Here is a 55,257-nt window from a genome sequence, read left to right as displayed (position 1 = left end):
GCTTCAGCCAGGGGATATCGGCCGCGGTGGTGCCCGGCGCGTTGCCGATCGCCTTGCCGACGACGGCGCTGCCGTCGGCAGCTTCCCAGTTTGGTCCGGCATAATGGCGCCCGACTGTCTTGCCCTCGGACAGCAGCGTCGCGATCGGCTCGCGGAAGGCCCAGGCGAGCTTGCCGTCGCTACCGGCCTTGCATTCGTAGACCTGCGCGCCCTCGGCGTGGACGCTGAGCACGACGCTCTCGCCCGGTGCGGCGATGGCGTCGGGAAGCGGTTCTGCAGCCCCCGCCGGCCCGATCAGGGCCGCGAGCAGCATTGTGGGGCCGGCAAGCTTGATCAACATGGTGGCATCTCCGGGCAAGGTCCCAAAAAGAAAACGGGCCGCGCTGTTGCGCGGCCCGCGATGATGTCTGGCCCAGTCGGGCGAAATTGCGGACGGCTCAGGCCGCCAGCGCTTTCCCGAGGTTCTCGGCGACCTTGTCCAGGAAGCCGGTGGTCGAGAGCCAGCGCTGGTCGGCGCCGACCAGCAGCGCGAGGTCCTTGGTCATGTAGCCGGCCTCGACGGTGTCGACGCAGACCTTCTCCAGGGTATTGGCGAACTTGGCGAGCTCGGCGTTGTTGTCGAGCTTGGCGCGGTGGGCGAGGCCACGGGTCCAGGCGAAGATCGACGCGATCGAGTTGGTCGAGGTCTCCTTGCCCTTCTGGTGCTCGCGGTAGTGGCGGGTCACGGTGCCGTGGGCAGCTTCCGCCTCGACGGTCTTGCCGTCGGGGGTGAGCAGCACCGAGGTCATCAGGCCGAGCGAGCCGTAGCCCTGCGCGACCGTGTCGGACTGCACGTCGCCGTCGTAGTTCTTGCAGGCCCAGACGTAACCGCCGGACCATTTCAGCGCCGAGGCCACCATGTCGTCGATCAGGCGGTGCTCGTAGGTCAGGCCCTTGGCCTCGAATTCCTTCTTGAACTCGCGGTCGTAGATGTCCTGGAAGATGTCCTTGAAGCGGCCGTCATAGACCTTCAGAATCGTGTTCTTGGTCGAGAGATAGACCGGGTAGTTGCGCAGCAGGCCGTAATTGAGCGAGGCGCGGGCGAAGTCGATGATGGAGTCGTCGAGATTGTACATCTCCATGGCGACACCGGCGCCCGGCGCCTTGAACACTTCCTTCTCGATCACGGTGCCGTCCTCGCCGACGAACTTCATCGACAGGGTGCCCTTGCCCGGGAACTTGAAGTCGGTGGCGCGGTACTGGTCGCCATAGGCGTGGCGGCCGATGATGATCGGCTTGGTCCAGCCGGGAACCAGGCGCGGCACGTTCTTGCAGATGATCGGCTCGCGGAAGATCACGCCGCCGAGGATGTTGCGGATGGTGCCGTTCGGCGACTTCCACATCTGCTTGAGGTTGAACTCCTTCACCCGGGCCTCGTCCGGGGTGATGGTGGCGCATTTGACGCCGACGCCGACTTTCTTGATCGCCTCGGCGGCGTCGATGGTGACCTGATCGTTGGTGTGGTCGCGGTACTCCATGCCCAGGTCGAAATACATCAGCTCGACATCCAGGAACGGGGTGATCAGCTTGTCCTTGATGTACTGCCAGATGATCCGGGTCATCTCGTCGCCATCGAGTTCGACGACGGGATTGGATACCTTGATTTTTGCCATGATCGGGGGAGCCTCTTGGGAACGGCGCTTTTGGCGCGCCACGGGAATATCCGCCGCCTCATAGCACCCAGACGCGGCGGGCGAAAGCCAAGGGATTATGCACTTTTAGCCCATCCAGCCTCCACAGACGAGGGGCGGGGAGCGGCCCCCAGGCCGGGGCGCGCCTCAGGCTTCAGACGAGATTCAAAAGTCGATTCCAACCCGTTATTTCCCTTGAGAATTTCGTCAGGACAGGCAAACGACAGGCGAACGGGCAGCCGGTCCCAAGGAGATCTTGGTGACCGGCTTGAATCAATTCCTGAGGCGGCCTTGCCAAGGCCTTGAGGGACAGCGTGAAGGCGAAACGAGATGTCGGGGACTGACAAGAGCAAGGCCGGCCTGTCCCTCGACGGTCCCATCGTGATCCTGGTCGAGCCGCAGCTCGGCGAAAACATCGGCATGGCCGCGCGCGCCATGGGCAATTTCGCGCTCGGCGCCCTGCGCATCGTCAACCCCAGGGACGGCTGGCCCAACATCGCGGCCCAGCGCGCCGCGGCCGGTGCCGACCACATCCTGGAAAAGGTCCAGTTGTTCGGCACGGTCGAAGAGGCGGTCGCCGACCTCGACCTGCTGTTTGCCACCACCGCGCGCCCCCACGACCAGGCCAAGCCGGTGGTGGGGCCTGAGGCCGCCGCGGCCGAGATATCCGGCCACGTCGCGAGCGGCGGCAAGGCCGGCATCCTGTTCGGCCGCGAGCGCTGGGGACTGACCAATGAGGAGGTCGGGCTCTCCAACCGCATCATCACCTTCCCGGTCAATCCGGGGTTTGCCTCGCTCAACCTCGCCCAGGCCGTGCTCCTGGTCGGCTATGAATGGTTCAAGCGCGCCACGTCGGGCGAGCTGCCGCACGCCATGCCGGAGCGCTCCGAGCGCGCCTCGCAGCACCAGATGCAGGCCTTCTTCGACAACCTCATCCGCGAGCTCGACAAGGTGGAGTTTTTGCGCCCGGCCGAGAAGCGCGACACCATGCTGGTCAACCTGCGCAACATCTTCAGCCGGATGGAGCCGACCAAGCAGGACATGCACACCCTGCACGGGGTGATCATGGCGATCGCGGAAGGGCGCAAGGGCCCGGCCAAGGGCGGCGTGCTCGACGGCGAGCAGGCCACGCGCCTGCGCGCGCTGCTCGCCGAGCACGGGCAGGGTGGCGGCGTCCCCGACAGCGGCTCGACCGTGCGCGGCCTCGCCCGCCTGCTCCGCCGCAACCCGACCGACGCCGAGCGCCTGCTCTGGCAGGCCCTGACCCGCGACCGCCGCTTTGCGGGCCAGTTCAAGCGTCAGACGCCGGTGGGGCGGCATATTCCCGACTTCGTCTCCTTCCCGCACCGGATCGCGATCGAATTGGTCAACCCGGGCGAGGGCGAGGCGATCGCGGCCGATCGTGCGGGACGGCGGAGCTGGCTCGAGGCGCGGGACTATCGGGTGCTCGACATCCGCGCGGCCGATGTGGAGCGGGATCTGGAGGCGGAACTGGTGCGGCTGCAGGGGATGATGGAGCAGGGCGCGTAGGTCGCGCAAGTCTGGCAGGGTGCGGGGAGCCGGCTTGAGCGTTTGGGCCAAACGACTCCCGCTCTGTACACGGCTTCAACCAAGGGCTGTGCAGAGACAGGATCGATTGCTATGTCGTTCCCGGCAATTGAGTGGGAACGACATGTTTGGGACCGTCGGCCGCGCACAAGCCTGTGCGGCAGCAAGCTTCGGTGTTGTGGCGCTGATCGTCCTGATATCAGGCGCCCGCGCCGAAATGCCTTTGCCCTCCAAGTGCAACGCCGTCGGCAATCTCAGCGTTGACGACCGCATTGCGGGCTGCACCGCCATTATCCAGTCGGCGACCGGCATGCAGCAAGGTGTCGTCATGGCGCGCTTCCGCCGCGCCATGTTCTACCGCCAGAAGGGTGAGGTCGATCTTGCGCTTGCGGACTACGACCAGATCATCGAGCGCGATCCGGGCAATGTGAATGCGCGACTTAATCGTGCTTCCATATACGTCCAGAGACGCGACAACGAAGCCGCGCTTGCGGATTACGACAAGGTCATCGGGCTCGATCCCAGGAATACCTATGCGTATCTTGGGCGTGCGCGGCTGTACGCGAACGACGATGTCGATCGCGCCATCGCCGACTATGACCGTGCCCTTCTGATCCATCCGGACAATGTCCATGCCTATATCGGTCGCAGCTTTGCCTATGAGACAAAGGGCGAGCCGGATCGCGCCTTGGCCGATTGTGCGCGGGCGATCGAGATCGGCCCAGACCATTGGATTGGCCAATTCTGCCGGGCCGACATCTATCTCGCGCGCGGCCAGATTGATCTTGCATTGGCCGACTTCGACCGCGCGGTCCAGCTCACCCCGAAGGACCCGCGGCCCTATGTCGGTCGCGCCAGGGCTTTTCAGGTCCGAGGCGATCTGGAAAAGGCTTTGTCGAACCTCGACATGGCCATCGAGATCAATTCCAATAACCCCGGATTCCATCGCTTGCGTGGGGCCATCCACTTCCAGTCCGGCCATCTGACGGAGGCACTTGCCGACCTCCGTCGATCGAACGAACTGGATCGGAAGGATGCCTATACGCAGCTGTGGTTCGATCTCGCCCAACGAAAGAGCGGCAGCGGGAGTGAGCTCGGTGAAGGTGTAAAGCTGCTCGACCCGTCTCGTTGGCCCGCGCCCATCCTTAGCTTCTTCCTGGGCGAGATAAGTTTCGAAGCCTTGCTCGCGTCTGCGCAAGACAATTCCGTGCAAAAGACAAGGGAGCGGCTCTGCGAAGCGAACTTCTATGCCGGCGAGCTGGAGCAGGGAGCTGATCAAGCCGTACGGCTGCTGCGCGCCGCCGCGGACGAATGTCCGAAGCGCTTTTTGGAATGGGCTGCAGCCAAGGCAGAACTTCACAAGCTCGAGACGAAACCCGGCAGCGATTCACGTCCGATGCAATAGCTGCCTCCGCACCGGCTCAGCGCTGAAAGACAACCTTGCCGCCGACCAGGGTCATGTCCGCCTTGATGTCCTTGATCTGCTCCTCCGGCACGGCCGTGTAGTCGGCGGAGAGCACGACCATGTCCGCAAGCTTTCCGGGCTCGATGGTCCCTTTGCGCGCTTCATCGAAGGTGTAGCGCGAGGCCGCACTGGTGTAGAGGCGCAGGGCCTGCTCGCGGGTGATGGCTTCCGTCGCGCCGTAGACGTTTCCGGCGGGGTCCTTCCTGGTCACCATGATGTACATGTTGAGGAAGGGGTTGATCGGGTTGACGGGAAAATCCGTCCCGGCGCCGAGGTTGTCGAGCCCCATTTTTTCGATCAACGTCCTGGTCGGCACGGCGCGGTCGGCGATCGCTTTCCCGAGAAAACGTTCGACGGTCGCTGCCTTGTCCCACATGAAAACGTTCTGGAAATCGATGCGGACGCCCAGCCTTTGCGCACGTTCCATCTGCTCCGGCCGGATCAGGCTGGCGTGAATGAGGACGAAGCGCCGGTCGCGGATCGATTTTTCCTTATCCACGGCCTCGAACGCATCGAGCACCTGGTCGATACCGAGGTCGCCCACGACGTGAACACCGACGCGCCAGTCATACCGGTTGCAGATGGAGATGAGTTGCTTCAGCCGCTCGGGCGTCTGCTGCGCGATGCCATGGTAGTTGTCATGTGAATCCGGATACACCTCGCGCATGAGCGCCGTCTTCAACGTCATGCCGCCGTCGTAGAAGATCTTGATGCCGGCGAATTTGAGCCAATCGTCGCCGAAGCCCGAAGAGGCTCCGTTGCCCGACATGATCGCTTCCCATGCGGTCAGATCGGCCGGAGGCTCAGGTCGAAACATCACACCGGTGCGCGAGGTGGCTTTGCCGGATGCGACAAACTTCTGCAGCGTGCGAATATCGCGTGGCTCTGTCGCGCCTTCGATCGCACTGGTGATGCCGAAGCTGTTCAGCACGCCTTCGGCAATGGTGAATTGCCGCATTTCGTCGTCTTCCGTCCAGGGCGGCACGGCCTTCTCGACCCGGTCGATCGCCGTCTCCACCAGCAGGCCGGTCAACTCGCCGGCCGCATCGCGCTCGAACTTTCCACCACTCGGATCCTCGGTGGTCTTGTCGACCCCGACCCGCTGCAGTGCCATGGTGTTGGCCATCGAGAAATGCCCGACGGTGCGGAGATAGACCGGGTTGTCCGGCGCCACGCTGTCGATCTCCTGCCGCGTCAGGTAGCGCTTCTCGGCCAGTTGAGACGGTGGATGCCACGCGCCACCCACGATCCACTCGCCCGGCTTCCTCTTCGCAGCGAACGACTTGATGGCCTCGAGCGCTTCGGCGACGGTCTTGGCGCGGCCCATGATGACGACATAGTCGCCCAGACCAGCGGCCTTGAAGTGAGCGTGCGTATCGATCAACCCGGGAATGACGGTCTTGCCTGATACGTCGAGCGCGCGGGTCTGAGCGCCGGCAAGCGATCTGATCGAAGCGCTGGTCCCCGTTGCGACGATCCTGCCATCCGCGACGGCCACGGCCTCCGTGACCGTGGACCGGTCATCCAGCGTCAGAACCTTTCCGTTGAGGATCACCAGATCGGGCGCGTTGAACTCCCGCTGCTGGCCGGCGGCGGATGCGAGGCCAGAGATCCAACTGACCGTGGCAACGATTGCAAATGCCGCAAACTCGCGAACCATCGCGTCCCCCTGGCGCTGTCGGTTGACCAACATTTGCGAGCGTATCTTTGATCAACCGCGGGTTCAACGCCGCTCGACGGCTTGAGGCTCCACATAGTGGGCAAAGGGGTGCGCTTGCGGCTCAGGCGGCGACGCTGGCCGCATTCGCAGGCCGCCTGCCATTGTGCTGAAGCCGGCACAGCGCGGTCAGGCCGATATCGAGCCCGGCCAGGCAGCAGCGTGACTTGCCGCCGGATTTCGCCGCGTAGAGGGCCATATCCGCGACCACGAGCAATTCGTCGACCTGAGATCCGTGATCGGGCGCCAATGCGATGCCGACGCTCGCACCAATGGTGACAGGGGTCTCGCCATCGATCTGGCAGGGGGCTGCGATCTCGTCGACGATGCGTTGTCCCATCGCCAGCGCCTGATCGGCCGTGATGCCATCGACCAGCGCGACGAATTCGTCGCCGCCCATCCGCGCCACGGCTGCGCCTCCGGGCACCGCCTTGCGCAGCCGCTCGGCGACCACCTTGAGCACCTGATCGCCGGCTGCATGTCCGAACGTGTCGTTGATCGGCTTGAACGCGTCGAGGTCGGAGAAGAACAGCGCAAAGGGACGGTCTTCGCGAAGCGGGCGCGCGAGCTTCGCCTCCAACGCATCGAGGAATCCGGCGCGGTTCAAGAGCCCGGTGAGTGCATCGTGGTCCGCGCGGTGGCTGTTCTCGCGCTCGGCCCGCATGGTCGTGATCAGCATCCGGTTCAGCCGGAAGGCCGCGCCGGCCATGGCCGCGAGATACATCGGGATCTGATAGATCATGATGTACAACACCGGCTCGCCGAGAAACGGGATGTAGACGGCGATCGGGCCGAGACTGATCAGGATCATGAGCCCGGCAAATCGCGGCGCACCGAAATTGCGGAAGCAGATGCCGCCGATCATCGCCGCCGTGGACATGCAAGCAAGCATCGCCACGAGCCAGTCGCCGCTCGCGATGCTCGCCATCGCGCCGAGGCCGAGGCTCAGGCTCCAGGCCATCGAGAACAGGAGATGAAGATCGGTCGGGGTCGGCCGGTGCAGCCGGATCGCGCGATGCGCTGCGAGCAGGATCGCGAGACGCGCCAGGCAAATCACGAGTTCAAGCACGAACCAGGCAATGAGCGGCGCCGTCTGCTGTCGATAGGCGATGATGGCCGCGATCGCGACCGAATTGATGGCGCCGCCGGCAAAGATCGGGACCGCACCGAAGAGTTGGGCGATGAGGGCCGCACGAATGTCGGCCGGTACGTCGGGGCCGACGTCCGTCAACCACCGCATCAGGCGCCAGCGTGGCAAGCTATATCGTCCAGCGTCGGACCGCATCCCAAATCCCCTTGTCCGGCGGATGATAAGGCGCAGGGGGGCCTAAAGCCGTGTTTACAGGGTTCCCCGATCGCAAGCCGTGCTTCATGGAAGGTAAATTCACGCGGTTCGCCTTGCCGCCGGACGGAATGTCCGGCGGCCGAAGCTGGGCGTGCCACCATGCCGATCAACCTTGCGGAGGCAGGGAAGCGCGAGGCAGCGTTCACGTCGCGGGCTGGTCGAGAAACACATAGAGTGCGGCGATCCTGCCGCTCTCCACGATGATGACGTCCCATCCGGTGTAGTCGGGATCCTCGCCGCGGGGGCCAGATCTCCAGGCCAACCGTCCTGCATTGTGAAGCGCCTGCGGTTCGCCCGTCGGCGTGTAGACGAAGTGTGGATGCGTGCCGCGCAGATCGCCGGCGAACTTGTCGATCGCGTCGCGGCCGGCAATCACGCCGGGCGGGACATACAGAGTGGGGTTCTCCGTCCAGAGCTCGTCGATTGCGGCGCGGCGGCGCTTTGCGTCGCCCTCGCCGAAGACTTCCTGAAGGTTGCGGCGAAGGAGCTCGTGGATGCGATCCGCCGATTCATTTGTCTGGGTCATTGGCATTTCCGTGATTGATCCTGTGCAAGGTCCGTTCAGATCTGAACCTGACCGCCGTCGACGAACAGCTCGACGCCGTTGACGAAGCTTGCGTCGTCGGAGGCGAGGAACAGCACGGCCTTGGCGATCTCCTCGGGCTGGCCGACGCGGCCGGCCGGGATGAGTCCCGCCAGATATGACTTGGTGCCTTCGGCCTGCTCACCGCCGCCGAACAGATGGTTCAACGCGGGCGTCTCAGTCACGCCGGGGCTGACCGCGTTGACGCGGATGCGCCGGTCCTTCAGATCGAGGATCCAGTTGCGCGCGAAGTTGCGGACGGCGGCCTTGGTCGCCGAATAGACGCTGAAGGCCGGTGTCCCCGACACGCTCGTGGTCGATGCGTTCAGGACGATCGAAGCGCCGTCGCGGAGCAAGGGCAGCGCCTTTTGCACGGTGAAGAGGACGCCCTTCACGTTGGTGTCGAACGTGCGTCGATAGTGCTCCTCCGTGATCGCGCCGAGCGGTGCGAACTCGCCGCCGCCGGCATTGGCGAAGATCACGTCGATCTGCTGATGCTTTTTCTGAACAGCGTCGTAGAGCCGGTCGATGTCGGCAAGGACGGCCATGTCGCCCTGCACGCCGGTCACGCGGCCGCCGATCGACTTCACCGCCGCGTCCAGAGTGTCCTGGCGGCGACCGGTGATGAACACCGAGGCGCCCTCGGCCGCAAAAGCCTTTGCGGTGGCGAGGCCGATGCCGCTGGTGCCGCCGGTCACCACCACGACCTTGTTGTTGAACCTGTTCGTCATCGTCCGTCTCCTTTGGAAGCTCCCGGCAAAAGCGCCGTCGCTTTTCGTATATGCTTTCGGAACGATGGTGCCGGTAGAACGCAAATCTGGTACTTAGCGTTCTATGGGAGGAACGATGAAAGCTGATTTGAACGACTTTGCCTATTTTGCCGAGGTGGTCGGGCACGGTGGATTTGCCGCGGCAGGAAGGGCGCTGCGCGAGCCCAAATCAAAGCTGAGCCGGCGGATTGCCGGGCTGGAGGAACGCCTGGGATTGCGCCTGATCGAACGCTCAAGTCGACGCTTTCGCGTCACCGAGGTGGGCCAGGCCTTCTACGAGCGTTGTCGGGCCATCATGGCGGAGGCCGAGCAGGCCGAGGCGCTGGTCATGCAAGCGCAGGCCGAGCCGCACGGTCGCATTCGTTTCAGCTGTCCGACCGGCATGGTCGGGGAGATGTCCGGACTCGTGACGAGCTTCCTGACGCGGTATCCCAAGGTACGCCTGCAACTCGTCGCCATCGACCGGCCCGTGGACCTGATCGAGGAGCGGATCGACGTGGCCCTGCGGGTCCGTTCTGTGCTCGTCGGCGACGCGGCACTCACGATGCGGACGCTGGGCACTTCGATGCGGATCCTCGTCGCAAGCCCGCAATTGGCAAGCCGGCTGCGAACTCTCGACGATCTTGCTGCGCTTCCGACGCTCGCGACGTCCGATGACGACGCGATGGTCGAATGGCATTTGGAAACGAATGACGGGCAAGCTCGTATCCACAGGCACGAGCCGCGGATGGGATGCGGTGACTTCAGCGCCGTGCGTGATGCGGCGGTCGCCGGTCTCGGTATCGCACTGCTGCCGGATCACCTCTGCCGGGAGGCGCTCGATCAGGGCAAGCTCGTCCATGTGCTGTCAGACTGGCGCGGTCACCAGGGCATCGTGCATCTCGTGTTCACGACACGACGAGGTCTGCCGAGGGCCGTGCGCGCTCTAATCGATCATCTTGCGGCGGGTTTCTCCAAGACGTTGGCGTAGTGCGGTCTTGTCATCCTGCGGAAACGAATTTGTATCAGCCGTGCCCGAGCTGCACCTCGCGCTCCACCGCGATCCAGGTCGTGCGAGCCACGGCCAGCAGCCTCCCGGCTTCATCATGGAGCGCGGCATCGGCCGTGCGCTTGCGGCCGTCGCGGCCGGTGGGCCAGGCCGTGATGATGCAGGGCTCATCGGGGCGGGGCCGGGCTTCGATGCGGGCTGACATCCGTCCGAGCAGGAGCGGGGTCTTCTCGAAGCTCGAGCTCTGCTGATCGTAATTGCAGGCAAAGCCGGTGGGGCAGTCGAGCGCGGACCAGAGGAATTCGGGTGCGATGAGGCCATCCTCGGCGGCGAGATTCGGATCGGGCGCCCAGCTCGCGGCGAGAACGGGAGTCTGTCCACGACGGTTGAGCGGGCCGGCGAAGATGCGCAGGCCGTCGCCTTCTTTCCTTGCGGGCCCGCAGACGAAACAGTGTGGCAGCGGATGCTCGTCTGGCCTGAACAGCGCCAGCAATTCGGCCGCGCGCGCTTCCGGCAAGGTCGCTGTCTCGACCTGCGCAAGCTCGAAGCTCACGGCGCGGCCGGTGGCGACGGTCTTGCCGGCGTCGCGAAGCTCCCATGTGCCGTCGTCCCGCGCGATTGCATCGAGCGGCTTGTCGAGGGGAGGCGGTGCGCGCAGCGTCACTTCCGCAGCCGAGGGGATGTGACGGGCGAGCCGGCCGCAGACATAGCCGCCATTGCCGGAGTTCGGCGGGCCGCAATAGCGCTTGTCGATGATGATCTCCGTCATGGCGCGCACTCTACCTGATCCTGAGCACAATTCGCCCCTGAACCGTGCGGCCAGCCACGGCGCGCATGGCGTTGCCGGCTTCCTCCAAAGGGAGGATGCGGTCGATATGGGGGCGGATTTGCCCGCCGGCCAGCAATTGCATCAGCGTGTCGTTCATCCGCGCGGCTTCATCGGGAAATTTCTCCGCCCAGGCACCGGCAAAGACACCGACGATGGAATAGTTCTTCAGCAGCGGCAGGTTCATCGGGAGGGATGGAATCTCGCCGCCGGTGAAGCCGATCGGCAGCAGCCGTCCGCCCCATCTCATCAGTCTCGCCATCTGCTCGAAGATCGCGCCACCGACATTGTCGAAGCCGATATCGATGCCTTCTCCTGATGTGATCGACTTGATCCGCTCCCGCAGATCTCCGCTGCGATAGTTGATGACCTCGCTGGCGCCGTAATCGCGCACCAGGGCCGCCTTGTCGTCGGAGCCGACACCGGCGACGACACGCAGGCCGAGGTGACGGCCAAGATCGACCGCGGCAAGCCCGACCCCGCCGGCAGCGCCGGTGACGAGCAGCGTCTCATCCCGCGCCGCGCGTGCCCGCTCGACCAGCGCATAATGGGCCGTGCCGTAATTGTGCAGCACCGTGGCCGCCGCTTCGAACGCAACTCCGTCAGGCAGGCGGACGCACTTGGATTCCTTCGCGATCATCCGTTCGGCGTAGCCGCCGGTCCAGCTGCTGCAGGCCACACGATCGCCGGGCGCGAATTTCGTCACCTTGTCGCCCGTTGCGACGACGGTTCCGGAGGCTTCCGTGCCGGGTACGAAAGGCGTCGGCGGCCGCAACTGGTAGAGACCGGAAACCAGCAGCTGGTCCATGAAGCTTACCGACGCTGCATGAACGTCGATGAGAATCTCGTCAGCGGCGGGCCGGGGCTCGGCAATCTCGCCGAGACGCAAATCGCCGGGGCCGGTGAATGCGTGGCACAGAATGGCTTTCATCGCGGCGCTCCGACAGGCCGACGATCTTCGTTGCGGCGGCGTGCGAGGAGGCCCGGCACCAGCATCGGAACGCGCCGGCGATACTCCTGATACGTTGCGCCGAACACGGCGATCAGGTCCCGCTCTTCGAACTGCAACGCGACCAGGATGTAGGCCGTGTTGGCGAGCGCGAAAAGCAGGTGACCTTCCGTCATCGCGGGCGTGGCCCAGAACGCGAGCAGAAAACCGAGCATGATCGGATGCCGCACGATCTTGTAGAGCAGGGGCGTCCGGAACGACTGGTCGGTCATCTCGGCCCCGCGCCACGCGAGAACAGCCTGGCGCAAGCCGAACAGATCGAAATGATCGATCATGTGGGTCGAGGCGAACGCGATCAGCCAGCCGAGCCAATGCACGGAGGTCAGCACCCAGGCCGCAACTCCGCTCGCCTGCCAGACCGGTGCAGGGATCGGCCGCCACTGCCAGAACAGCAGGAGGAGGATCAGGCTGGAGAGCAACACATAGGTGCTGCGCTGGCAGGCCGCGGGAATGAATTCGCCCAGCCATCGCTTGAAGGCCGGGCGCGCCATCACGGTGTGCTGGACGGCGAACAGGCTCATCAGCAGCAGGTTGACGGCGATGGCTTCCACCACATTCGAAGCGGGGCCGACGTCGATGGACTTCGGCACGACATAATTGCCGACGAAACCAAGCGCGTAGAGAAATGAAACCGTGAAGATGGCATAGCTCACGATTGCGTAGAGCAGGATTGCGAGGCGTGCGAACATGGGTTTTCCTCTTGTGCCGATGGCGACGGTGCCGCATGCAGAGCCGGGGCGCCCGCCGGCGGGCAGGCTCGACCTGGCCCGACCGTACCCACCGGACCGTCCCCTGCGCGTCCCCCGGGAGACGCGGGCCGGAAAAAGAGGATTTCGATGACGGCTTTCTCGCTGAGGACGTTCGGGTTCCCCGAGGTCCACGCCGATGGCCGCCCGATCAAGCTGGCCTTGCGCAAGGGGCTTGCGCTGCTGGTCTATCTCGGGGAGGCCAAGGGCGTCGTGGCGCGCGAAATCATGGCCACGCTGCTTTGGCCGGAGACGCCCCGTGAAACGGGCCTTGCGCGCTTGCGGCGGCTGCTTCACCGCGTCGAGCTCACGCTCGGCCAGTCGGTGTTCGAGACGGACCGCACCAGTCTGCGATGGTCACCGGACGTCGAGCTGAAGCTCGACTCGCATCTGTTCGAGGAGGCCTGCGATCGCGGCGCGTTCGAACAGGCCTGTCTGATCTACCGGGGCGACTTCCTGGCGGGCTTCGCTCCGGAGGACTGTCCAGAATTCGACGATTGGGCGTTCTTCCGCCGGGAGGCGCTGCGAGGCCGGCTGATGCACGCGCTGGAGCGCCTTGTGCAGGACAAGAATGCCGCCGGCGAGCATTTTGCCGCCACAGTGCATGCGCATCGTCTGGTCGAGCTCGATCCGCTCAGCGAAGTGTATGGCCGGCATCTGATCCGCAGCCTGCTGCTGGCCGGCGACCGCAGCACGGCGGAGCGTCAACACGCGGCCCTGACACAGCGGCTGCGGGACGAGCTTGGCGTTGCGCCGGAAGCCGAGACCGAGGCGCTGATGACCCCCGCTTCGGCGCCGCATGCCGTCCCCATGACGCGCTACGTGAAGGGCGACGGTGTGCATCTGGCCTACCAGACCTATGGCAGCGGCCCCCTCGATATGCTGGTGATGCCCGGCTTCGTGTCGCATGTGGAGCGCGCCTGGGAGCATCCGGCGAGCCGGACCTTTCTGTCGTCGTTGATGAAGCTCGGGCGTCTCATCGTGTTCGATCGTCGCGGCATCGGGTTGTCGGACCGGGTTGGATCTGCGCCCGGCATCGACGTCACCGCCGCGGATATCGGCACCGTGCTGCGCGCGCTGGACGCGCGCCGCGTCGTGCTGTTCGGGGCTTCCGAGTGCGGGCCGGCCTGCATCAAATTTGCGGTCGACGAACCGCGCCGCGTGGCCGGGCTCATCCTGTTCGGTGCGCTGGCCAAGGGCTGCTGGTCGCAGGACTATCCTTATGCGTTGCGCGCCAGCCAGTATGACGCCTGGAGCAAGCAACTCGTGGCGCAATGGGGCGGTCCCGTCGGAATCGAGACTTTTGCGCCGAGCCTCGCCAATGATCCGCAGGCGCGCGCGTGGTGGGCCGGACTCTTGCGTGCCGCGTCGAGTCCCGGCGGCATCTCGGCCGTGCTCGAGGCCTTTCGTGACGCCGACGTGCGGCATCTCCTGCCTGAGATCTCCGTGCCGACACTGGTGCTGCACCGGCGCGGCGACCAGGCCGTGCGGATCGCGGCCGGCCGCGACATCGCGAGCCGGATCAAGGGTGCAGAGTTCGTCGAGCTCGACGGCAATGATCACTGGTTCTTCGCGGGGGACCAGCGGCCGGTGCTGGAGGCGATCGACGGACTCATGAAACGGATCTCGTAGAGTGGGCAAAGCGGAGCGTGCCCGCGCATTCTCGCGATGTAGAGGCAGATCGTGGGCACGGCGCTCTGCGCCATTGCCCACCCGACGAGATCACGGCAAAGTCACACCGCTTCTAACTGCTCCGTCGCTCGCTTCTTCTTCGCCTTGGACTGGCCGAGCAGGGGGCCGGCCGTCAGTGCCGCCGTATCTGCCACGCCCGGGTCGCGCGAGATCATCGCGGCGACGATCGCGCCATCGATCAACAGCCCGAGCTGATGTGCCAGCACGGCGGGCTCGGCTGATCCGAGCTCGCTCGCGAGCTTCTCGATGTGACCGAGCACGATCTTCTTGTGCTTCATCGCGATGTTGCGGAACTGCTTGGCGTCCTTGTCATGCTCGCCGACCGCGTTGATGAAGGGGCAGCCGTAGAAGCGTTCTTCCGCGAACCAGCTCTTCAGCGCCGGGAAGATGCGCGTCAGCTTGGCCTGCGCGTCGCCGCCGCCGTCTTCCATGGCGGCGATGAACCATTCGCGCCATTGCTTGCCTTCGCTCTCAAGCACTGCGTTGACGAGATTGGTCTTGGAGCCGAATAGTTTGTAGAGCGTCGTCTTCGCCGTGCCGGCTTCCTCGATGATCGCATCGATGCCGGTGGCGTTGATGCCGTTCTTGCAGAACAGATGCGACGCGGCGCTGAGCAGGCGCCCGCGCGCGGATTCGTCGTCGCCGGCGGCGGCGTGGGGCGAGGTCTTCTTCGATGACGTCTTTGCCATGAGTCCAAACTTACCTGCAGCGACGCCGCATCAGCAAGCCGCATCTGTTCCGCGCCGAAAAGATTCGCATGGCAGGGCCCATCTGCATCGCCTTTGAGCAAGGGTGCGCTGATCAATCCGCAGGCAGGGTTCGCTAACCGGCTCCAATGCTTCGCCTTTTGTTTTTGGCCGTCTCTGGCACGCTCCATGCAAGGAAACAGACCGTTCGGTATCCTGCCGCGTTCTGCGGCTGCCAGGGAGAAGATGATGACTGCCGTCGTTCAAAAGACAGTGCTGACGGGGTGCCTTGCACCCATCGACAAGAATGGCCTCGAGCAACTGATCGCGAGCGGCAAGGCCAATCCGAAGGTCATCAAGACCTTGAAATGCAAGACGGTCGCGGAAGGAAAATTCCGCCACGCCAACTACATCCGCAACCTGCCGCCCTACATCGTCGACGAGCCGCCGGGCCTTCTGGGCGACGACACCGCGCCGAATCCGTCGGAGGCCTCGCTCGCCGCGCTCGGCTCCTGCCTTGCCGTCGGCCTGCACGCCAACGCCGTGCATCGCGGCTGGATCGTCAACAAGCTCGAGCTCGAGCTCGAAGGCGACCTCAACATCACCGCGGTCTGGGGAACCGGCGATATGTCGGACAAGCCGGTCGGCTTCACCGACGTGCGCGTCAAGGTCGACATGGAATGCGAGGGCATCGCGCAGGACGAGATCAACGCGCTGGTCGCCCATGTGAAGAAATGGTCGCCGGTGGCGAACACCTTCACGCGCCCGGTCAATCTCGAGGTCGGCATCTAGCAGACAGCAATCAGGACAAGGTGCGGGAGACGATCATGGGTTCACTGGCTTTATCGCGGGCCGAAGTTTTGGATCAGCCCGCACCGTCCATTGCAGGCGAGGTGGCGCGGATCGCGCGCGAAGATCTCGCGCCGCTTGCCGCCGGGATCGACGACGGCTCGGTCTATCCGGCCGAGGTGCTGCGCAAGTTCGGCGCGGTCGGGGCGTGGGGCAGCCACGTCCCTCAGGAGGGCCCCGCCGATCTGCGCTGCGCGATCCAGGCGATGGCTGCTATCGGCGAGGTCTGCGGGGCGACTGCCTTCATGGCCTGGTGCCAGAACACGCTGGTCTGGTACGCCGCCAACTCGACCAATCTGAAGCTCGCAAAGCGCTTCGGCGATGACTTCTCGACCGGCCGCGTGCTCGGCGGCACCGGGCTTTCCAACCCGATGAAGAGCTTCTTCGGCATCGAGAAACTGAAGCTGAAGGGGCGCAAGGTCGAGGGCGGCTATCTCGTGCGGGGTGCGCTGCCCTGGGTCTCCAATCTCGGCCCCGGTCATTATTTCGGCACGATCTTCGAGCGCGAGGACGAGCCGGGGCAAGTGATGTTCCTGGCCGATTGCTCCGACCCCGCGATCACGCTGACGCCGTGCAAGCCGTTCATGGCGATGGACGGCACCGGCACCTATGGTGTGCAGTTTCGCGACGCCTTCGTGCCGGATGAGCTGATCCTCGCCGATTCCGCCGGCCCCTTCGTCAAGAAGATTCGCGCCGGGTTCATCCTGCTGCAGGCCGGCATGGCGCTCGGCCTCATCCGCGATTGCATCAACATCATGGGCGAGGTCGATGGTTCGCTCGGTCACATCAACCGCTACCTGCCGCAGCAGCCGGTGCATTTCCGCGATCTCGCCGCCGAGCTCGAAGCCGAGACCATGGCGCTGGCGCGCGATCCCTACAACGAAGAGGAGACTTACTGGCGCAAGGTGATCGCGCTCAGGCTTCGCGCCGGCGAAGCCAGCGTCGCGGCGGCGCATGCGGCGATGCTGCATTGTGGCGCGCGCGGCTACCTCAAAAGCCACCGCGCGCAGCGACGCCTGCGCGAGGCCTATTTCGTCGCGATCGTCACGCCGGCCACCAAGCAGCTGCGCAAGATGCTCGCCGATTGCTGAGCTTCACGAGTCCACCCCAGAAGACCACTTAACCTCAACGGAGAGGCTGCCAATGACGGACGTTCTGATTTCTGCCAGCGAACTTGCCGATCTCTTGAAGACAGAGCCCTGTGTCGTGATCGACACCCGCAATCCCGACGCCTACGCCGCCGGGCACCTGCCCAATGCCGTGAACGTGCACGAGATCTTCACGTTCCTTGCGACCTCGACACCGGAGGGTATCAGCGAGCTCAAGACGAAATTCGCCGACGCCTTTGGTGCTGCCGGTCTCTCCGGCAAGGAGACGGCCGTGATCTACGAGCAGTCGATGAATTCCGGCTTCGGCCAATCCTGCCGCGGCTACTACCTGCTCACCATGCTCGGCTATCCCAAGGTCAAGGTGCTGCATGGCGGCTTCGATGCGTGGGCCGCCGCGGGTCTGCCGGTGACGAAGGACGTGCCGACACCGGCGAAGGCCTCGTTCGCGATCGTGCCCGAAGCGGGCGAGATCCTGATCGACGCGAAGACGATGCTCGCCGCGGTCGGTAAGCCCGGCATCGCCATTCTCGACGTGCGCGATGTCGACGAGTGGATCGGCGACAGCTCGTCGCCCTACGGCAAGGATTTCTGCCCGCGTAAGGGGCGCATTCCCGGTGCGGTATGGCTGGAGTGGTACCGCATGATGAAGCCGACAGCGGAAGGCCCGCGCTTCAAGTCCAAGGATGAAATCCTGGCGGAATGCGCCACCGTCGGCATCACCCCGAGTACGCCGGTCTATCTCTACTGCTTCAAGGGGGCGCGCGCCTCGAACACCTTCCTCGCGCTGAAGAACGCCGGCGTAAAGGACGTGCGGATGTATTTCGGATCCTGGAACGAATGGTCGCGCGATCCGTCGCTGCCGATCGAGCAGGGGCTGCCGATTGCATCGGAGGTGACGACCAAGGCAGCGTGACTGCTGCAATCACATGGCCCGCGGACGAGGCGCGATTCCCAGCGCCTTGATCCGCGAGGCCAGCGTGGTCGGCTTGATGTCGAGCATCTCGGCCGCGCCGCCGGGGCCGAACACCTTTCCGGCACAAGCCTCGAGCGCGGCCTGGATATTGGCGCGCTCGTGGTCGCGCATCTCGGATGAGGTCATCACCGCAGGGCGCGCGTCGGTCTTCGCGCGCGTGGCGCCGCTCGGTGCTTGCACGCCGGATGTGTCCGGCAGGTCGATGCGCAGGCGGCCGTTCTGCGACAGGATCGCCGCGCGCTCGATCACGTTCTGCAATTCGCGGACATTACCGGGCCAGTCGTAGCGTGTCAGCCGCCGCGCATCGCCCTCCGACAACCGCAAGCTCGATTTCAGCGCCTTGCCCTCCCGCGTCAGGAAATGCTGGGCGAGCAGGGGAATGTCCTCGCGCCGTTCGCGCAAGGGGACGGTCTCGATCGGGAACACGTTGAGGCGGAAATAGAGGTCTTCGCGAAAGCGCCCACGCTGCACCTCCTGCTTGAGGTCGCGATTGGTCGCGGCGATGACGCGGACGTCGACCGCCCGGGTGCGCTCCTGGCCGACGCGTTCGAAATGGCCCTCCTGCAGCACGCGCAGCAGCTTGCCCTGCAGTTCGAGCGGGATCTCGCCGACCTCGTCCAGGAACAGCGTGCCGCCGTCGGCGAGCTCGAAGCGGCCGATGCGGTCGCGCGTTGCGCCGGTGAAGGCGCCGCGGACATGGCCGAAGAACTCGCTCTCGAACAGTTCGCGCGGGATGGCGGCGCAGTTGACGCGGATCAGCGGCCGGTCGCTGCGGGTGGAATCCTCGTGGATGGCGCGCGCGATCAGCTCCTTGCCGGTGCCGGACTCGCCGGTGATCATCACCGCCGCGGTGGTCGGTGCCACCAGCTTGACCTGGCGCAGCGTCTTCTGGATCGCCTCGCTTTGACCGATGATGCCGCGCGGGTTGGTCTCGATGCGGATTTCCTCCTGGAGATAGGCGTTCTCCAATTCGAGCCGCTCGCGCAGGCGGTCCACCTCGGCAAGCGCCGCATGCAGCTTCTCGTCGGCTTCGCGCCGCTGGCTGACGTCGCGAAACACGACGACCGCGCCGACCACGACGCCGCGGTCGCGAATGGGCGTCGAGGTGTATTCGACCCAGGCCGGTGAGCCGTCCTTGCGCCAGAACACTTCACCGTCGACCTGGTGCACCGCGCCGTCGCGGAACGCCGCGTAGATCGGGCAATCATGGTTGTGATAGTGCCGGCCATCGTGATGCGTGTGGTGCATGATGGGGTGGATTTCCTTGCCGACCAGCTCTTCTGCGGTCCAGCCCAACATGCGTTCGGCCGCGGGGTTCACGAACGTCGTCTTGCCCTCCGCATTCACGCCATAGATGCCTTCGCCGGCGGCGCGCAGGATCAACTGGTTCTCGCGTTCGATGTCCTGGAATACGCGTTCGACCCGCTGCCAGGTCGCAATGCCGCTGCGCATGTGGTCTTCGGCGGCGGCATCGACATTGCGGCGGCGACGCGCTTCGAGGTCGGTGAGGGTGATCTGCACGAGCGTGCGTTCGTCCTGGGGCAGGACGCAGCCCGCGTATTCCAGGCTGAGGTGTTGTCCTGTGGCATGGCGGGGCTTCAGCGCCGTGGTCCACCAGGCGCCCTTGTGCAGCACGGCTTGGGTGAAGACGGTAAGGGCCGGGAGCTCGCCGGCGTGCAGGGTGCTCGCCCTGGTTTGCCGCAGCAGCGCCCGGTCGTAGCCGAGCAGGGCGCAGGCGGCCGGATTGGCATCGACGATCTGGTCGCCATAGGGATCGACCAGAAGGATTGCCTCGACCGAGGATTCGAACGCGGTGATGCGCGGGTCGATGGCGGGGGCCACATCGTCGTGGACGGGCATTGGCGTCGTTGCCATTGCGAAATCTCGTAATTGAGCTACGAAATCTCGTTTATCACGAGTTTTCGTAGCAGCCAAGCGCGGGTGAAAGTGCTGCGTCATCAAGGCACTGGCCGGCCATAGGGGCATGGCATGCTCCTTGCGTAATTCCTTCTCGCAATGACGCGCAGGAGGTCCGATGTCCACGTTCGACAATCCGTTTGATCCCGATCGCAACCTTCGAGCCGGCTGCGTCTGCGGTGAGCATCAATCCGCAGCGGAGCATGAGCAGGCCACGGCGCTGCGCTGCGATCCCGTCGAGAGCGAGGAGAAGCGTTACGAGGGTGTCGTCGCCTCGGCAGTGATGCGCGCGATGTTTCCGCAGGACGTGGCGCGGCGCGCCTTCCTGAAGTCGGTCGGTGCGTCCACCGCGCTGGCCGCACTGTCGCAGTTCTTCCCGCTCAAGACGGCGACCGAAGTGTTCGCGCAAGGAGGCGCGCCCGAGAAGAAGGACCTCAAGGTCGGCTTCATCCCGATCACCTGCGCAACGCCCATCATCATGGCCGCGCCGATGGGCTTCTATGCCAAGCACGGCCTCAACGTCGAGGTGGTCAAGACCGCCGGCTGGGCCGTGATCCGCGACAAGACCATCAACAAGGAATACGACGCCGCGCACATGCTGGCGCCGATGCCGATCGCGATCTCGCTTGGCCTCGGTGCCAACGCCATTCCCTTCGCTGTCCCTGCGATCGAGAACATCAACGGGCAAGGCATCGTGCTGGCGGCCAAGCACAAGGACAAGCGCGATCCCAAGGACTGGAAGGGAATGAAGTTCGCCATCCCCTTCGACTATTCCATGCACAATTACCTGCTGCGCTATTATCTGGCCGAGCACGGTCTCGACCCCGATACCGACGTGCAGCTGCGCTCGGTGCCGCCGCCGGAAATGGTCGCCAATTTGCGCGCCGACAACATCGACGGCTTCCTCGCTCCCGACAACATCTGCCAGCGCGCGATCTATGACGGCGTCGGCTTCATGCATCTGTTGTCCAAGGAGATCTGGGACGGCCATCCCTGCTGCAGTTTTGCTGCCAGCAAGGAATTCATTACGACCGCGCCGAACAGCTTTGCGGCGCTGACCCGCGCCATCGTCGACGCCACCGCCTACGCCTCGAAGGCGGAGAACCGCAAGCAGATCGCGGAGGCGATCGCGCCGGCGAACTACATCAACGCGCCGGTCACGGTGCTGGAGCAGGTCCTGACCGGCACCTATGCCGACGGCCTCGGCGGGGTGAAGACCGACGCCAAGCGCGTCGATTTCGATCCGTTCCCCTGGCAGTCCTTTGCGGTGTGGATGCTGACGCAGATGAAGCGCTGGGGGCAGATCAAGGGCGACGTCGACTACAAGGCGGTCGCCGAGCAGGTGTATCTGGCGACCGACACCAAGAAGCTGATGACCGAGATGGGCCTGTCGCCGCCGGCGACCGCCTACAAATCATTTGCGGTGATGGGCAAGACCTTCGATCCGGCCAAGCCGGAGGATTACGTTGCGAGCTTCAAGATCAGGAAGGCGTCGTGATGGTGAGCCGCGCTCTCTTCGCCTCTCCCCGCGTGCGGGGAGAGGCCGACGCGCGTAGCGCGGCGGGTGAGGGGGGCTCTCCGCGAGTCCGTCTGTCACCTCCCTTGCGGAGGGCCCCCCTCACCCCAACCCTCTCCCCTCACGCGGGGAGAGGGAGATGACCACCACCTCCCTCCGTCTCCGTGCCGGCCTCGTCTCCATCGTGCTGCTCGCCGCGTTCCTCGGCATCTGGCATCTCGCCACGCGCTCCACGGCGTCGGTGGCGACGATGAGCCCGGAATACGCCAAGCTGATGGGCCTGACCGCCACGCAGGGCAAATCCGCCATGCCCGGTCCGCTCGATGTCGGCGCAAAGCTCTGGGAGCATTTGAAGCGACCGTTCTACGACAACGGGCCGAACGACAAGGGGCTCGGGATCCAGCTCGCTTATTCCATTGCGCGTGTGGGCACCGGCTATCTGCTGGCGGTGCTGGTCGCGATCCCGCTGGGCTTCCTGATCGGCATGTCGCCGCTGCTGAGTAAGGCGCTGGATCCCTTCATCCAGGTGCTGAAGCCGATCTCACCGCTGGCCTGGATGCCGCTCGCGCTCTACACCATCAAGGATTCCTCGATCTCGGCGATCTTCGTCATCTTCATCTGCTCGATCTGGCCGATGCTGCTCAACACCGTGTTCGGCGTCGCCAGCGTCCGCAAGGAATGGATCAACGTCGCGCGCACGCTGGAGGTCGGCACCGTCAGGCGCGCCTTCACGGTGATCCTGCCCGCGGCGGCGCCGACGATCCTGACCGGCATGCGCATCTCGATCGGCATCGCCTGGCTGGTGATCGTCGCGGCCGAGATGCTCGTCGGCGGCACCGGCATCGGCTATTTCGTCTGGAACGAGTGGAATAACCTCTCGATCACCAATGTCATCATCGCGATCCTCTTGATCGGGGTCGTCGGCATGCTGCTTGACCAGATCCTCGCGCGCTTCACGCGCATGGTCACGTTTCCGGAGTAGGGGCGGTGTCCGACAAATTCATCTCCATCGAAGGCATCGCGAAGCGCTATCTTGGCGCTGGGGGAGCCACCACGACCGTCTTCGAGAATCTCTGGCTGTCGATGGCGCGCGGCGAGTTTGCTTGCGTGATCGGGCATTCCGGTTGCGGCAAGACCACCGTGCTCAACATCCTCGCCGGCCTCGATGCGCCGAACGAGGGCGCCGTCATCGTCGACGGGCAGGCGATTTCCGGCACCAGCCTCGACCGTGCCGTCATCTTCCAGAGCCACGCGCTACTGCCCTGGCGCACCGTGCTCGGCAACGTCGCCTATGCCGTCAGCTCGAAATGGCGGAGCTGGGACCGGGCCAAGGTCAAGGCGCACGCGCAGAAATTCATCGAGCTCGTTGGTCTTGCCGGCTCCGAACACAAGCGACCGTCGGAGCTATCGGGCGGCATGAAGCAGCGTGTCGGCATCGCGCGCGCTCTCTCGATTACGCCGAAGATGATGCTGATGGACGAGCCGTTCTCGGCGCTGGACGCATTGACGCGCGGCACGCTGCAGGACGAGGTCCGGCGCATCTGCCTGGAGACCGGGCAGACCGCGTTCATGATCACCCATGACGTCGACGAGGCGATCTATCTCGCCGACAAGATCTTCCTGATGACCAACGGGCCCGGCGCGGTGCTGGCCGAGGTCGTCGAGAATCCGCTGCCGCGGGATCGTGGCCGCACCGATCTGCACCGCCATCCGCTGTACTACGCGCTGCGCAACCACATCATCGATTTTCTGGTGACGCGCAGCAAGACCTTCGCCGCCGAGACGCCGGATCACGACCCGCGCAACGTGCCGGTGGTGCGCATCGGCAAGCCTGGCCTCTCGATCGCAGCAAGCGGTGAAGAGCAACGACAGACCTGGACATCCGGGACCAATCCCGGATTGACCGCCTAACGAGGAGACCCTGACATGAAACGCGAAGACCTCACCGAAAAGCTGCTCGACATCAAGCGCGAGAAGGGCTGGAGCTGGAAGCACATCTGCGAGAAGATCGGGGGCTATTCCGAGGTGCTCATCGTCGGCGCCATTCTCGGCCAGATGAAATTGACGAAGCCGCAGGCTGCCAATGCCGGCGAGTTGTTCGGCCTGTCGAAGGCCGAAGTCGCAATGCTGAACGAGGTGCCGATGCGCGGCACCGGCACGCCGATGCCGCCGACCGATCCGCTGATCTATCGTTTCTACGAGATGGTGATGGTGAACGGCCCGGCGTGGAAGGCGCTGATCGAGGAGGAATTCGGCGACGGCATCATGTCGGCGATCGACTTCGACATGGCCATGGAGCGCGTCGCCAATCCGAAGGGCGACCGCGTCAAGATCACCATGAGCGGCAAGTTCCTGCCGTACAAATATTACGGCGCCAGCGGCAACGTGCCGGAATACGGCTTCAAGGAGGAGTGACCGCGGCGAAGGCGCTGCGCAGCGCGCCGACGTCTGCCATCTCGCGAATGTAGGTGAAGGACCCCTTGTCCTTCATCTCGCGCGCGCAGCTCAGGAACGCGGCGAGCGCGTAACGCGACATCGCGCCACCGACGCTGATGCGCTTGACGCCGGCCGCGGACAATTGTCCGACTGTCAGCGTCGGGTCGGCAAAGCCCATCACGTGGTTGAATGGCTTACTCAGCGAGGAGACGACGGTCCGGATCGTGGCGAGATCGTATAGCCCCGGCGAATACAGCACGTCGGCTCCCGCGGCCTCGAAGGCCTGCAGGCGGCGAACCGTGTCGTCGATGTCCTTGCGGCCGTGCAGGAAGTTCTCGGCCCGTGCAGTCAGCGTGAACGGAATTGGCAGCGCGCGCGCCACTTCCACGGCGGCCTGGACGCGCTCGACGGCGTGGGAAAAGTCGTAGATGGGGCGATCGCGGTCGCCGCTGAAATCCTCGATCGAGCCGCCGACGGCGCCGGCCTCGGCGGCACGCCGAATTGCTTCGGCAGCACGCTTCGGCTCGTCTGCGCCGCAATTCTCGAGATCGACGCTGACCGGCAGTTCGGTGGCATCGACGATCGCGCGCGCGTTGGCGAGGATGACATCGAGGCTGACGCCGCTACCGCCGACCGTGTTGGCGACCCCGAGGCTCGTGGTTGCCAGGGCTTCGTAGCCCATCGCCGCGAGCAGCTTGGCCGTGCCTGCATCCCATGGATTGGGAATGATGAAGGCGCCCCGCCGCTCGTGCAGCGCGCGAAACGCCGTCGCCTTGTCCAACTGGCTCGTCATGGCTCGTTTCCGTGTTGTCGGTCCAGGCAGCCTTAGGCGCGTTTTCTCCATCCGCCAAATTTGTTATCTTTGCAGCTATCATCAGCTTTTTGCATGAGGTTGGGATGGACAGTGACGCCCTCAACACCTTTCTGACCATTCATCGCAGGGGCGGGATTTCGAATGCCGCGAAGTTCCTGCACCGTTCGCAGCCGGCGATTTCGCGCCGTATCGCGTTGCTGGAGCAGGAGCTCGGCGTGCCCTTGTTCGAACGGGTGGCAGGCCGCACCCGGCTCAGCGATGCCGGGCGCGTGCTGATCCCCTATGCCGAGCGCGCGGTCGCCGCGGCGCAGGATGCCGAACAGGCGATACGTGCATTGACCAAGCAGAATGCGGGGCCGGTTTCGCTGGCCGTGACCGGCACGCTCGCCGATGGTCGCCTCTCGACCATCATGAAGCGGTTCGCCAGGGAAAATCCGGGGGGCACGTTGACCTTGCGGACGGCGACCAGCACGGAGGTCAGCGATCTCATCCGGCGCGGAGAGGCCACGATCGGCCTGCGCTACAATGCCGATCGTTCCGGCGATCTCGCCTGCGAGCTGGTGCTGACCGAGGCGCTGCAGGTCGCTTGTGCGCCCGACCATCCGCTGGCCGGCAAGCGCGTGAAGCGCCTCGCGGAGCTTCGCGGTGAACGCTGGATCGCATTCCCGGAAACGCGCGGGCGTCGCGAGATCGCTGCGGCTCACGTATTCGCGCTGTTTCTCACGCAGGGGCTTGGCGAAGTGGAGTGGACGGCCGTGGACAGCCTCACCGCGCAGAAGCGGCTCGTGGAGGCGGGCTTCGGTCTCGCGCTGCTGGCGCGAAGCCACATGGCGGAAGAGCTGCGTGCGGCCTCGCTCGCGACGATCGCCGTGGGCGACCTTGCAGCGGAGCAGGACATCGTCCTCGTCACGCGTCGCGGCGGCTTTCTGAGCACTGCGGCTGAAAGCCTGCTCGAGACCATCCGACGCAACTATGCCGGGCTGGACGCCTCGATTACACGGGACATCGGAAAACGATCGCCGGCGCGCAAGGGTATTGCGCGCCGGCGCCTCGTCTAAGTCACTTATTTCCCGGCCTTCACCTCGGCGGCCGCGACTGCGAGCAGCTCGCTCATCTTGGCGCGAATCGTCTGCTCGGTGACGGCGACGTTCTTGGCGGCGAAATCGGCCGTCAACTTGCGCACGACGTCGGCATCGCCGGCCTCCTCGAAATCAGCCGCGACGACCTCCTTGGCATAGGCGGTGGCGGCGTCGCCCGAGATGCCGAGCTTCTCGGCCGCCCACAGCCCAAGCAGCCGGTTGCGGCGGGCCTCCGCCTTGAATTTCTGCTCCTCGTCGAGGGCAAACTTCTTCTCAAAGCCTTCCTCGCGCTTGTTGATCTCGCTCATACCTTGTTCCAAATCCCCTGCTGAATGGAGCGGGAGCCTTCCGTTGCGGCGACCCGGCTGCATGCCTACATAGATAGCACGAATCGGCAAAACAACGGGCCGTTAAGCCGCAGGCAAGATGGTATAAGTTGGCGCCGGACGGCCGGATCGATTGTGCTCGGACAGCCAATCGGATAGGTTGCCTAAAGGCTTGGTTCCCGTTCTGTTTCCTCAGGTTTCCTTAGGGCATAGATGGGGTTCCCAGCCGTTCACGGCAGCTCCGCTGTGGGTCGTAATCCTAGTCAACCGGAGCACACCAAATTCATGGATTTCAACAGAACACGGTACATCCCCATGAGCCGTCGGCGTCGCATTTATGAAGGCAAGGCAAAGGTTCTCTATGAAGGCCCGGAGCCCGGTACCCTGATCCAGCACTTCAAGGACGACGCCACCGCGTTCAACGCGAAAAAGCATCAGGTGATCGAGGGCAAGGGTGTCCTCAACAACCGGATCTCGGAGTACCTGTTTCAGCACCTCAACGACATCGGGGTGCCGACCCATTTCATCCGCCGTCTCAACATGCGCGAGCAGTTGATTCGCGAGGTCGAGATCGTGCCGCTGGAAGTGGTGGTGCGGAATGTCGCCGCCGGCTCGCTGTCGCAGCGCCTCGGCATCGAGGAGGGCACCCAGCTGCCCCGTTCGATCATCGAATTCTACTACAAGAACGACCAGCTCAACGACCCCATGGTGTCGGAAGAGCACATCACGGCCTTCGGCTGGGCGACGCCGCAGGAGATCGACGACATCATGGCGCTCGCCATCCGTGTCAACGACTTCCTCACCGGCCTCTTCCTCGGCATCGGCATCCGCCTCGTCGACTTCAAGATGGAGTGCGGGCGTCTGTTCGAGAACGAGATGATGCGCATCATCGTCGCCGACGAGATCTCGCCGGACAGCTGCCGTCTGTGGGACATCAAGTCGAACGAGAAGCTCGACAAGGACCGCTTCCGCAGGGACCTCGGCGGCCTGCTCGAGGCCTATACCGAAGTTGCAAAGCGCCTCGGCATCCTCATGGAGAACGAGCGTCCGCAGGGCTCCGGCCCGGTGCTGGTGAAGAGCTAAAGGGGTTTTCGACGTGAAGGCACGTGTCACCGTTACCTTGAAGACGGGCATTCTCGATCCGCAAGGCAAGGCCATCGAAGGCGCGCTGAAGTCGCTCGGCGTCGACGGCGTCGCCAGCGTCCGGCAGGGCAAGGTGTTCGACATCGAGCTCGCCGCTGCCGACAAGGCCAAGGCCGAGGCCGCGCTGAAGGAAGCCGCCGACAAGCTGCTGGCGAACACCGTGATCGAGAACTATCGGGTGGAGCTGCTCGGGTGATGCGCGATGAGATTTGGATGAATCATCATCGCGCTTTAGGTTGTTGTTTGCGCATGATCTTTTCGGAAAACCGCTTCGCACTTTTCCGGATCATGCTTTAGGCCAGCTCTTGTAGCCCGGATGGAGCGAAGCGAAATCCGGGTTTGCATCTGCGGTGACACTGTCCCGGATTGCGCTGCGCTCCATCCGGGCTACGGAGCAATTCCGTCACAGCCAGCCCGCCCTGCGAAACCGCCAGTACAGCGCGCCGCAGGCCGTCAGCATCACGCCGAGCAGCAGATAATAGCCGTATTGCCACTCCAGCTCCGGCATGTGCTTGAAGTTCATGCCGTAGATGCCGGCGAGGGCGGTCGGGATCGCGATGATCGCAAGCCAGGAGGCGAGCTTCTTCGACACCGCCGTCTCCTGGGCCTGGCCGACCAGAAGGCTGGCTTCGAAGGCGAAGGCCAGCACCTCGCGCATGGAATCGATGCGCTCCTGGATGTTGCGGACGTGGTCGGTGACGTCGCGGAACAGCGGCTGCATGGCCTGCCGCACCATCGACAGCTCGTCATGCTCCAGCCGCCGGCAGACCTCCACCAACGGTCCGATCGCGTTGCGCAGCCGCAACAGGTCGCGGCGCAGCATGTAGAGCCGCTCGATCTGCGCCTTGCTGATCGGCTTGGAGAGGACGTCGTCCTCGATGCCCTCGACCTCGTCGTGGATGCTCTCGAGCACGGGCGAGTAATTGTCGACGATGAAATCGAGGATGGCGTAGAGGATGTAGTCCTCGCCGCGGGCGAGCGCCCGCGGGCAGCTCTCGCAACGTTCGCGCACAGGCTTGTAGGACGTCGAAGCGCCGTGGCGCACGGAGACGAGATAACCTTCGCCGACGAAGATGTGCGTCTCGCCGAAGGCGATGCGGCCCTCGATCAATTGCGCGGTGCGCGCGACGATGAACAGGGCCTCGCCATATTGCTCGATCTTGGGCCGCTGATGGGCGTGGTTGGCGTCCTCGATGGCGAGCTCGTGCAGGTCGAACTGCTTCTGCACCGCTTCGAGCAGCGCCATGTCGGGCTCATGCAGTCCGATCCAGACCACGTGGCCGGGCTTGGCCCGCCAGCTCGAGGCTTCGCTGATGGCGATATTGGCGACGCGCCTTCCATCGACATAGGCGCCGGCGGCGACGATGCCCTCGGTGGATACCGGCTGGGAGGGTGATGCGGGTAGCGACGGGACGTTCATGGCTTCAATCCCGGGCAAAATGGCCAGGCAGAAGTGCCTTGGCTATGGCCTGTGTACAAGGCCGCCCGGCAAGGCTAGCACTGGTAAAATCCCCGTCAAATGGCTATGTCTCTTGACGAAATGGCCCTTTGGCCAGCCCGATTCCAGTCACCATCGGAACCCGAACATGAAAGCCGCCATCCTCGTCTTTCCCGGAATCAACCGTGAGCGCGACATGGCGCGCGCATTGAGGCTGATCTCGGGCCACGAGCCGGCGATGGTCTGGCATGCCGAGACCTCGCTGCCCGCAGGCACCGACCTCGTGGTGGTGCCCGGCGGCTTCTCCTATGGCGACTATCTGCGCTGCGGTGCGATCGCGGCCCGCGCGCCGGTGATGGACGCGGTGCGCGACTATGCGGCCAAGGGTGGCCTCGTGCTCGGCGTCTGCAACGGGTTTCAGATCCTCTGCGAGTCCGGCCTCCTGCCGGGCGTCCTGATGCGCAACGCGCGGCTGAAGTTCATCTGCCATGACGTGCATCTGCGCGTCGAGCGTTCCGACACGCCCTTCACCCGCGGCTACAATGCCGGGCAGGTGATCCGGGTGCCGGTCGCCCATGGCGAGGGCAATTACGAGGCGGACGAGGAGACCATCAAGCGGCTCGAAGGCGAGGGGCGGGTGCTCTATCGCTACTGCTCCGCCGACGGCGTTGTGGATGAGGCGCACAACATCAACGGCGCGGCACATTCGATCGCCGGCATCGTCAACGACAAGGGCAACGTGCTCGGGATGATGCCGCATCCGGAGAACCACGTCGAAGACATCATGGGCTGCACCGACGGCCGCGGCCTGTTTGCAGGTCTCGCCCAGCATCTGGAAAAGGCCGCGTGATTTCCTTCGTGCTGAAGCGTTCGCTCGCCGCGATCGCGGCGCTGTCGCTGGCGTCATTGTCGCTCGCAACCGGCGCCTTCGCACAGGACTTCCCCAAGCGTCCGATCACCATGATCGTGCCGTTCGCGGCCGGCGGCACCTCGGACGTGATCGCGCGCGCGGTGGCCGAGCAGATGGGCATCGCGCTCGGCCAGACCATCGTGATCGAGAACGTCGCAGGCGCCGGCGGCTCGACCGCGCTGGCGCGCGCCTCCCGCGCCGAGCCCGACGGCTACACCATCGCGATCGGCAATGCCGGCACCAATGCCGCGACCTACACGATCTATCCCAAGTTGCCGTTCACGCCTGAGTCCTTCGTGCCGATCGCCATGGTGGCGAAGACGTTCGGCATCGTCGCGCTGCGCAAGGATTTTCCGGCGAAGGATTTGAAAGAGTTCATCGCCTACGCCAAGGCCAATCCCGGCAAGATCAATCTCGGCCATGCCGGCGTCGGCTCCTCGAACTACCTGATCTGCAAGAGTTTCGTTACCGCCGCCGGGATCGACGCGACGCTGGTCGGCTATCGCGGCGCCGCGCCTGCGCTGACTGACGCGGTCGGCAGCCAGATCGATGGCGTCTGCGATGCCGCAGCCTCGGTCTCGCAATCGATCAACGAGAAGCTGGTGAAGGGCCTCGTGGTCGGCTCGACCGTGCGGCTCGCCACGCTGCCCGACCTGCCGACGTCGGCGGAAGCGGGCCTGCCTGAATTCGAGGCGCAGGGCTGGAATGGTCTGTTCGCGCCGAAAGGCACACCGCCGGCGATCATCGCCAAGCTGAACGCGGCCGCGCGCGCCGCCGTGGAGACCGACGCGGTCAAGAAGCGCTTTGCGGATTTGTCGACTGTCGCGCCCGATGCCGACGAGCATGCGCCGGAAGTGCTGCAGAAGCTGGTGACGCGCGACGTCGAGAAATACCGGAAAATGTTGGCGGACGACGCCAAGTGATTGCGGGGCCGCACCGCGGCTCCCTCCCTTCGTGAACCTCCATCGCGATCGAAGCGACTGATTGGTCGTCGCCGTCAAGGCGCGCGCTCCGGGTGCCGAATTTGTGCGGAGAAAGGCAACTCAAAGTTGTTTCGCCGCGATAGTTGTTGTATCCGGAATGCTTGCGCATCATCGTGCTCCGGATGTCACATGCCCGTTGCTCTCGTCGTTCTGTTGCTGGATATCACGCTGATCTATCACGCTTCGCGAACCGGGCGGTTGCGGCCGTGGGCCTTCATCATCCTGCTGGTGCCGATGATGGGCGCGATTGCCTATATTGCGGTGGAGCTCATCCCCGAATGGTTTTCAAGCCCCGGCGCGCGGCAGGCGCGCCAGCGCGTCGCCAACCGGCTCGATCCCGAGAAGCGCTATCGTGAGCTGTCCGATCGCCTGGCCGGTACCGATACCATCGCCAACCGCGCGGCGCTGGCCGAGGAGTGCCTGAATATCGGCCGGTTCAGCGAAGCGGAAGCGCATTATGACCACATTCTGAAGCTGCCGATGGGGCACGATCCCGCCTATGCGCTTCGCAAGGCCCAGGCGGAGTTTTCCGCAAAGCGCCCCGCTGACGCGCTCGCGACGCTGGATGATCTCCAGAAGCAATGGCCGGATTTCGACTCCGCCGACGCGCATCTGCTCTATGCCCGTGCGCTCGCCGAGGTCGGACGTCTCGACGAGGCGCTCGAGGAATATCACGCGCTCGCCGGCTACTTTCCCGGCGCCGAAGCGCGGGTGCGCTACGGGATGCTGCTGCAAACGGTCGGCCGCAGCGCCGAGGCACGCATGGTCTTCAACGAGCTTCTGATCCAGATGCGGCGAGCGCCGAAATATCTGCGCAAGGCGCAGGCGGAGTGGCTGTCGATTGCGGAGAAGCAGCTGTCGACTTGAGCAGCGGCGGTGGGTTGAATCACCCCAGTGGCTACGGGTTCGCTAACCTCTCCCGCTTGCGGGAGTCTAGAGCTTCGGTTCTGATTCAATCAGAACCGAAGCTCTAGCCCAGCTTGAGCCGCTCCGCCGGCACCGTCATCGCCGCGACGCCCGCCATCACCAGCAGCAGGCCGAGTGCGAGGTTCGACGGTACGCTCTCACCGAGCAGGACCACCGACAGCCCCACGCCGATCGGAATGCGCAAGTACCCTTGCGCATTCGTGGTCAGCGTGCCGAGCCGGCTGAGGCAGACATAGAACAGCATCAAGCCGAATGCGCTCGAGACGATGCCCATGACGATGGTGGCGACGATCGCTTCGAGCGTCGGCTGCAGCGTCCAGGGCTGGTCGATGATCAGCGCCGGCGGCAGCAGCACGAGGCCGCCGAACAGCACCGAGCCCGCCGCCACCACCATCGGATCATAGTCGGACAGGCGCAGGCCGAAGATGCTCGCACAGGCAAACGAGATGGTGGCGAGCAGGATCGCGATCTCCGCCACGATCTCGCTCCCGAGGCCGCGTATCGCGTCGAGGCCGACGATGACGACGGTCCCGGCAAGGCCGAGGATCGCGCCAGCCAGCTTCAACAGCGTCGCCGGCTCGTGCCGCGTGATCAGCGAGGTGATCAGGAAGGCGAAGATCGGCGTCGTCGAGGCCAGCACCACCGTGTTCGACGCCGGTACATATTGCTGCGACCATGTGATGACCAGAAACGGAAAGGTGGAGTTGATGAGCTGCTGGCTCGCGAACAGCTTCCAGGCTTTCGCGTCGGTCGGGACCTTGATGCCGCGCATCCACAGGATCGCGAACAGGAAGGCGGCGGCGATCAGCGAGCGTACCGAGATGAAGGTGATCGGCGGGATGGTGGGAAGCGCCAGCTTCGTCAGCGGATAGGTCGAGCTCCAGCAGAACGCGAGCGCGAGCAGCAGCGCATAGTCGCGCCAGTTGCGCGCACCGTTGGCGATGGATGGCAACGGCGTTGCTGCGGACGCCGTCGAGCGACCCGCCTCCGATGTGCTCTGCGGCACCTTGTTCCTGCTCCCCGGCGCGATCGCGCTTGCCGGGAAGTCTGGGCGAGGGCGCGCGAAAAGGGAAGGCGCCGAGCTATGCGTTTGGCTGAGGGAGCGCCTTCCGCTTCATCCGCTTGATCGTGCCGGAAAAGGTGAGCAGCACGCGCTCGCCGGACGTCATCTTGCCGCGCAGGAAGATCAGCGAACCGCCGGCGCGGGTGACCTCGCCGCTGCACTCGATCAGCTCCCCCTCGCGTGCCGCGTCGAGGAATTCGCAGGCGAAATTGGTCGTCACCGCCCGGCTGTCGAGGACGTGGGTGGCGATCGCAAACAGGGAGTAGTCGGCAAAGGCCATGTAGCAGCCGCCATGGACGTTCCCGGAGCCGTTGAGGTGCTTCTTCTCGACCCGGAATGCGCTGCGGACGTTGCCGTCGGCCTCGATCCGGTGCCAGAAGGGGCCGACATGGGCTTCAAAACTGTCGCGAATCCAGGTCCGCCAGCCCACAAATTCGCCCTCGGTGGCGACGTGGAGGTCAGGGCGGCGGGGCGGGGGCGCTTTGGTCAATTCGTGCAAGGAAATGGGCCTTCAATTGCGGGTCTTTAGCCCTTAAATCCGATCCGTCCGCGCCGTGCAATTCCTGTTCCCGCTGCCCCCGCCTGCAAAACGTGGGACAGCGGGAAAATGGGCCATAAAGGGCTTTTCGCGAGCCCCGGATGTTCCTAAGAACGGCCAAACCGCCGCCGAAAGCCCCTGAAGCCATGAAGAACGAACCCAAGATCACCCCCGAACTGGTTGCCGCCCACGGGCTCAAGCCCGACGAATACGAGCGCATCCTGAAGCTGATCGGGCGGGAGCCGACCTTCACCGAGCTCGGCATCTTCTCGGCGATGTGGAACGAGCACTGCTCGTACAAATCCTCGCGCATCCATCTCAAGGGCCTGCCGACCAAGGCGCCCTGGGTGATCCAGGGGCCCGGCGAGAATGCCGGCGTGATCGACATCGGCGACGGCCAGGCCGTGGTCTTCAAGATGGAGAGCCACAACCACCCGAGCTACATCGAACCCTACCAGGGCGCGACCACCGGCGTCGGCGGCATTTTGCGCGACGTCTTCACCATGGGCGCGCGCCCCATCGCCTGCCTGAACGCGCTGAGCTTTGGCGCGCCCGAGCATGCCAAGACCCGGCATCTGGTCTCCGGCGTCGTTGCCGGCGTCGGCGGCTACGGCAATTCCTTCGGCGTGCCGACCGTCGGCGGTCAGGTTCGCTTCCACACCCGCTATGACGGCAACATCCTGGTCAACGCCATGGCGGTCGGCCTCGCCGATGCCGACAAGATCTTCTACGCGGCCGCCTCCGGCGTGAACATGCCGATCGTCTATCTCGGCTCCAAGACGGGCCGCGACGGCATCCACGGCGCCTCGATGGCCTCGGCCGAGTTCGACGACAAGTCCGAGGAGAAGCGCCCGACCGTGCAGGTCGGCGATCCCTTCGCCGAAAAACTGCTGCTGGAGGCGTGCCTCGAGATCATGGAGAAGGGCTGCGTCATCGCGATCCAGGACATGGGCGCGGCAGGGCTCACCTGTTCGGCAGTCGAGATGGGCGCCAAGGGCGACCTCGGCGTCGACCTCGATCTCGACGCGGTGCCGACCCGCGAGACCGGCATGAGCGCCTACGAGATGATGCTCTCTGAGAGCCAGGAGCGCATGCTCATGGTGCTCAAGCCCGAGAAGGAGAAGGAAGCCGAGGCGATCTTCAAGAAGTGGGGCCTCGACTTCGCCGTGGTCGGCTACACCACCCCGAGCAAGCGTTTCGTGGTCAAGCATGGCGGCGACGTCATGGCCGATCTGCCGATCAAGGAGCTCGGCGACGAGGCGCCGCTCTACGACCGCCCGCACGTTCCCTCCGCCGCTCTGCCGGTCGTGCACGCCCGCGACGTGCCGGCGCCGATGGCGCTCGGTGCCGCGCTGGAGAAGCTGATCGGCACGCCCGACATGTGCAGCAAGCGCTGGGTCTGGGAGCAGTACGACCACGTCATCTTGGGCAATACCATGCAGCGTCCGGGCGGCGATGCCGCCGTGGTGCGCGTCGAGGACGGGCCGAAAGGCCTCGCGCTGACCGTCGACGTCACGCCGCGCTATTGCGAGGCGGACCCGTTCGAAGGTGGCAAGCAGGCGGTGGCGGAAGCCTGGCGCAACATCACGGCCGTCGGCGGCAAGCCGCTCGCGATCACCGACAATCTCAATTTCGGCAACCCTGAGCGGCCCGAGATCATGGGCCAGTTCGTCGGCTGCCTGAAGGGCATCTCGGAAGCCTGCCGCACGCTCGACTTCCCGGTCGTCTCCGGCAACGTCTCGCTCTACAACGAGACCAACGGCCGCGCGATCCTCCCGACGCCCTCGATCGGCGGCGTCGGCCTGCTCGACGATTTCACCAAGTCGGCGTCGCTCGCCTTCAAGGCCGAGGGCGAGGCGATCCTGCTGATCGGCGAGACCCATGGCTGGCTCGGCCAGTCGGTTTATTTGCGCGACATCTGCGGCCGTGAGGAAGGCGCGCCGCCGCCGGTCGATCTCGCTGCCGAGAAGCGCAACGGCGATTGCGTGCGCGGCATGATCCATGCGGGCACCGCGACCGCCGTGCACGACCTCTCCGACGGCGGCCTCCTGATCGCGCTTGCCGAGATGGCGATGGCGAGCGGCATCGGGGCCAAGCTGCTGGCGGCGCCGACCTCACTGGTCTCGCAGGCCTATTGGTTCGGCGAGGACCAGGCGCGTTATCTCGTCACCGTGCCCGAAACTGAAGCCGGCCGCGTGCTGGCCAAGATGCGCGGCTGCGAGGTGCCCTGCGTGCGCATCGGCACCACCGGCGGTGATGCCATTGCGATCGCGGGTGAAGCGCCCGTCACGATCGATGCCCTGCGCGCCTCGTTCGAGCGCTGGCTGCCGGAATATATGGGCGGCAAGGCGGCCTGAGGCGCTACTTTCCTAAGCTCGTTGGCTCCCTGCGATTTCTTCGTTGCTACAAGCTCAACCGTCATCCTGAGGTGCGCGCTCTTGCGCGCCTCGAAGGATGGGCTGCAAGCGCCCGTGGTCCATCCTTCGAGGCTTCACCTTGCGATGCAATGCATCGCAAGGTTCGCACCTCAGGATGACGGCGGAGAGTGTGGCAGGCGCCGTAGCTGGAGCCTCACAACACGTGCGACGCGCCCGGAATCTTCCGCAATGCCGCCGTCAGGCCCCAGCTCAAAATCACCGTGAGCACGAAGCCGATAGCGGCCTTCACGATCGCCGTCAGGCTGTAGTCGAACAGCACGTACTGGATCCACAGCGCGATCGGGTAGTGCACCAGGAAGATGCCATAGGCATCCGCCTGCATGCGGTCGAGCAGGGTCGGGCCCGGCGCCTTCGAATGCAGGAAGAAGGCGAGGATCGCGAGCAGGATCGAGGCCGAGAACAGCACGAAGAACGTGCCGTAGAACAAATGGTACCAGTATGGCAGGTGATCGGGATTACCCAGGATCTCGCGCTTGATGTAGATCATGCACCACATCAGGCTGTACGGGACCAGCGTGACGATCACCCATGACCAGCGGCTCTTGGGCAATTGGCCGTCAGCGCCGAGAATACCGCGATCGAAATTCGCCGCACCGACGCTGGCGCCGATGAAGAAATAGCTGAAATAGAGCAGAATGCGGCTCGCCTGCACCGAGAACGGTCCGAACTCGAACCATTTGTTGGTCCCGAAATAGAGCAGCGCCGGCAGATAGACGATGACGCTGACGGCGACGAGCATCAACCAGAACAAGACGGGCTGCTCGAATCCGCGCAGCGAAACGCGGTTGCCGGGATCGACCAGATGCGCCGAGACGCGGTAGAGCAGGCTCGCGGTCAGGTCGAAGGCCAGCAGCACCCACACGAACCAGATCGGGCCGCTCGGCCACGGGCCCGCCGTCACCGTCTTCCACCAGAACGCAGCGAAGGTCAGCTCGGGCTCGGCCCGCAGCGCGATGGCGTAATAGGCGAGCGGAATCAAGGTGAGGGCCGCGACCGCGAACGGCAGCCCAAGCCGCAATAGGCGGTCGCGCAGGAACACCGAGGGCGCCTTGCGCGCGATGCCGGGCCAGGTGAACAGGCCGGACAAGAAGAAGAACATCGCCATGAAGAAGCTGTCGGTGGCGAGCACGATCATGTCGAAACCGGCAAAGGAGGCCGGGTCGGTGTGACCGAAATGGGTATAGGGGATCACCGCGTGATGCAGCAGCACCACCAGCGTCAGGAAGGTGCGGGCGCGATCGAGCGAGAGGTTGCGCGATTTGCTCGCTGGCGCGGCATGCGCTTCCGCGCCGATCGTCGCTGAATGTGACATCGTGGTCATGGCCGCCCCGCGCTCTCGCTACCGGGCGCGACTGTGCCGCCGGGAACCGGATTCAGCAAGTCTAGAGCATTTTCGGTTCTGATTGAATCAGAACCGAAGCTCTAGGTGCTTGTTTTGACGCATTTTCTTCACGCGAACCGGTGTCCACTTCGCTCGAAAACGCTCTAGTCTCTTTTGAGCTGGTCTTCAGGCCAGGCAGGACTAGGAACCAGTTCCACGCAGCGAAGTTAGCGCTTGCGAAAAGGGCGCGTAGGGCCGCAGGCGAGCGGCACCGATTGGAGCTGGCGATGACGATCCTGAAATGGGCGCTGATCTTCCTGCTGATCTCGATCGTGGCCGGCGTGCTCGGCTTCACCGGCATCTCGGCCGCCTCCGCCGATATCGCCCGCTTCCTGTTCTACGTCTTCGTGGTGATTTTCCTGGTGTTGTTGATACTCGGACTCACGATCTTCAGGGCGTAGCGGGGCTGCGTTGTCATTCCGGGATGGTGCGCAAGCACCAGACCCGGAATCTCGAGATTCCGAGTTCGATGCTTCGCATCGCCCCGGAATGACAACATCCAGAGCTACCCCACTTCCTCGATCTTCACCTTGTCCGGATAGAAGGCGAGATGGCCGGAAATTTCGGTCATCGCGGGGAAGGGCGTCTCGTAGGTCCAGATCGCGTTGTCCAGCGTCCTGCCATCGGCCTTGACGCTGTAATAGTTGGCGTCGCCCTTGTAGGGGCAATGGGTGGTGCGCTCGGTGCGCTCCAAGAGGGCCATGTTGGTGTCCTCCCGCGGCACATATTGCACTGCCGGATATTTGGCCTCTTTCAAGGTCAGCGCCTTGCTGGTCTCGGCGATCACGATGTCGCCCGCTGTGACGCGGACGCGCCTCGGGTTCTGGGTGATGGTGATGGGGTGGTCCGGCCCTGGAAGCTTCATGATTTCACGCCTTTTCGATCGATCTGCCGCGCGCGGCACTTTGTCGTGCCTTTATCCTGATGGGATCAGGGATATAGTGCCTGAAGGCGTGACGTAGAAGGCCGTTCACGCTAAGTTTGCGTGCGCCGGCCCGGGGACCCCGGCAAACGATTCGACGATGAGATTAGGAGCTAGACCCGAATGCCCATGGACGCCCACGATATCGAGGCGATGATCAAGGCGGCGATCCCCGATGCCGAGGTGACCATCCGTGACCTCGCCGGTGACGGCGATCACTATGCCGCGACCGTGATCTCGGAATCCTTCCGCGGCAAGTCCCGCGTCCAGCAGCACCAGATCGTCTATCAGTCCCTGCGCGGCCAGATGGGCGGCGTCCTGCACGCGCTGGCGCTGCAGACCGGGGTGCCCGGATCCTGAAGGGATTGCACCTGACCTGACCTGCGCCAGGGGGGACCATGATGGCTGCGGACAATCCGCGCGGCGCGTTGTTTCGCGTCATCACGCCGGACCAGCACAGCCGCGTCACCAATGTAGAGCTGTTCTTCGACCTCGTCTTCGTCTTTGCGGTGACGCAGGTCTCGCACACGCTGCTGCACCATTTTACGCCGCTCGGTGCCGTGCATGTCACGATGCTGTTCCTCGCGCTATGGTGGGTGTGGGTCTACACCGCCTGGGTCACCAACTGGCTCAATCCCGAGCTGACGCCGGTTCGCATCCTGCTCTTCCTGATGATGCTGGGCGGCCTCGTGCTGTCGACGACGATTCCGACCGCATTCGAGGGGCGGGGCCTGTGGTTCGCGATCGCCTACGCGACCATGCAAGTCGGACGCACCGCGTTCTGGCTGTTGGCAACGCCGGCGCACCGGACGGCGGTGCGGCACAATGCGATCCGCATCCTGGTCTGGCTCTCCGTGTCCGCGGTGTTCTGGATTCTCGGAGGCCTCGCTCATGACGATGCGCGGCTGTGGTTCTGGATCGCGGCGCTGACGATCGAATACATCTCGCCCGCGGTGCGCTTCTGGGTGCCCAAGCTCGGTTTCTCCTCGATCGAGGCCTGGGCGGTCGAGGGCGGCCACATGGCCGAGCGCTGCTCGCTCTTCGTCATCATCGCACTCGGCGAAGCCGTCGTCGTCAACGGAGCGACCTTTGCCGAGCTGGAATGGACCGCGAGCAATATCCTCGCCTTCGTCTCGGCGCTGGTCGGTAGCATCGCGATGTGGTGGGTCTATTTTCACAAGGGCGCGGAAGCCGGCGCCGAACGGATCTCGAAGTCCACTGAATCGGGTCGTCTGGCGCGGCTCGCCTACACCTATCTGCACCTGCCGATCGTCGCCGGCATCATCCTGACCGCGGTGTCGGACGAGCTGGTGCTGAAGCACCCGAGCGGCCATTCCGACATCCGCACCATCGTCAGCACGATCGGCGGGCCGATTTTGTTCCTGGTCGGCACCATCCTGTTCAAACACTCGGTGCGCGGCTTCCTCCAGCTCTCGCACGGCATCGGTATCATCGCGCTCGCGGTGCTGTGCTGGTTCGCGCCGGACTTGTCGCCGCTCTGGCTGTCGGTGGCGACGAGCGCGATCATGGTCGTGGTTGCGGTGTGGGAATCGGTGTCGCTGGGATCGAAGGGCGAAGAGGCCGAGGCTCACTGAGCCCTGGAGCGCCTGAGCAGGCGCCTCGTCCTTCGAGACGACCGCGGAGCCTGTCATCGGGCCGCGCTTGGCGCGGACCCGGTGGCGGTCTCCTCAGGATGAGGCTGGTGAGCGGCGGCGCCCATTGAACCTGCTGCCACACACTCTGCCCTCATCCTGAGGAGCCCGCCAAAGGCGGGCGTCCCGAAGGATGCGCCACAGCGATGGTGCGGAGTCCTACTCCGCCACTTCCAGCGCGTGGACCGAGAACATCTTCGCCGCGTCCGTCCAGCTCTCGTGCACACGCCAACCCGCGCCCTGCGCCAGCGCGGAAAAACGCTCGATGCTGTATTTGTAGCTGTTCTCGGTGTGGATGCTCTCGCCCGGGCGGAACGAGAAGCTGGTGCCGAGCAGGCGCACGCTCTGGCTCTTCTTGCTGATCAGGTGCATCTCGATGCGGTGCCGCTCGCGATTGTAGATCGCGCGATGGGTGAAGGCGGAGAGATCGAAATTGCCGCCGAGCTCGCGGTTGATGCGCACGAGAACGTTGAGGTTGAAGCGCGCGGTGACGCCGGCGGCGTCGTTATAGGCATCGAACAGCACGCGCTCGTCTTTTTCGAGGTCGGCGCCGATGATCATCTGCGCGCCGCGGCCGAGAATCGCGCGCGCGCTCTTCAGGAACGCCTGCGCTTCATGCGGCTCGAAATTGCCGATGGTCGATCCCGGGAAGAAGCCGACCTTGGGCATGGATGCCACCTGCTTGGGCAGCTCGAAGGGCGCGGTGAAGTCGGCGGCGACCGGGTAGATGCCGAGCGAGGGGAAATCCCGCTTGAGCCCGTTGGCCTGGGCCTTCAGGAAGTCGCCGGAGATGTCGACGGGCACATAGGCCGCGAATTTGCAGTGATTGAGCAGCAGGCGGACTTTTGTGGTCGCGCCGGCGCCGAACTCGACGAGTGCGGCGTGCTCGGGGATGATCCTTGCGATCTCGTTGCCGCGCTCCTTCAGGATCGCCAGCTCGGTCCGCGTCGGATAATATTCCGGCAGCTTCGTGATCGCCTCGAACAGCTCCGATCCCGTCGCGTCATAGAAATATTTCGGCGACAGCTTTTTCGGCTGCTGCGAGAGATCCTCGATCGCTTCGCGAGCGAAGGCGGTGGTCTGCTCGTCGGGAAGATGGGCTTCGGCTAAAGCGCTGGCGCGCACATTCATGATACTCTCCTGAACGCGCTGTCCGGCGCGTATTTGTCGTCGGAATTTTACTCGTAGGCGGCGAGCCGCAGTCCAGTGAACTGCCAGCGGTGGTGCGGATAGAAGAAGTTCCGATAAGTGATACGGCTGTGGCCTTCCGGAGTTGCAAGCGAGGAGCCGCGCAGCACCAGCTGGTTGACCATGAACTTGCCGTTGTACTCGCCGAGCGCGCCTTCGATGGCGCGGTAGCCGGGGTAGGGTGAGTAGGACGATCGCGTCCACTGCCAGACGATGCCGAAGGCGTCGTTGAGCTGGCCCGTGCGCGCGGCGACCTCCCATTCCATTTCGGTCGGCAGGTGCTTTCCGGCCCAGCGCGCGAAGGCGTCGGCCTCGTAATAGCTGATATGGCAAACCGGTGCGTCGGGATCGACCGGCTTGAGGCCGGCCAGCGTCATCACCTGCCACGCGCCATCGACCTCGCGCCAATAGCCGGGGGCCTGCCAGTCTTCCTTGCTGGCGGCGGCAAAGCCGTCCATCAGCCACAGCGTGGCGGCCCGGTAGCCGCCGTCGCGCATGAAGGCGAGCCACTCGCCGTTGGTGACGAGATTACGTGCGACCTTGACGGGGCCGACCAGGGCGCGATGCGCCGGCCTCTCGTTGTCGAAATGAAAGCCGTCATCGGCATGGCCGACCGTGTGGATGCCTTCGTTCAGCGTCAGCCAGTCCTCGCCGGCGCGCGTTGCGGGCGGAAAGCGCCAGTCCGGGTCGTAGGCCGGATAGACCGGATTCTGCGCGAAGGCGTGCAGGATGTCGGTGAACATCAATTCCTGATGCTGCTGCTCATGGTTGAGCCCGACCTCGACCAGCGGCGCGATCTCGCGCAGCTTGTCCGCGCCGGCCTCGCCGAAGAATTTGACGACAGCCGCATCGACATATCGGCGGTAGGCCCCGACCTGATCGGCGCTCGGACGGGTGATGTCGCCGCGATGATTGCGGGCATGGCGCGGGCCGGCGCTGACGTAATAGGAATTGAACAGGAATGCGAAATCGGGGTGGAAGGGCCGATAGCCAGCCGCGTGCTCACCGAGCAGGAATTGCTCCCAGAACCAGGTGGTATGGGCCCGATGCCATTTCGTCGGGCTCGCATCCGGCATGGACTGGATCTGCTGGTCCTCCGGCGATAGCGACGCGGCCCGGCGTTCGGTCTCGTCGCGGACGGCGACGAAGGCGTCCTGAAGCCTCTGGGCGAGGCCGCCCTGACCGGACGATGACGACAGCGGGGCGGTGGCCGTGGCGGAGGCTTGTTTCGTCACGTTTTTCTCCAGACAGGACAAGAGAACGTTGTTGGCGTTGCCCGGTTCCACAACCTGGGTTCGTCCTAGATAGGGGCTCCGTTACGGTATGAAAGTCCTCTTCAGCGATGATATTGATGTCATCAGCCTATGGACGAGGGTGGGGTCAGACCACCCGCAGGGGGCCTGTCGCCGCCATTTTACTTTGGATGCACAACGGTTTGGGCTACATATATAGGCAGGTATCGGGTTAAATCGGCTGAGCCGGCCCGAGATGATTGGTGAGGGCTCCGCCCCGGAAGGACATGGAAATGAGCATTGAGGAATTCATCGCCAACGAAGTGAAGTCGAACGATGTGGTTCTGTTCATGAAGGGCACGCCGCAATTTCCGCAGTGCGGCTTCTCCGGCCAGGTCGTCCAGATCCTCGATCATATCGGCGTCGGTTATAAGGGCCTCAACGTCCTCGAATCCGCCGAACTGCGCAACGGCATCAAGACCTTCTCCAACTGGCCGACCATTCCGCAGCTCTATGTGAAGGGCGAGTTCGTGGGCGGTTGCGACATCGTCCGCGAGATGTTCCAGGCCGGCGAATTGCAGCAGCTCTTCTCCGACAAGGGCGTCGTCGTCGCGGCCTGATGACGTGACCGTGCTGACGCGCCGGATTGGTGGCGCCGAGCTCGAGGTCATCGTCGCCGACATCACCACGCTGAGCGTTGACGCCATCGTCAACGCCGCCAACACGTCGCTCCTTGGCGGGGGCGGCGTCGATGGTGCGATCCATCGGGCCGCTGGGCCCGATCTGGTCGCCGAATGCCGCATGCTCCACGGCTGCAAAACGGGCGCCGCCAAGATCACCAAGGGCTACCGGCTCAAGGCCGCCCATGTGATCCACACCGTCGGGCCGGTCTGGAATGGCGGCTCGCTCGGCGAGGACGATCTGCTTGCCTCCTGCTATCGTCGCTCTATGGAGCTGTGCGGGAAGCACCAGCTGACCTCGGTGGCATTCCCTGCAGTTTCGACCGGCATCTTTCGTTTTCCCGCCGACCGGGCCGCTGACATCGCCGTGCGCACGACGATCGAAGGGCTGTCTGCCGCGCAATCCGTGACCCGTATCGTGTTTTGCTGCTTCGCCGAACCCAGCGCCAGGCTGCATGCCGAGGCGCTCGAGCGACACGGCGGCCCTTGTGCCTGATGACGCGGTCGTTACACTCCGCCGGACCATGTTCCGGGGAGGGGATATGATTTTACGCTCTGGACTGCGTGCGCTGGCCTGCGGTGCGCTTCTATCGCTCGGCGCGATGACGCTGGCGCGGGCGGAAGGCACCTATGAGATTCCGGCCGGCGCGCATTTCAATCAGGACAAGCTCGGCAAGATCAGCGAGTTCTTCAAGAACGAGGTCGCGACCGGCAAGATCGCCGGCGCAACCATCCTGATCCAGCAGCATAGCAAGCCGGTCTACCACGAAGCCTTCGGCGTGCAGGACGTGGTCAGCAAGGCGCCGATCACGGACAAGACAATCTTCCGCCTGTTCTCGATGAGCAAGGCGATCACTTCTGTCGTCGCGATGCAATTGATCGAAGACGGCAAGATCAAGCTGGATGATCCAGTCTCGAAATACATCCCGTCTTTCGCCAATGTGAAGGTCGGCGTCGAGAAGAAGGCCGAGGACGGCACCAAGTCGCTGGAGCTGGTGCCGCCGAGCCGGCCGATGACGGTGCACGACCTGATGACGCACACCTCGGGCATCACCTACGGCTTCTACGGCGACAGCCTGGTCCGCAAGGCCTATCGCGAAGCCAACATCTATGCCGGCGATTACGATCTCGCCGAGTTCGCCGAGCGCATCGCCAAGCTGCCCTTGCACAACCAGCCGGGCGCGCTCTGGCAATACGGCCATTCCACCGACGTCTTGGCGCGGGTGATGGAGGTTGCGGCCGGCAAACCGCTGATCGACATCATGCGCGAGAAGCTGCTCGATCCGCTCGGCATGGTCGACACCGGCTTCTTCGTCGCCGATCCCGAGAAGAAGAAGCTGGTGGCCCAGCCGGTGCCGAACGATGCCGATTTCCGCGTCGGCCGCATCAACGACCCGACGGTCCCCAAGAAGATCATGTTTGCCAGCGGCGGCATGGTCACGACCATGGCGGACTACAGGCTCTTTTCGCAGATGCTGCTCAATGGCGGCAGCCTCGACGGCAAGACCATCCTCAAGCCCGAGACGTTCAAGCTGATGACGACTGATCAAGTTGGGCCGGGCTCGGGCGTCGATCGCGACTATTTCTACTTCCCCGGCGACGGCTTCGGCTTCGGCCTCGGCTTCGCGGTCCGAACCGACCCCGGCAACGCCAAGCCGCCGCCGCCCGGCGATCTCGGCGAGCTGAAATGGGACGGCGCTTCCGGCTGCTATTTCGTGATCGATCCCAAGCAGGACATGTTCTTCGTGCTGCTGGAGCAGACCCCGACCGAGCGCCAGCGCGTCCAGCGGACACTGAAGCAGCTGGTTTATGAAGCCATGGAGAAGTGAGGCGCTCGCCCGCGCCGTCGTCGCGATCGCCTTTGCACTGCTGGTCGGCGCGGCGGGCCCCGCCCGCGCTGAAGCCCCCGTCATCCGCAGCTTCTCGACTGCGGGGCTCGCGCGGATCAGCGCTTTTCTTCGTGGCGAGGTCGCCGCCGGCAGGATTCCCGGCGCGGTCCTGCTGATCCAGCAGCACGGCAAGCCCGTGCTCTCCGAGACGTTCGGTCTGCGCGATACCAGGACGGCGCAGCCGATGACGGACGACACCATCTTTCGCCTCTATTCGATGTCGAAGCCGATCACCTCGGTCGCAGCGATGATGCTGGTGGACGATGGCAAGCTCGCGCTCGACGATGCTGTCGCGAAATACATTCCGGCTCTTGCCGACGTGAAGGTCGGCGTTGCGCAGGCCGATGGCGGGCTGGCACTCCGGCCGCTGGCGCGGCCGATCACGGTGCGCGACCTGCTCCGCCACACCTCGGGCATCACCTACGGATTCTATGGCGACAGTCCCGTGCGCAAGCTCTATGCGCAGGCCGGCCTGTTCGACGGCGATCCCGACAACGCGCAATTCGTCGCGCGGCTCGCGCGCCTGCCGCTGGCCGAACAGCCGGCGACGCTGTGGGACTATGGCCATTCCACCGACGTGCTCGGGCGTGTCATCGAGGTTGCCACGGGTCTGTCGCTCTATCGATTCGAGAAGGAGCGGCTGCTCGATCCCCTGGGAATGCGGGATACGGCGTTCTTCGTCGCCGACGATGCCAAGCGGCCGCTGATCGCCGAACCTTTGCCCGGCGACTGGTTCGATCGTCCCGTCGCCGGCATCAAGGAGGCGACCGCGCCGCGGCGCTGGGAATCCGGCGGCGCCGGTATGGTCGGCACCATTGGCGACTATGCACGCTTCGCGCAGATGCTGCTCAACGGCGGCGAGCTCGACGGCCGGCGCTATCTCAGGCGCCAGACGCTGACGTTGATGACATCCGACCAGATCGGCGAGGGGAGCGGCGTGCGCAAGGACCCCGAATTCTACTTCCCGGGGGCCGATAGCGGCTTCGGGCTCGGCTTCGCCGTGCGCAGGCGAGCCACGGCGTGGCTGCCGGCGGGCGAATATCGCTGGGACGGCGTTGGCGGCACCTTCTTCTTCATCGATCCCGCCGACGACATGTTCGTGATCTGCATGATGCAGTCGCCCTCGCAGCGTGGCCGCATCCAGGACGAGTTGAAGCGACTGGTCTACGCGGCGATGGGGCGCTGACTACGCCCCGCGCACGATCTCTCTGACGTATCCGATCGTCTCCTCGACCTGCGCCGCATTGACGTCGAGATGGGTGCAGGCGCGGATGCGGCCGTCCATCATCGCAAGCGTCACGCCGCGCTGGCGTAGCGCCGCGACCATCTTGTCGCCGGCAATGCCGGCGCCGTCGGGCTTGAAGAACACCAGATTGGTCTCGGGCTCCTGCACCTCGATGCCTGCCATCTGCGACAGCCCGCGAGCCAGCGCACGCGCATTGGCGTGGTCGTCGGCGAGGCGGTCGACGTGATGGTCGAGCGCGTAGATGCAGGCGGCGGCGCAGATGCCGGCCTGCCGCATCGAGCCGCCGAGGCGCTGCTTCCACTGCCAGACCGCGTCGATGAAGGCGCGCGAACCCGCCAGCACGCCGCCGATCGGTGCGCCCAGTCCTTTCGAGAAGTCGATCCAGGCCGAGTCCCAGCCCGCGGTCATGTCGCGCGGGGAGATGCCGCTGGCCACGGTGGCGTTGAGCAGGCGCGCGCCGTCCATGTGGGTGACGAGGCCGTGTTGTTTCGCGATCGCGACGATCTCGTCGAGCGCGGCCTTCTTCCAGATCGTCCCGCCGCCGATATTGGCGGTTTGCTCGACGCTGACGACGGTCTGCGGCGGCTGGTAGCGGGTGCGCGGATGCAGGGCTTTCCGGAACGTTTCCGGTGTGAACTGGCCGTCGGGACCCCTGAGCTGCGTCACCTGAAAACCGCCGATCGCAGCATGCGCGCCGCCTTCGCGGGCGATGATATGCGCGGTCTCGTGCGCCAAAATCTCGTCGCCGGGGCGGCAATGCACCAGCGTCGCGGTGACGTTGCACATGGTGCCCGAGGGCATGTAGACGGCGGCTTCCTTGCCAAGCAGATCCGCCACGCGCTCGCACAGCGCATTCACGGTCGGATCGTCGCCGACCTGCTCGTCGCCGACCTCCGCCCGCGCCATCGCCTCGCGCATTCCCGGCGTCGGCTTGGTCTGCGTATCCGAGAGCAGATTGATGCGCACCGGCGGCGCCTTGGGATCGATCGGGGGAGGCGTGTAGAGCATGCGACGGCTCCTAAGCATTGCGGCCACTGAAGTGTGGCTCTTAAGCAAAAAGGCCCCGGCGAACCGGGGCCTTTCGATATTCAGATCTTAGCGCGAATAGAATTCGACGACCAGATGGGGCTCCATCTGCACCGGGAACGGCACGTCGGAGAGGCCGGGGATGCGAATGTACTTCGCGGTCATCTTGCCGTGGTCGACTTCGAGGTAGTCGGGGGTGTCGCGCTCGGGGAGCTGGCTGGCTTCGAGGACGTGGGCGAGCTGCTTGGAGGCTTCCTTGACCTCGATCACGTCGCCGACCTTGAGCTGGTAGCTCGAGATGTTGACCTTGCGGCCGTTCACCTTGATGTGGCCGTGGTTGATGAACTGGCGGGCGGCGAAGATGGTGGAGACGAACTTGGCGCGATACACGACCGCGTCGAGACGACGCTCCAGAAGGCCGATCAGGTTCTCGCCGGTGTCACCCTTGAGGCGGCTGGCTTCCACGTAGATGCCGTGGAACTGACGCTCGCTGATGTTGGCGTAGTAGCCCTTCAGCTTCTGCTTGGCGCGCAGCTGCACGCCGAAGTCGGAGAGCTTGCCCTTGCGGCGCTGGCCGTGCTGGCCGGGGCCGTACTCGCGGCGGTTCACGGGGCTCTTCGGGCGACCCCAGATATTCTGGCCCATACGGCGATCGATCTTGTACTTCGCCTCACTGCGCTTAGTCATCGCGTCCTCTTCGGTTGCATGGTTTGAGGAAACGCGCCCTCCTGTGTGACGGGCCAAAGCCCGGCACCGACAGGTCCGATCCCCAAAGCTAGAGGGAGCCGACCACGGGTCGCGAAACGCTTCGCGGGCCGAAATCGGCCCGCGAGCAGGCGGCTTTTAGGGGAGTTTGGGGTTCGCTGTCAATGCGAATGGCCCGGAATCAGGTCCCGACGGCCCGGATCGGCTTTGGCCCAGCCGCCCGCAATTCGGCAGCGATTTCAGTGTTCAGGACCTGTTCCAGACGGGTGAGCACCCGGGCGATCGGGGCGGCGTCGGTGACCCGGTGATCCCAGCGGATCACGACATGGATGGTCTGGTCGCCCTCGACCACCCCATAGCTGACGATGAAGGGGCCCGGCGTGACCGGGTGGAGTTCGCCACCGCCATAGGCGGCCACCGAGCTCACCGCAAAGCTGCCGAACCAGTTGCCGCGCTGCCGGCCGAAATTGAGGCCAATCGCCCAGGACAGGCGCCGCAGCGGCCACGGCAGGCGGGTTGCCCGCATGATCTTGCGGAACATCGGGACGTCCTCGATCGGCGCCGTCTTGCCGCGCCGAATCTCGGCGTCGATCGCGGCCAGGGCCATGATCTCGGGGGCCGCGATTCGCTGTGGCAGGACGCATTCCTCGCCGTCCTCGACCCGGGCAATGGCCACCAGCGCGACGCTCTTGGGCAGCTCGTAGAGCGTGGGACGGGGCCATTTGGCATAGACGGTGCGCAGGATCGGCTCGTCCCTGGCGACGAGGGCGAAAGCCTTGACGAACATCGCCGCCCAGCCGGCCGGTGCGGCCGCCCCGGCGCGGGCCTCCAGCAGGGGGCGGATATGGAGCGAACGGGACAGCGACACGAACGGCACGTCCATCGACGCGCGCATGAGGTCGCAGATCAGGCGGCGCGGCAGCGAAATGGTTTTTGGCGTCCCGCGCATCGCTCTTTCGGTTCCCGCGAATCAAAATATGTGCAGCGAGAGGGAGTTCCCGCTCGCCGCCTGCTCTAGCACGAACCAACCCGCGGAGGGTCGGTCGGTTCGACGAATCAGGGGGCCGGCGAAGCCAGCGGCTTGGTCTTGTCGACGACGTAAACTCCGAGCACTTTCATGGCCTTGTCGCCGTGGGCCTTGGCGTCGTGCACCACGCCGGCCGGGATCTGGTAGGAATCGCCGGCTTTCAGGGTTTTCTCAGGCTGGCCATCGATGAGGAGATTGAGCTCGCCTTCGAGCACGTAGCCGGTCTCGATACCCGGATGGGTATGGCGTCCGGCGGCGCCGCCCGCCGGGACTTCCGCAATGGCGGTGATGGTATTATAGCCCTCCGGGAACTCGACCTTCTGAAGCGGGGTGCGTTTGATGCCGGGCTGCTGGGCGAAGGCGGCAAAGGCAAGTCCTGCAAAGGACAGAGCGAGCAAAGTCTTCTTGAGCATGGTTGTTTTCCTCCCGGGAACGACCCTAGCAGCGCGGCAGTTCCCGGCAAGGTGGTCGCGTCGGCTTGTTTAGCGCCTGATCCCGTCGAACGCGGCCATGATGCCGCGCTGGAATAGCGACCAGTCAAAGCCGAGCGCGATGGCGCGATAGCCGCGGTCGATGAGGGCGTTGGCCTGATCGGCGGTGCGAGCGACGCCGCCGATCGGCACGCCGCTTTTGAGGATGCCGGCCTCGGCCCGTGCGACCAGCTCCAGCAGCTCCGGATCGTCCATCTGTCCGCGCTTGTTGATGGACGTCGCGAGATCGCCGGGGCCGATCACCGCGACGTCGATTCCGGGTGTGGCCATGATCTCGTCGATGCGGTTGACGGCCTCGATATGCTCGATGGTGACCATGCAGATCATCTCGTCGTCGGCACTGGCCATGTAATCCGGCATCGACTGGCCCCAGCGGAACGGCGCGTGGAACGGACCCCAGAGACGATCGCCGCGCGGCGGATAGCGCACGCTGCGCACCGCCTTCTCCGCTTCAGCGCGGTTCGTGATCATCGGAAAGTTGATGCCGAAGGCGCCGATGTCCATCGGGGCCTTCGCAAGCCACGGCTCGTTGGCGGCGATCCGCACCAAGGGCGTGCATGGCGTGCCCGTCGTCGCGGCGATCATCGCGTGTGCTTCGGTGAGACCGATCGGTCCGTGCTCGAGATCGACGATGATCCAGTCGAGCGAGCGCGCCATGATCTGCACCATCTGCACGCTCGGGATCGTCGCGATCGCGCCGAAGGCGGGACGGCCCTCGCGCCAGAGCTGGCGGAGACGGTTGAGTGGCGTGGACGGAACTGGCATCGAAAGGCCTGCGGCTAGGGATTGACGGCAAAACCTAGCAGCGCGCCGTCGCAGCGCAAGCTCAGGCCAGCGCGCGGCCGCCGAAGAACGGCGTCAGCGTGGCCGAAAGGCCGTGCACGCGGTTCGAGGTGAAGATCATCGCGGCGCCGGCTTGCGCGACGTCGCCGCCGCGCGCACCCAGCAGATCCGAGACGCGGCGGGCGATCGCCGGCGCCGGATCGATCCAGTCGACCGGCCACGGCGCCAGCCGCTTCAGCCGGTCGAGCAGCAGTGGATAATGGGTGCAGGCGAGCACGATGGTGTCGGTGCGCGCGCCGGCGTCCTCGGCATCGCCGACGAAGCAGGGAGCGAGCTCGGCAAGGATGTCGTTATCGCTGATCGGATGGCCACCGAGCGCGGCTTCGGCGAGCGAAGCGAGCTCGGGCGAGCCGACTAGCGTCACCTCGCAACCTTGCGCGAAGTCGCGGATCAGCGCCTTGGTGTATTCGCGCTTCACCGTGCCCTTGGTGCCGAGCACCGAGACGCGGCGGGTCTTCGACTGCGCGCAGGCCGGCTTGATTGCCGGCACGGTGCCGACGAAAGGCACGGAATATGCGGCGCGCAGGTGAGACAGGACCAGGGTGGACGCCGTATTGCAGGCGATGACGACGATATCAGGATCATGCATGCCGATCAGCTCCCCCATCAGCGGCACGACGCGGGCGATGATCTCGTCCTCGCTGTGGTGGCCGTAAGGGAAGAAGGCGTCGTCAGCGACGTAGACGAAATGGGCATCGGAGCGCGCCGCCACGACCTCACGCAGCACCGTGAGCCCGCCAAGGCCGGAATCGAATACCAGGATCGTCGGAGAATTGGTCACACGGTTACCCTAGCCCTGCATGGTTACCATTCGGTTTTTGGGGCGGTTTTGCGGCGAGGGCACCCAGAACGCGTTTGGCCCGGTTGATTTCTTGCTTGGCCCGTCATATCCGCAAATTCCCGGGGGGACAGGGAGGCGCGGCGCGCGCTTTCCTGGCGCAAGGCGGTAGGATGCCTTCCGGCTGGTCCGATTTGCGCGCGCAGGAGGCGTCATGCTCACCGTCCATCATCTTGGCAGGTCGCAGTCTGAGCGCATCGTCTGGCTCTGCGAGGAGCTTGGAATTCCCTACGAGCTGAAGCGCTACGCCCGCGATCCCGTCACCATGCTTGCGCCGCCCGACTACAAGGCGCTGCATCCGATCGGGGCGGCACCCGTTATCACCGAGGGCGATATCGTGCTCGCCGAATCCGGCGCCATTGTCGACTACATCATGGCCAGATACGGCAATGGCCGGCTCGTGCTCCGCCCCGACGATCCTGATTTCGCGCAATTCCTGTACTGGTTTCACTTCGCCAACGGCACGCTGCAGGCCGGCATGGGGCGCCTGATGATCCTGAGCCGGCTCAAGCTCGCCGAGGACAATCCGATGCTGGTCGCGACCAGGGGGCGCCTCGACCGCGCCTTCGATCTGGTCGATGCGCGCGTCCGCGATGCCGAATATCTCGCCGGCAGCACCTTTACCACCGCCGATATCATGATCGGGTTCTCGCTCACCACGATGCGCTACTTCCAGCCTTATGACCTCCAGCGTTGCCCGAACGTGGTGAGATATCTCGGCCGCATCGGGGCGCGGCCTGCCTACCGGCGAGCGATGGAAAAGGGCGATCCGGGCATGGCGCTGCTCGTGAGCTGAGCCGCGGTCACGCGATCCGGTTCGTCGTGGCGGCCCGCGCTGCGTTCAGCTGGTTCTGCAGGCGATCGATGTTCTGCAGCAGGCGCTGGCTGGTCAGCACCAGGAAGTAATAGCCGAACTGCGGATCCTGGAAGTAGATCTCCAGCAGCCGGTCGTAAGTGATCGTCAGCACCTGGCCGTCCTCGATGCATTCGATCGTCCCGGTGCGGCGGTTGTCCGGCGTCAGGAAGCCGAGCTCGCCCATCAGCGCGCCCGGTCCGATCTCGACGTTGATCTCCTTGACCAGGAACTTGCCGGTGACGGTGAGCAGCATCTCCTTGGCGGGATCGCCCAGTTTGAACAGCGTGTCGCCGCGGCGATATTTGCGTTCGGTCATGAACGGCTTGAGCCACTCGATCGACATGTCGCCCTCGGCCGCATGGCGCGCCTTCTTGACCAGCTTGAGCATCTGCCGCAGGCGCAGGGCGTTGATCGGAAGCATCAGGAGGTAGAGCAGGAACGTCGCGACATTGGCAGAGAGCGCGCCGAAAATGGCGAAGAACGCGCAGCCGATCATGTTGGCGACGCGCAGCGGCACCATCGTCCGCATCAAGAGGGTGGCGACGAAGAAGACCGCACCGACCACGGCGAACATATTGGCGAGCGTGATGTTGTGGACGAAGATCTCCAGCAGCCGGTTGAAGATCGCATCCCAGGTGACGTCGTTGGGATCGAGCCCCATCTGGACCAGGATCTTTGCGATCCTGAGATTGTCCGTGGCCGCTTCGAGAATGCGGTCGAGGATCGAGGAGATGTCTGCGCTGCCGGACGGCATGGTACTAACCCCGCGTAAGGCCTTCAGTCCTGGTCCGTATTGGTATAGCCGAAATCGAATGACGACCGCTTGAATGACGCTTTCGGCCGTCATGCCGCAAGAGGCAAATTTTAGCCCGATCGGGCGTTTCGGCAATTGCCCGTTGGTTGTGCGTATGACCTTGAAACGCCGGTGATTCGGAACTGGCGGCACGGGCTCCGGTCTTGAGTCAAGCTTGCATGCCCCCGGCTAGCCTGGCGCGCAGGCCGATCGTCGCCTTACGGCTTGGCGGCGGGCTGCACGACCCGCTGTTCGACGAGGTCAAGGTGACCGGGGAGCGAGCCGGCGCGCAGCAACATGGCGACGCTGCTCGCTTCCTCCAGGGTAAAGTTGCCGGAGATCTGGCCCGAGCCGCCGGTGATGGGCTCGCGGATCACGGGGGCGGAAACCACCTTGTCGTCGAGCACGATGGCGAAGGGCCTTCCGACATTCTCTGCGGTGAGGTGGGCGAAGCGCCGCGTGCCGCGGCCGTTGAAGCGGAACCAGGCGATCGGTTCCTTCGTGCCGGTCGCAAAGCCCGGGCCCGCATAGCTGACGTCGTCCCCCTCGAGCGCGCTGCCCTTGGCGACGAGATAAGGCTTGTTGTCCTTGAAGCCGAGCAGGACTTCGCTGCCTTCGGGCGGCGTGCCGGATTGCGCCTGCTCGCCCGGCATCGAAAGGTCCACAAGGCGGAAGCCCACCTTGATCTTCCGGGCAAAGATCGCAGTCGTCTGCTCCGGATTCATTTCGCCCGGCACGAAGATGCGGATGCGGTCGGTGCCGTCGGGTTGGACGCTGGCGAGCCTGATGCCTGAATCCTTGAGGCGTTGTTCGATCATGGCGACGGAATCTTCAACGAGATCGCGCAGCCGTGCCGCGGAAGCGGCCTCGGTCGGTGCCAGCCGGACCAGTCCGTCGCCGCCATCTGTCACGGTGAGCGCATGCGACGGCAATCCCTCCGCGGCTGAGGCGAGCTTGCGCGCGAGCAGGTCGCGGGCCCTGGCGTCCGCGATCTTCAGTTCGACGCCGCCATCGCGGATCGCAAGTCCAGAGAAGGCGATCTTGTTCTCGCGCAGGGTCTTGTAGACGTCGTCGCGCAAATCCGTGATCACGCTCTCGCGCAGGCCGTCGGCATCGACCTTGTAGACGATGCGCGAGCCGCCGAGTTTTTCCATCTTGTCGCCGACGAAGGCCGCGATCTTGGCGCGCATCTTGTCGAGCTGACTGTCCTCGGCGCGCGAGGCCCGGGGCAGGGCGATCGCGGCCGCAACGGCGAGCGCGACGATCAGCGCTGTCTTGCGGTTTCGCTGGGGCCTCGTCATGATCACCTCGAGTCTTGCGGCAGGACGCTGGCAGGCGAAGCTGATGCCTGTTTTAGGTCCCCGGACCTGGCGCGGAGGTTCAAACACCTCACAGGCAAGTTTGATCGCCACGGCCGCTGGGCCATGGACGAACGCTCGATCATCCATCATTCTGTTCCCGCTCGACCGGCCATCGGTCGAGACCGCGCCGAACCAAAATGTCAAAAGACAGGGCGGCCGGGATTTGCATCTGAGGGAGGACGGAATTCCATGGCGGGCATCCACGCGCTCGATCGGCTCATCGGCAGCGACTATCCGGATCTGTTGACGGACGCGGAAGTCCGCGCTTTCGAGCAAGTCCCTTACGCCGAGCGCGTTGCGGCCGAGAGCACCTATGAGGCGATCACATTGGGTGCGGCGCGCAACCCCGACGGGGCGGCGATCCAGTTTCTGCAGAACGCCGATCCGGCCGACACGCCGCAGGTTGTCACGTACCGCGATTTCATCGCGCGCGTCACGCAGGCCGCCAACATGTTTCACGCGCTGGGCGCGGAGAAGGACGACGTCATCAGCTTCATGCTGCCGCTGGTGCCCGATGCCTTCGTGACGCTCTTCGGCGCGGAGGCGGCGGGCATCGCCAATCCCGTCAATCCGCTGCTGGAGCCGCACCAGATCGCGGAGATTCTGGAGGCTGCGAACACCAAGATCCTGGTCGCGCTTGGGCCGATGCCCGGCACCGATATCTGGCAGAAGGTCGAGCAGATCCGCCCGCAATTGAAGCACCTCAAGGCAATCGTGCAGGTGTTCGGCGGCGGCGATCCGGACAAGGGCGTCTTCGCCTTCAGTGATCTGATCAGGCAGCAGCCGTCGGATCGGCTGGTCAGCGGGCGCAAGATTCTTGGCAGCGACATCGCCGCCTATTTCCACACCGGCGGCACCACCGGCACGCCGAAGCTGGTGCGGCATACTCACACCAATCAGGTCTACCAGGCCTGGGCGCTCAGTCTGCTGCTGAAGTCCAAGCTCGGTTCGAACCTGCTGTTCGGCATGCCGCTGTTTCACGTCGGGGGATCGCTGACGCAGGTGCTGCTGACGTTGTCGAGCGGCGGCTCGCTGGTCGTGCTGTCGCCGAGTGGCTGGCGCAATCCGAATGCGGTGAAGAACATCTGGGGACTGGTCGAGCGCTTCAGGCCCGAGGCGCTGTCGAGCGTGCCGACGGTGCTCGCCGCGACGCTCGCGGTGCCGCCGGGTAATGCCGACATCTCCAGCCTGAAATATGCCGCCGGTGGCGGCTCGGCGATCCCCGTCGCGGTCGGCTCGGCGATCCAGGACAAGCTCAAGCTGCCGGTGGTCGAGGTCTACGGCATGACCGAGACATCGAGCGTGCACACGCTCGCCTACCCGGGCCGGCCGATCCGGCTCGGCTCGGTCGGGCTGCCCATGCCCTACGCGCGCGTGCGTATCGTGCAGCTGGATGCGGAAGGCCGCCTGATCCGCGACTGCAAGCCGGACGAAATCGGCGTCGTCATCATGGCTGGGCCCGGTGTGTTCGGCGGCTATCTCAACGACGAGCACAACAAGGGTGCCTTCGTCGACGACGTCTGGGTCAATTCCGGCGATCTCGGCCGCCTCGATGCGGACGGCTATCTCTGGATCACCGGCCGCGCCAAGGACCTCGTGATCCGCGGTGGTCACAACATCGAC

At 64.7% G+C, this 55,257-nt stretch carries 55 protein-coding genes (2 of these 55 only partly in view); 27 read left to right on the top strand and 28 right to left on the bottom strand.

Going from position 1 to position 55,257, the window contains the following annotated elements; genetic code table 11:
- Together UNPF46_RS19575 and UNPF46_RS19570 are read right to left on the bottom strand one after the other, a co-directional pair.
- Window positions 1–340, bottom strand: the 5' portion of a protein-coding gene (locus UNPF46_RS19575) for a DUF3455 domain-containing protein (protein WP_142251081.1). Its footprint begins 161 nt before the window's first position; the window shows 340 of its 501 coding nt (coding positions 1–340); the start codon lies at window positions 338–340; its stop codon lies off the left edge, out of view.
- 97 nt (window positions 341–437) lie between these two features.
- Entirely contained in the window at window positions 438–1,652 is a 1,215-nt protein-coding gene (locus tag UNPF46_RS19570) for an NADP-dependent isocitrate dehydrogenase (protein WP_100176643.1), read from the bottom strand.
- 348 nt (window positions 1,653–2,000) lie between these two features.
- Here UNPF46_RS19570 and UNPF46_RS19565 point away from each other — a divergent pair, with 348 nt between their 5' ends.
- Window positions 2,001–3,200, top strand: a complete 1,200-nt coding sequence (locus UNPF46_RS19565; protein WP_100176644.1) for a TrmJ/YjtD family RNA methyltransferase — start codon at window positions 2,001–2,003, stop codon at window positions 3,198–3,200.
- A 142-nt stretch (window positions 3,201–3,342) separates the two neighbouring features.
- Window positions 3,343–4,623 (top strand): tetratricopeptide repeat protein, encoded by a 1,281-nt coding sequence (locus tag UNPF46_RS19560; RefSeq protein WP_142251080.1) that lies wholly within the window; start codon window positions 3,343–3,345, stop codon window positions 4,621–4,623.
- A gap of 16 nt (window positions 4,624–4,639) precedes the next feature.
- Here UNPF46_RS19560 and UNPF46_RS19555 read toward each other — a convergent pair whose 3' ends face one another.
- The 4 genes from UNPF46_RS19555 to UNPF46_RS19540 form a co-directional block, all read right to left on the bottom strand.
- A complete protein-coding gene (locus tag UNPF46_RS19555) occupies window positions 4,640–6,343 on the bottom strand; it encodes an amidohydrolase (protein ID WP_142251079.1) in 1,704 nt (567 codons plus the stop codon).
- 121 nt (window positions 6,344–6,464) lie between these two features.
- Window positions 6,465–7,640: a GGDEF domain-containing protein gene (locus UNPF46_RS19550; protein WP_142251078.1), complete on the bottom strand. Its 1,176-nt coding sequence runs from the start codon at window positions 7,638–7,640 to the stop codon at window positions 6,465–6,467.
- A 247-nt stretch (window positions 7,641–7,887) separates the two neighbouring features.
- Entirely contained in the window at window positions 7,888–8,271 is a 384-nt protein-coding gene (locus tag UNPF46_RS19545) for a nuclear transport factor 2 family protein (protein WP_142251077.1), read from the bottom strand.
- 35 nt (window positions 8,272–8,306) lie between these two features.
- Window positions 8,307–9,059 (bottom strand): SDR family NAD(P)-dependent oxidoreductase, encoded by a 753-nt coding sequence (locus tag UNPF46_RS19540; protein WP_142251076.1) that lies wholly within the window; start codon window positions 9,057–9,059, stop codon window positions 8,307–8,309.
- A gap of 115 nt (window positions 9,060–9,174) precedes the next feature.
- On the opposite strand from UNPF46_RS19540, the gene UNPF46_RS19535 reads away from it, so the two are divergent.
- Window positions 9,175–10,068, top strand: a complete 894-nt coding sequence (locus tag UNPF46_RS19535; RefSeq protein WP_142251075.1) for a LysR family transcriptional regulator — start codon at window positions 9,175–9,177, stop codon at window positions 10,066–10,068.
- Window positions 10,069–10,102: 34 nt separating this feature from the next.
- Here the strand turns inward: UNPF46_RS19535 and UNPF46_RS19530 are convergent, their stop codons facing one another.
- From UNPF46_RS19530 to mddA, 3 genes are read right to left on the bottom strand one after another with little or no spacing between them, the layout of a single operon-like run.
- The gene (locus tag UNPF46_RS19530; RefSeq protein WP_142251074.1) at window positions 10,103–10,855 is read right to left on the bottom strand and encodes a PaaI family thioesterase; all 753 of its coding nucleotides are present in this window, start codon (window positions 10,853–10,855) and stop codon (window positions 10,103–10,105) included.
- A 10-nt stretch (window positions 10,856–10,865) separates the two neighbouring features.
- A complete protein-coding gene (locus UNPF46_RS19525) occupies window positions 10,866–11,843 on the bottom strand; it encodes an NADPH:quinone oxidoreductase family protein (protein WP_142251073.1) in 978 nt (325 codons plus the stop codon).
- A complete protein-coding gene (gene mddA, locus UNPF46_RS19520) occupies window positions 11,840–12,610 on the bottom strand; it encodes a methanethiol S-methyltransferase (RefSeq protein ID WP_142251072.1) in 771 nt (256 codons plus the stop codon). The genes UNPF46_RS19525 and mddA overlap by 4 nt, the downstream gene beginning before the upstream one ends.
- Window positions 12,611–12,757: 147 nt before the next feature.
- On the opposite strand from mddA, the gene UNPF46_RS19515 reads away from it, so the two are divergent.
- Window positions 12,758–14,299: a bifunctional AfsR/SARP family transcriptional regulator/alpha/beta hydrolase gene (locus tag UNPF46_RS19515; protein WP_142251071.1), complete on the top strand. Its 1,542-nt coding sequence runs from the start codon at window positions 12,758–12,760 to the stop codon at window positions 14,297–14,299.
- 101 nt (window positions 14,300–14,400) lie between these two features.
- Here the strand turns inward: UNPF46_RS19515 and UNPF46_RS19510 are convergent, their stop codons facing one another.
- Window positions 14,401–15,048, bottom strand: a complete 648-nt coding sequence (locus tag UNPF46_RS19510; protein ID WP_142251070.1) for a TetR/AcrR family transcriptional regulator — start codon at window positions 15,046–15,048, stop codon at window positions 14,401–14,403.
- A gap of 246 nt (window positions 15,049–15,294) precedes the next feature.
- Between UNPF46_RS19510 and UNPF46_RS19505 the strand changes: the two genes are divergently transcribed.
- Genes UNPF46_RS19505 through UNPF46_RS19495 form a run of 3 tightly spaced genes read left to right on the top strand, consistent with a single transcriptional unit; the run spans window position 15,295 to window position 17,916 of the window.
- Window positions 15,295–15,837: an OsmC family protein gene (locus UNPF46_RS19505; protein WP_142251069.1), complete on the top strand. Its 543-nt coding sequence runs from the start codon at window positions 15,295–15,297 to the stop codon at window positions 15,835–15,837.
- Between the two features lie 35 nt (window positions 15,838–15,872).
- Complete coding sequence (locus UNPF46_RS19500; protein WP_181770014.1) at window positions 15,873–16,985, top strand: acyl-CoA dehydrogenase family protein; 1,113 nt, start codon at window positions 15,873–15,875, stop codon at window positions 16,983–16,985.
- A gap of 52 nt (window positions 16,986–17,037) precedes the next feature.
- Window positions 17,038–17,916 (top strand): sulfurtransferase, encoded by an 879-nt coding sequence (locus UNPF46_RS19495; protein WP_100176655.1) that lies wholly within the window; start codon window positions 17,038–17,040, stop codon window positions 17,914–17,916.
- Between the two features lie 9 nt (window positions 17,917–17,925).
- Here UNPF46_RS19495 and UNPF46_RS19490 read toward each other — a convergent pair whose 3' ends face one another.
- Entirely contained in the window at window positions 17,926–19,851 is a 1,926-nt protein-coding gene (locus UNPF46_RS19490; protein ID WP_142251067.1) for a sigma 54-interacting transcriptional regulator, read from the bottom strand.
- 160 nt (window positions 19,852–20,011) lie between these two features.
- Here UNPF46_RS19490 and UNPF46_RS19485 point away from each other — a divergent pair, with 160 nt between their 5' ends.
- The 4 genes from UNPF46_RS19485 to cynS all read left to right on the top strand — a co-directional run bounded on the left by UNPF46_RS19485 (window position 20,012) and on the right by cynS (window position 23,824).
- Window positions 20,012–21,391, top strand: coding sequence for a CmpA/NrtA family ABC transporter substrate-binding protein (locus UNPF46_RS19485; RefSeq protein ID WP_142251066.1), 1,380 nt, complete (start codon window positions 20,012–20,014; stop codon window positions 21,389–21,391).
- A gap of 157 nt (window positions 21,392–21,548) precedes the next feature.
- Window positions 21,549–22,391, top strand: coding sequence for a nitrate ABC transporter permease (ntrB, locus tag UNPF46_RS19480; RefSeq protein WP_142251095.1), 843 nt, complete (start codon window positions 21,549–21,551; stop codon window positions 22,389–22,391).
- A gap of 5 nt (window positions 22,392–22,396) precedes the next feature.
- Window positions 22,397–23,320, top strand: a complete 924-nt coding sequence (locus UNPF46_RS19475) for an ABC transporter ATP-binding protein (RefSeq protein ID WP_142251065.1) — start codon at window positions 22,397–22,399, stop codon at window positions 23,318–23,320.
- Between the two features lie 15 nt (window positions 23,321–23,335).
- Window positions 23,336–23,824 carry a cyanase gene (gene cynS, locus UNPF46_RS19470; protein ID WP_142251064.1) on the top strand — a complete coding sequence of 163 codons (489 nt, stop codon included), beginning with the start codon at window positions 23,336–23,338 and terminating at the stop codon, window positions 23,822–23,824.
- On the opposite strand, the gene UNPF46_RS19465 is transcribed toward cynS, so the two are convergent.
- Window positions 23,811–24,638, bottom strand: a complete 828-nt coding sequence (locus UNPF46_RS19465) for an isocitrate lyase/PEP mutase family protein (RefSeq protein WP_142251063.1) — start codon at window positions 24,636–24,638, stop codon at window positions 23,811–23,813. The two genes, cynS and UNPF46_RS19465, sit on opposite strands and share 14 nt — an antisense overlap.
- A gap of 11 nt (window positions 24,639–24,649) precedes the next feature.
- On the opposite strand from UNPF46_RS19465, the gene UNPF46_RS19460 reads away from it, so the two are divergent.
- Complete coding sequence (locus UNPF46_RS19460) at window positions 24,650–25,717, top strand: LysR family transcriptional regulator (protein ID WP_246668694.1); 1,068 nt, start codon at window positions 24,650–24,652, stop codon at window positions 25,715–25,717.
- 5 nt (window positions 25,718–25,722) lie between these two features.
- Here UNPF46_RS19460 and UNPF46_RS19455 read toward each other — a convergent pair whose 3' ends face one another.
- The gene (locus tag UNPF46_RS19455; RefSeq protein WP_100176663.1) at window positions 25,723–26,046 is read right to left on the bottom strand and encodes a DUF1476 domain-containing protein; all 324 of its coding nucleotides are present in this window, start codon (window positions 26,044–26,046) and stop codon (window positions 25,723–25,725) included.
- Between the two features lie 333 nt (window positions 26,047–26,379).
- Here UNPF46_RS19455 and purC point away from each other — a divergent pair, with 333 nt between their 5' ends.
- Together purC and purS are read left to right on the top strand one after the other, a co-directional pair.
- Window positions 26,380–27,147: a phosphoribosylaminoimidazolesuccinocarboxamide synthase gene (gene purC, locus UNPF46_RS19450; RefSeq protein WP_173015815.1), complete on the top strand. Its 768-nt coding sequence runs from the start codon at window positions 26,380–26,382 to the stop codon at window positions 27,145–27,147.
- A gap of 13 nt (window positions 27,148–27,160) precedes the next feature.
- Window positions 27,161–27,403, top strand: a complete 243-nt coding sequence (gene purS, locus UNPF46_RS19445; RefSeq protein WP_100176665.1) for a phosphoribosylformylglycinamidine synthase subunit PurS — start codon at window positions 27,161–27,163, stop codon at window positions 27,401–27,403.
- A gap of 207 nt (window positions 27,404–27,610) precedes the next feature.
- On the opposite strand, the gene corA is transcribed toward purS, so the two are convergent.
- On the bottom strand, window positions 27,611–28,627 hold the full coding sequence (gene corA / locus UNPF46_RS19440) for a magnesium/cobalt transporter CorA (protein ID WP_142251062.1): 1,017 nt from the start codon (window positions 28,625–28,627) through the stop codon (window positions 27,611–27,613).
- Between the two features lie 166 nt (window positions 28,628–28,793).
- Between corA and purQ the strand changes: the two genes are divergently transcribed.
- The 3 genes from purQ to UNPF46_RS19425 all read left to right on the top strand — a co-directional run bounded on the left by purQ (window position 28,794) and on the right by UNPF46_RS19425 (window position 31,405).
- A complete protein-coding gene (gene purQ, locus UNPF46_RS19435) occupies window positions 28,794–29,495 on the top strand; it encodes a phosphoribosylformylglycinamidine synthase subunit PurQ (RefSeq protein ID WP_142251061.1) in 702 nt (233 codons plus the stop codon).
- Entirely contained in the window at window positions 29,492–30,478 is a 987-nt protein-coding gene (locus tag UNPF46_RS19430) for a tripartite tricarboxylate transporter substrate binding protein BugD (protein WP_100176668.1), read from the top strand. Before purQ ends, UNPF46_RS19430 begins: the two co-directional genes overlap by 4 nt.
- A gap of 189 nt (window positions 30,479–30,667) precedes the next feature.
- On the top strand, window positions 30,668–31,405 hold the full coding sequence (locus UNPF46_RS19425; RefSeq protein ID WP_100176669.1) for a tetratricopeptide repeat protein: 738 nt from the start codon (window positions 30,668–30,670) through the stop codon (window positions 31,403–31,405).
- A gap of 103 nt (window positions 31,406–31,508) precedes the next feature.
- On the opposite strand, the gene UNPF46_RS19420 is transcribed toward UNPF46_RS19425, so the two are convergent.
- Both UNPF46_RS19420 and UNPF46_RS19415 read right to left on the bottom strand, forming a co-directional pair.
- Window positions 31,509–32,471 (bottom strand): DMT family transporter, encoded by a 963-nt coding sequence (locus UNPF46_RS19420; RefSeq protein ID WP_142251060.1) that lies wholly within the window; start codon window positions 32,469–32,471, stop codon window positions 31,509–31,511.
- A gap of 76 nt (window positions 32,472–32,547) precedes the next feature.
- A complete protein-coding gene (locus UNPF46_RS19415; RefSeq protein WP_181770013.1) occupies window positions 32,548–33,027 on the bottom strand; it encodes a PaaI family thioesterase in 480 nt (159 codons plus the stop codon).
- A 185-nt stretch (window positions 33,028–33,212) separates the two neighbouring features.
- Here UNPF46_RS19415 and purL point away from each other — a divergent pair, with 185 nt between their 5' ends.
- Window positions 33,213–35,423, top strand: a complete 2,211-nt coding sequence (purL, locus tag UNPF46_RS19410) for a phosphoribosylformylglycinamidine synthase subunit PurL (RefSeq protein ID WP_142251092.1) — start codon at window positions 33,213–33,215, stop codon at window positions 35,421–35,423.
- A gap of 214 nt (window positions 35,424–35,637) precedes the next feature.
- On the opposite strand, the gene UNPF46_RS19405 is transcribed toward purL, so the two are convergent.
- Complete coding sequence (locus UNPF46_RS19405) at window positions 35,638–36,825, bottom strand: acyltransferase family protein (RefSeq protein WP_142251059.1); 1,188 nt, start codon at window positions 36,823–36,825, stop codon at window positions 35,638–35,640.
- Between the two features lie 287 nt (window positions 36,826–37,112).
- Here UNPF46_RS19405 and UNPF46_RS19395 point away from each other — a divergent pair, with 287 nt between their 5' ends.
- Window positions 37,113–37,286, top strand: a complete 174-nt coding sequence (locus tag UNPF46_RS19395; RefSeq protein WP_027548646.1) for a DUF1328 domain-containing protein — start codon at window positions 37,113–37,115, stop codon at window positions 37,284–37,286.
- 104 nt (window positions 37,287–37,390) lie between these two features.
- On the opposite strand, the gene UNPF46_RS19390 is transcribed toward UNPF46_RS19395, so the two are convergent.
- Window positions 37,391–37,750, bottom strand: a complete 360-nt coding sequence (locus UNPF46_RS19390; RefSeq protein ID WP_100176673.1) for a DUF427 domain-containing protein — start codon at window positions 37,748–37,750, stop codon at window positions 37,391–37,393.
- A gap of 180 nt (window positions 37,751–37,930) precedes the next feature.
- Here UNPF46_RS19390 and UNPF46_RS19385 point away from each other — a divergent pair, with 180 nt between their 5' ends.
- Window positions 37,931–38,167, top strand: a complete 237-nt coding sequence (locus UNPF46_RS19385; RefSeq protein ID WP_027525381.1) for a BolA family protein — start codon at window positions 37,931–37,933, stop codon at window positions 38,165–38,167.
- Between the two features lie 41 nt (window positions 38,168–38,208).
- Window positions 38,209–39,402, top strand: coding sequence for a low temperature requirement protein A (locus UNPF46_RS19380; protein ID WP_181770018.1), 1,194 nt, complete (start codon window positions 38,209–38,211; stop codon window positions 39,400–39,402).
- 216 nt (window positions 39,403–39,618) lie between these two features.
- On the opposite strand, the gene egtD is transcribed toward UNPF46_RS19380, so the two are convergent.
- Both egtD and egtB read right to left on the bottom strand, forming a co-directional pair.
- Window positions 39,619–40,590: an L-histidine N(alpha)-methyltransferase gene (gene egtD / locus UNPF46_RS19375; protein WP_181770012.1), complete on the bottom strand. Its 972-nt coding sequence runs from the start codon at window positions 40,588–40,590 to the stop codon at window positions 39,619–39,621.
- Between the two features lie 47 nt (window positions 40,591–40,637).
- Complete coding sequence (gene egtB, locus UNPF46_RS19370) at window positions 40,638–41,933, bottom strand: ergothioneine biosynthesis protein EgtB (protein ID WP_181770011.1); 1,296 nt, start codon at window positions 41,931–41,933, stop codon at window positions 40,638–40,640.
- A 239-nt stretch (window positions 41,934–42,172) separates the two neighbouring features.
- Between egtB and grxD the strand changes: the two genes are divergently transcribed.
- From grxD to UNPF46_RS19350, 4 genes are read left to right on the top strand one after another with little or no spacing between them, the layout of a single operon-like run.
- A complete protein-coding gene (grxD, locus tag UNPF46_RS19365; RefSeq protein WP_174718880.1) occupies window positions 42,173–42,499 on the top strand; it encodes a Grx4 family monothiol glutaredoxin in 327 nt (108 codons plus the stop codon).
- A gap of 4 nt (window positions 42,500–42,503) precedes the next feature.
- Entirely contained in the window at window positions 42,504–43,055 is a 552-nt protein-coding gene (locus tag UNPF46_RS19360) for an O-acetyl-ADP-ribose deacetylase (RefSeq protein ID WP_142251055.1), read from the top strand.
- 46 nt (window positions 43,056–43,101) lie between these two features.
- Window positions 43,102–44,388: a serine hydrolase domain-containing protein gene (locus UNPF46_RS19355; protein ID WP_181770010.1), complete on the top strand. Its 1,287-nt coding sequence runs from the start codon at window positions 43,102–43,104 to the stop codon at window positions 44,386–44,388.
- Window positions 44,369–45,634: a serine hydrolase domain-containing protein gene (locus UNPF46_RS19350; RefSeq protein WP_100176678.1), complete on the top strand. Its 1,266-nt coding sequence runs from the start codon at window positions 44,369–44,371 to the stop codon at window positions 45,632–45,634. Before UNPF46_RS19355 ends, UNPF46_RS19350 begins: the two co-directional genes overlap by 20 nt.
- On the opposite strand, the gene UNPF46_RS19345 is transcribed toward UNPF46_RS19350, so the two are convergent.
- The 6 genes from UNPF46_RS19345 to murI all read right to left on the bottom strand — a co-directional run bounded on the left by UNPF46_RS19345 (window position 45,635) and on the right by murI (window position 50,567).
- On the bottom strand, window positions 45,635–46,702 hold the full coding sequence (locus UNPF46_RS19345; RefSeq protein ID WP_142251053.1) for a threonine aldolase family protein: 1,068 nt from the start codon (window positions 46,700–46,702) through the stop codon (window positions 45,635–45,637).
- 87 nt (window positions 46,703–46,789) lie between these two features.
- On the bottom strand, window positions 46,790–47,407 hold the full coding sequence (gene rpsD / locus UNPF46_RS19340; protein WP_027548656.1) for a 30S ribosomal protein S4: 618 nt from the start codon (window positions 47,405–47,407) through the stop codon (window positions 46,790–46,792).
- Window positions 47,408–47,606: 199 nt separating this feature from the next.
- Window positions 47,607–48,374, bottom strand: coding sequence for a 2-oxo acid dehydrogenase subunit E2 (locus UNPF46_RS19335; RefSeq protein ID WP_142251052.1), 768 nt, complete (start codon window positions 48,372–48,374; stop codon window positions 47,607–47,609).
- Window positions 48,375–48,481: 107 nt separating this feature from the next.
- Window positions 48,482–48,865: a cupin domain-containing protein gene (locus UNPF46_RS19330; protein ID WP_100176681.1), complete on the bottom strand. Its 384-nt coding sequence runs from the start codon at window positions 48,863–48,865 to the stop codon at window positions 48,482–48,484.
- Window positions 48,866–48,934: 69 nt separating this feature from the next.
- Complete coding sequence (locus tag UNPF46_RS19325) at window positions 48,935–49,708, bottom strand: HpcH/HpaI aldolase family protein (RefSeq protein ID WP_100176682.1); 774 nt, start codon at window positions 49,706–49,708, stop codon at window positions 48,935–48,937.
- A 61-nt stretch (window positions 49,709–49,769) separates the two neighbouring features.
- Window positions 49,770–50,567, bottom strand: a complete 798-nt coding sequence (murI, locus tag UNPF46_RS19320) for a glutamate racemase (RefSeq protein WP_142251051.1) — start codon at window positions 50,565–50,567, stop codon at window positions 49,770–49,772.
- Between the two features lie 211 nt (window positions 50,568–50,778).
- Between murI and UNPF46_RS19315 the strand changes: the two genes are divergently transcribed.
- Window positions 50,779–51,420 (top strand): glutathione S-transferase family protein, encoded by a 642-nt coding sequence (locus UNPF46_RS19315; RefSeq protein ID WP_142251050.1) that lies wholly within the window; start codon window positions 50,779–50,781, stop codon window positions 51,418–51,420.
- A gap of 7 nt (window positions 51,421–51,427) precedes the next feature.
- On the opposite strand, the gene UNPF46_RS19310 is transcribed toward UNPF46_RS19315, so the two are convergent.
- Entirely contained in the window at window positions 51,428–52,234 is an 807-nt protein-coding gene (locus UNPF46_RS19310; RefSeq protein WP_174718882.1) for a Crp/Fnr family transcriptional regulator, read from the bottom strand.
- A gap of 257 nt (window positions 52,235–52,491) precedes the next feature.
- A complete protein-coding gene (locus tag UNPF46_RS19305) occupies window positions 52,492–53,574 on the bottom strand; it encodes a SecDF P1 head subdomain-containing protein (RefSeq protein WP_142251049.1) in 1,083 nt (360 codons plus the stop codon).
- 249 nt (window positions 53,575–53,823) lie between these two features.
- Here UNPF46_RS19305 and UNPF46_RS19300 point away from each other — a divergent pair, with 249 nt between their 5' ends.
- A protein-coding gene (locus UNPF46_RS19300; RefSeq protein ID WP_142251048.1) for an acyl-CoA synthetase crosses the window boundary here: on the top strand, window positions 53,824–55,257 show its 5' portion. Its footprint extends 474 nt past the window's final position; only the first 1,434 of its 1,908 coding nucleotides appear in the window; the start codon lies at window positions 53,824–53,826; its stop codon lies off the right edge, out of view.

Origin of the sequence: Bradyrhizobium sp. UNPF46, assembly GCF_006658625.1 — a bacterium.
In the GTDB taxonomy this organism is placed as follows: Bacteria; Pseudomonadota; Alphaproteobacteria; order Rhizobiales; family Xanthobacteraceae; genus Bradyrhizobium; species Bradyrhizobium nitroreducens.
Note: the sequence above shows the minus strand (reverse complement) of the source record. Positions and strands in the feature narration are given on the sequence as shown.

Excerpts from the sequence above, each read along its gene's own strand:
- UNPF46_RS19515 (WP_142251071.1), top strand. The coding sequence starts at position 12,758 with ATGACGGCTTTCTCGCTGAGGACGTTCGGGTTCCCCGAGGTCCACGCC.
- UNPF46_RS19390 (WP_100176673.1), bottom strand. The coding sequence starts at position 37,750 with ATGAAGCTTCCAGGGCCGGACCACCCCATCACCATCACCCAGAACCCG.
- UNPF46_RS19540 (WP_142251076.1), bottom strand. The coding sequence starts at position 9,059 with ATGACGAACAGGTTCAACAACAAGGTCGTGGTGGTGACCGGCGGCACC.
- UNPF46_RS19525 (WP_142251073.1), bottom strand. The coding sequence starts at position 11,843 with ATGAAAGCCATTCTGTGCCACGCATTCACCGGCCCCGGCGATTTGCGT.
- UNPF46_RS19355 (WP_181770010.1), top strand. The coding sequence starts at position 43,102 with ATGATTTTACGCTCTGGACTGCGTGCGCTGGCCTGCGGTGCGCTTCTA.
- UNPF46_RS19345 (WP_142251053.1), bottom strand. The coding sequence starts at position 46,702 with ATGCTCTACACGCCTCCCCCGATCGATCCCAAGGCGCCGCCGGTGCGC.
- UNPF46_RS19505 (WP_142251069.1), top strand. The coding sequence starts at position 15,295 with ATGACTGCCGTCGTTCAAAAGACAGTGCTGACGGGGTGCCTTGCACCC.
- UNPF46_RS19555 (WP_142251079.1), bottom strand. The coding sequence starts at position 6,343 with ATGGTTCGCGAGTTTGCGGCATTTGCAATCGTTGCCACGGTCAGTTGG.
- purL (WP_142251092.1), top strand. The coding sequence starts at position 33,213 with ATGAAGAACGAACCCAAGATCACCCCCGAACTGGTTGCCGCCCACGGG.
- UNPF46_RS19425 (WP_100176669.1), top strand. The coding sequence starts at position 30,668 with ATGCCCGTTGCTCTCGTCGTTCTGTTGCTGGATATCACGCTGATCTAT.
- ntrB (WP_142251095.1), top strand. The coding sequence starts at position 21,549 with ATGACCACCACCTCCCTCCGTCTCCGTGCCGGCCTCGTCTCCATCGTG.
- UNPF46_RS19500 (WP_181770014.1), top strand. The coding sequence starts at position 15,873 with ATGGGTTCACTGGCTTTATCGCGGGCCGAAGTTTTGGATCAGCCCGCA.
- UNPF46_RS19395 (WP_027548646.1), top strand. The coding sequence starts at position 37,113 with ATGACGATCCTGAAATGGGCGCTGATCTTCCTGCTGATCTCGATCGTG.
- rpsD (WP_027548656.1), bottom strand. The coding sequence starts at position 47,407 with ATGACTAAGCGCAGTGAGGCGAAGTACAAGATCGATCGCCGTATGGGC.
- UNPF46_RS19560 (WP_142251080.1), top strand. The coding sequence starts at position 3,343 with ATGTTTGGGACCGTCGGCCGCGCACAAGCCTGTGCGGCAGCAAGCTTC.
- purC (WP_173015815.1), top strand. The coding sequence starts at position 26,380 with ATGAGCCGTCGGCGTCGCATTTATGAAGGCAAGGCAAAGGTTCTCTAT.
- UNPF46_RS19380 (WP_181770018.1), top strand. The coding sequence starts at position 38,209 with ATGGCTGCGGACAATCCGCGCGGCGCGTTGTTTCGCGTCATCACGCCG.
- UNPF46_RS19455 (WP_100176663.1), bottom strand. The coding sequence starts at position 26,046 with ATGAGCGAGATCAACAAGCGCGAGGAAGGCTTTGAGAAGAAGTTTGCC.
- mddA (WP_142251072.1), bottom strand. The coding sequence starts at position 12,610 with ATGTTCGCACGCCTCGCAATCCTGCTCTACGCAATCGTGAGCTATGCC.
- UNPF46_RS19485 (WP_142251066.1), top strand. The coding sequence starts at position 20,012 with ATGTCCACGTTCGACAATCCGTTTGATCCCGATCGCAACCTTCGAGCC.
- UNPF46_RS19330 (WP_100176681.1), bottom strand. The coding sequence starts at position 48,865 with ATGCTCAAGAAGACTTTGCTCGCTCTGTCCTTTGCAGGACTTGCCTTT.
- UNPF46_RS19570 (WP_100176643.1), bottom strand. The coding sequence starts at position 1,652 with ATGGCAAAAATCAAGGTATCCAATCCCGTCGTCGAACTCGATGGCGAC.
- purQ (WP_142251061.1), top strand. The coding sequence starts at position 28,794 with ATGAAAGCCGCCATCCTCGTCTTTCCCGGAATCAACCGTGAGCGCGAC.
- UNPF46_RS19565 (WP_100176644.1), top strand. The coding sequence starts at position 2,001 with ATGTCGGGGACTGACAAGAGCAAGGCCGGCCTGTCCCTCGACGGTCCC.
- UNPF46_RS19495 (WP_100176655.1), top strand. The coding sequence starts at position 17,038 with ATGACGGACGTTCTGATTTCTGCCAGCGAACTTGCCGATCTCTTGAAG.
- UNPF46_RS19310 (WP_174718882.1), bottom strand. The coding sequence starts at position 52,234 with ATGCCGTCCGGCAGCGCAGACATCTCCTCGATCCTCGACCGCATTCTC.
- UNPF46_RS19305 (WP_142251049.1), bottom strand. The coding sequence starts at position 53,574 with ATGACGAGGCCCCAGCGAAACCGCAAGACAGCGCTGATCGTCGCGCTC.
- grxD (WP_174718880.1), top strand. The coding sequence starts at position 42,173 with ATGAGCATTGAGGAATTCATCGCCAACGAAGTGAAGTCGAACGATGTG.
- UNPF46_RS19490 (WP_142251067.1), bottom strand. The coding sequence starts at position 19,851 with ATGGCAACGACGCCAATGCCCGTCCACGACGATGTGGCCCCCGCCATC.
- UNPF46_RS19335 (WP_142251052.1), bottom strand. The coding sequence starts at position 48,374 with ATGCGCGGGACGCCAAAAACCATTTCGCTGCCGCGCCGCCTGATCTGC.
- UNPF46_RS19510 (WP_142251070.1), bottom strand. The coding sequence starts at position 15,048 with ATGGCAAAGACGTCATCGAAGAAGACCTCGCCCCACGCCGCCGCCGGC.
- UNPF46_RS19535 (WP_142251075.1), top strand. The coding sequence starts at position 9,175 with ATGAAAGCTGATTTGAACGACTTTGCCTATTTTGCCGAGGTGGTCGGG.
- UNPF46_RS19405 (WP_142251059.1), bottom strand. The coding sequence starts at position 36,825 with ATGACCACGATGTCACATTCAGCGACGATCGGCGCGGAAGCGCATGCC.
- corA (WP_142251062.1), bottom strand. The coding sequence starts at position 28,627 with ATGAACGTCCCGTCGCTACCCGCATCACCCTCCCAGCCGGTATCCACC.
- cynS (WP_142251064.1), top strand. The coding sequence starts at position 23,336 with ATGAAACGCGAAGACCTCACCGAAAAGCTGCTCGACATCAAGCGCGAG.
- UNPF46_RS19350 (WP_100176678.1), top strand. The coding sequence starts at position 44,369 with ATGAAGCCATGGAGAAGTGAGGCGCTCGCCCGCGCCGTCGTCGCGATC.
- egtD (WP_181770012.1), bottom strand. The coding sequence starts at position 40,590 with ATGAATGTGCGCGCCAGCGCTTTAGCCGAAGCCCATCTTCCCGACGAG.
- UNPF46_RS19315 (WP_142251050.1), top strand. The coding sequence starts at position 50,779 with ATGCTCACCGTCCATCATCTTGGCAGGTCGCAGTCTGAGCGCATCGTC.
- UNPF46_RS19325 (WP_100176682.1), bottom strand. The coding sequence starts at position 49,708 with ATGCCAGTTCCGTCCACGCCACTCAACCGTCTCCGCCAGCTCTGGCGC.
- UNPF46_RS19545 (WP_142251077.1), bottom strand. The coding sequence starts at position 8,271 with ATGACCCAGACAAATGAATCGGCGGATCGCATCCACGAGCTCCTTCGC.
- UNPF46_RS19385 (WP_027525381.1), top strand. The coding sequence starts at position 37,931 with ATGCCCATGGACGCCCACGATATCGAGGCGATGATCAAGGCGGCGATC.
- UNPF46_RS19465 (WP_142251063.1), bottom strand. The coding sequence starts at position 24,638 with ATGACGAGCCAGTTGGACAAGGCGACGGCGTTTCGCGCGCTGCACGAG.
- UNPF46_RS19530 (WP_142251074.1), bottom strand. The coding sequence starts at position 10,855 with ATGACGGAGATCATCATCGACAAGCGCTATTGCGGCCCGCCGAACTCC.
- UNPF46_RS19550 (WP_142251078.1), bottom strand. The coding sequence starts at position 7,640 with ATGCGGTGGTTGACGGACGTCGGCCCCGACGTACCGGCCGACATTCGT.